Annotated in this window: 57 protein-coding genes (1 of these 57 running past the window's edge); 43 read left to right on the top strand and 14 right to left on the bottom strand. The window is 57.5% G+C overall.

The genetic code is table 11. From position 1 onward, the window contains the following. The 32 genes from fliM to GWQ22_RS04920 all read left to right on the top strand — a co-directional run. A protein-coding gene (fliM, locus tag GWQ22_RS05075; RefSeq protein WP_275929643.1) for a flagellar motor switch protein FliM crosses the window boundary here: on the top strand, positions 1-1,033 show its 3' portion. It extends 38 nt beyond the left edge of the window; only the last 1,033 of its 1,071 coding nucleotides appear in the window; the start codon falls outside the window, past its left edge; it ends in the stop codon at positions 1,031-1,033. A gap of 52 nt (positions 1,034-1,085) precedes the next feature. Next, a complete protein-coding gene (gene fliN / locus GWQ22_RS05070; protein ID WP_042034103.1) occupies positions 1,086-1,478 on the top strand; it encodes a flagellar motor switch protein FliN in 393 nt (130 codons plus the stop codon). Positions 1,479-1,539: 61 nt separating this feature from the next. Further along, the gene (gene fliO, locus GWQ22_RS05065) at positions 1,540-1,923 is read left to right on the top strand and encodes a flagellar biosynthetic protein FliO (RefSeq protein ID WP_275929642.1); all 384 of its coding nucleotides are present in this window, start codon (positions 1,540-1,542) and stop codon (positions 1,921-1,923) included. Beyond that, positions 1,910-2,686, top strand: a complete 777-nt coding sequence (gene fliP, locus GWQ22_RS05060) for a flagellar type III secretion system pore protein FliP (protein ID WP_275929641.1) — start codon at positions 1,910-1,912, stop codon at positions 2,684-2,686. Before fliO ends, fliP begins: the two co-directional genes overlap by 14 nt. After that, the gene (locus tag GWQ22_RS05055; protein ID WP_275929640.1) at positions 2,683-2,811 is read left to right on the top strand and encodes a hypothetical protein; all 129 of its coding nucleotides are present in this window, start codon (positions 2,683-2,685) and stop codon (positions 2,809-2,811) included. The genes fliP and GWQ22_RS05055 overlap by 4 nt, the downstream gene beginning before the upstream one ends. A 27-nt stretch (positions 2,812-2,838) precedes the next feature. Continuing rightward, entirely contained in the window at positions 2,839-3,108 is a 270-nt protein-coding gene (gene fliQ / locus GWQ22_RS05050; RefSeq protein WP_042034100.1) for a flagellar biosynthesis protein FliQ, read from the top strand. A 79-nt stretch (positions 3,109-3,187) separates the two neighbouring features. Continuing rightward, positions 3,188-3,985, top strand: coding sequence for a flagellar biosynthetic protein FliR (gene fliR, locus GWQ22_RS05045; RefSeq protein ID WP_275929639.1), 798 nt, complete (start codon positions 3,188-3,190; stop codon positions 3,983-3,985). Positions 3,986-4,071: 86 nt separating this feature from the next. Beyond that, on the top strand, positions 4,072-5,202 hold the full coding sequence (gene flhB, locus GWQ22_RS05040; protein WP_275929638.1) for a flagellar biosynthesis protein FlhB: 1,131 nt from the start codon (positions 4,072-4,074) through the stop codon (positions 5,200-5,202). A 107-nt stretch (positions 5,203-5,309) separates the two neighbouring features. Beyond that, on the top strand, positions 5,310-7,412 hold the full coding sequence (gene flhA / locus GWQ22_RS05035) for a flagellar biosynthesis protein FlhA (protein ID WP_275929637.1): 2,103 nt from the start codon (positions 5,310-5,312) through the stop codon (positions 7,410-7,412). A gap of 16 nt (positions 7,413-7,428) precedes the next feature. Beyond that, positions 7,429-8,847 (top strand): flagellar biosynthesis protein FlhF, encoded by a 1,419-nt coding sequence (flhF, locus tag GWQ22_RS05030; protein WP_275929636.1) that lies wholly within the window; start codon positions 7,429-7,431, stop codon positions 8,845-8,847. A gap of 1 nt (position 8,848) precedes the next feature. After that, positions 8,849-9,724: a MinD/ParA family protein gene (locus GWQ22_RS05025; RefSeq protein WP_181364830.1), complete on the top strand. Its 876-nt coding sequence runs from the start codon at positions 8,849-8,851 to the stop codon at positions 9,722-9,724. After that, positions 9,717-10,436: an RNA polymerase sigma factor FliA gene (locus GWQ22_RS05020; RefSeq protein WP_275929635.1), complete on the top strand. Its 720-nt coding sequence runs from the start codon at positions 9,717-9,719 to the stop codon at positions 10,434-10,436. Before GWQ22_RS05025 ends, GWQ22_RS05020 begins: the two co-directional genes overlap by 8 nt. A 111-nt stretch (positions 10,437-10,547) precedes the next feature. Next, the gene (gene cheY / locus GWQ22_RS05015; RefSeq protein WP_010634617.1) at positions 10,548-10,931 is read left to right on the top strand and encodes a chemotaxis response regulator CheY; all 384 of its coding nucleotides are present in this window, start codon (positions 10,548-10,550) and stop codon (positions 10,929-10,931) included. Positions 10,932-10,943: 12 nt separating this feature from the next. Then, the gene (locus GWQ22_RS05010) at positions 10,944-11,684 is read left to right on the top strand and encodes a protein phosphatase CheZ (protein ID WP_275929634.1); all 741 of its coding nucleotides are present in this window, start codon (positions 10,944-10,946) and stop codon (positions 11,682-11,684) included. 11 nt (positions 11,685-11,695) lie between these two features. Next, a complete protein-coding gene (locus tag GWQ22_RS05005; RefSeq protein WP_275929633.1) occupies positions 11,696-13,840 on the top strand; it encodes a chemotaxis protein CheA in 2,145 nt (714 codons plus the stop codon). A 32-nt stretch (positions 13,841-13,872) separates the two neighbouring features. Then, the gene (locus GWQ22_RS05000; protein ID WP_275929632.1) at positions 13,873-14,988 is read left to right on the top strand and encodes a chemotaxis response regulator protein-glutamate methylesterase; all 1,116 of its coding nucleotides are present in this window, start codon (positions 13,873-13,875) and stop codon (positions 14,986-14,988) included. Between the two features lie 2 nt (positions 14,989-14,990). Further along, positions 14,991-15,728, top strand: coding sequence for a flagellar motor protein (locus tag GWQ22_RS04995; protein ID WP_181364827.1), 738 nt, complete (start codon positions 14,991-14,993; stop codon positions 15,726-15,728). A gap of 2 nt (positions 15,729-15,730) precedes the next feature. Next, positions 15,731-16,645, top strand: coding sequence for a flagellar motor protein MotB (locus GWQ22_RS04990; protein WP_275929631.1), 915 nt, complete (start codon positions 15,731-15,733; stop codon positions 16,643-16,645). A gap of 4 nt (positions 16,646-16,649) precedes the next feature. Next, positions 16,650-17,444, top strand: coding sequence for a ParA family protein (locus GWQ22_RS04985; RefSeq protein ID WP_042034086.1), 795 nt, complete (start codon positions 16,650-16,652; stop codon positions 17,442-17,444). After that, positions 17,441-18,313 carry a chemotaxis protein CheW gene (locus GWQ22_RS04980; RefSeq protein WP_275929630.1) on the top strand — a complete coding sequence of 291 codons (873 nt, stop codon included), beginning with the start codon at positions 17,441-17,443 and terminating at the stop codon, positions 18,311-18,313. Before GWQ22_RS04985 ends, GWQ22_RS04980 begins: the two co-directional genes overlap by 4 nt. Before the next feature lie 69 nt (positions 18,314-18,382). Then, the gene (locus GWQ22_RS04975; protein WP_005298836.1) at positions 18,383-18,871 is read left to right on the top strand and encodes a chemotaxis protein CheW; all 489 of its coding nucleotides are present in this window, start codon (positions 18,383-18,385) and stop codon (positions 18,869-18,871) included. Between the two features lie 18 nt (positions 18,872-18,889). Next, the gene (locus tag GWQ22_RS04970; protein WP_108537473.1) at positions 18,890-19,276 is read left to right on the top strand and encodes a DUF2802 domain-containing protein; all 387 of its coding nucleotides are present in this window, start codon (positions 18,890-18,892) and stop codon (positions 19,274-19,276) included. Between the two features lie 163 nt (positions 19,277-19,439). Further along, positions 19,440-20,075 carry a cytochrome c biogenesis heme-transporting ATPase CcmA gene (gene ccmA, locus GWQ22_RS04965; RefSeq protein WP_108537474.1) on the top strand — a complete coding sequence of 212 codons (636 nt, stop codon included), beginning with the start codon at positions 19,440-19,442 and terminating at the stop codon, positions 20,073-20,075. A 4-nt stretch (positions 20,076-20,079) separates the two neighbouring features. Continuing rightward, entirely contained in the window at positions 20,080-20,748 is a 669-nt protein-coding gene (ccmB, locus tag GWQ22_RS04960) for a heme exporter protein CcmB (protein WP_042034081.1), read from the top strand. 162 nt (positions 20,749-20,910) lie between these two features. Then, complete coding sequence (locus GWQ22_RS04955) at positions 20,911-21,651, top strand: heme ABC transporter permease (RefSeq protein ID WP_275929629.1); 741 nt, start codon at positions 20,911-20,913, stop codon at positions 21,649-21,651. A gap of 2 nt (positions 21,652-21,653) precedes the next feature. After that, positions 21,654-21,860 (top strand): heme exporter protein CcmD, encoded by a 207-nt coding sequence (ccmD, locus tag GWQ22_RS04950; RefSeq protein ID WP_108537475.1) that lies wholly within the window; start codon positions 21,654-21,656, stop codon positions 21,858-21,860. Further along, positions 21,857-22,348 (top strand): cytochrome c maturation protein CcmE, encoded by a 492-nt coding sequence (gene ccmE / locus GWQ22_RS04945; RefSeq protein WP_042034078.1) that lies wholly within the window; start codon positions 21,857-21,859, stop codon positions 22,346-22,348. Before ccmD ends, ccmE begins: the two co-directional genes overlap by 4 nt. A gap of 82 nt (positions 22,349-22,430) precedes the next feature. Further along, positions 22,431-24,386, top strand: coding sequence for a heme lyase CcmF/NrfE family subunit (locus GWQ22_RS04940; RefSeq protein WP_275929628.1), 1,956 nt, complete (start codon positions 22,431-22,433; stop codon positions 24,384-24,386). Then, complete coding sequence (locus GWQ22_RS04935) at positions 24,383-24,913, top strand: DsbE family thiol:disulfide interchange protein (RefSeq protein ID WP_275929627.1); 531 nt, start codon at positions 24,383-24,385, stop codon at positions 24,911-24,913. The genes GWQ22_RS04940 and GWQ22_RS04935 overlap by 4 nt, the downstream gene beginning before the upstream one ends. An 11-nt stretch (positions 24,914-24,924) precedes the next feature. Then, positions 24,925-25,404: a cytochrome c-type biogenesis protein gene (locus tag GWQ22_RS04930; RefSeq protein ID WP_275929626.1), complete on the top strand. Its 480-nt coding sequence runs from the start codon at positions 24,925-24,927 to the stop codon at positions 25,402-25,404. Further along, positions 25,401-26,672 carry a c-type cytochrome biogenesis protein CcmI gene (gene ccmI, locus GWQ22_RS04925; RefSeq protein WP_275929625.1) on the top strand — a complete coding sequence of 424 codons (1,272 nt, stop codon included), beginning with the start codon at positions 25,401-25,403 and terminating at the stop codon, positions 26,670-26,672. The genes GWQ22_RS04930 and ccmI overlap by 4 nt, the downstream gene beginning before the upstream one ends. A gap of 80 nt (positions 26,673-26,752) precedes the next feature. Next, a complete protein-coding gene (locus GWQ22_RS04920) occupies positions 26,753-27,565 on the top strand; it encodes a VacJ family lipoprotein (RefSeq protein ID WP_042034073.1) in 813 nt (270 codons plus the stop codon). 132 nt (positions 27,566-27,697) lie between these two features. On the opposite strand, the gene sodB is transcribed toward GWQ22_RS04920, so the two are convergent. Beyond that, entirely contained in the window at positions 27,698-28,282 is a 585-nt protein-coding gene (gene sodB, locus GWQ22_RS04915; RefSeq protein ID WP_275929624.1) for a superoxide dismutase [Fe], read from the bottom strand. Positions 28,283-28,568: 286 nt separating this feature from the next. On the opposite strand from sodB, the gene GWQ22_RS04910 reads away from it, so the two are divergent. After that, on the top strand, positions 28,569-28,913 hold the full coding sequence (locus GWQ22_RS04910) for a Grx4 family monothiol glutaredoxin (RefSeq protein WP_042034070.1): 345 nt from the start codon (positions 28,569-28,571) through the stop codon (positions 28,911-28,913). Positions 28,914-28,978: 65 nt separating this feature from the next. Here the strand turns inward: GWQ22_RS04910 and GWQ22_RS04905 are convergent, their stop codons facing one another. Beyond that, on the bottom strand, positions 28,979-30,190 hold the full coding sequence (locus GWQ22_RS04905; RefSeq protein ID WP_042034069.1) for an RsmB/NOP family class I SAM-dependent RNA methyltransferase: 1,212 nt from the start codon (positions 30,188-30,190) through the stop codon (positions 28,979-28,981). Positions 30,191-30,399: 209 nt separating this feature from the next. Here GWQ22_RS04905 and GWQ22_RS04900 point away from each other — a divergent pair, with 209 nt between their 5' ends. The 9 genes from GWQ22_RS04900 to GWQ22_RS04860 all read left to right on the top strand — a co-directional run bounded on the left by GWQ22_RS04900 (position 30,400) and on the right by GWQ22_RS04860 (position 43,869). After that, entirely contained in the window at positions 30,400-32,421 is a 2,022-nt protein-coding gene (locus GWQ22_RS04900) for a reprolysin-like metallopeptidase (protein ID WP_275929623.1), read from the top strand. After that, positions 32,418-32,744, top strand: coding sequence for a hypothetical protein (locus GWQ22_RS04895; protein WP_275929622.1), 327 nt, complete (start codon positions 32,418-32,420; stop codon positions 32,742-32,744). The genes GWQ22_RS04900 and GWQ22_RS04895 overlap by 4 nt, the downstream gene beginning before the upstream one ends. A 321-nt stretch (positions 32,745-33,065) precedes the next feature. Next, a complete protein-coding gene (locus tag GWQ22_RS04890) occupies positions 33,066-35,192 on the top strand; it encodes a reprolysin-like metallopeptidase (RefSeq protein WP_275929621.1) in 2,127 nt (708 codons plus the stop codon). A gap of 177 nt (positions 35,193-35,369) precedes the next feature. After that, on the top strand, positions 35,370-36,008 hold the full coding sequence (pdxH, locus tag GWQ22_RS04885; RefSeq protein WP_275929620.1) for a pyridoxamine 5'-phosphate oxidase: 639 nt from the start codon (positions 35,370-35,372) through the stop codon (positions 36,006-36,008). A gap of 44 nt (positions 36,009-36,052) precedes the next feature. After that, positions 36,053-36,667 carry a glutathione S-transferase family protein gene (locus GWQ22_RS04880; RefSeq protein WP_275929619.1) on the top strand — a complete coding sequence of 205 codons (615 nt, stop codon included), beginning with the start codon at positions 36,053-36,055 and terminating at the stop codon, positions 36,665-36,667. Then, positions 36,667-38,301 (top strand): GNAT family N-acetyltransferase, encoded by a 1,635-nt coding sequence (locus GWQ22_RS04875; RefSeq protein WP_275929618.1) that lies wholly within the window; start codon positions 36,667-36,669, stop codon positions 38,299-38,301. Before GWQ22_RS04880 ends, GWQ22_RS04875 begins: the two co-directional genes overlap by 1 nt. A gap of 32 nt (positions 38,302-38,333) precedes the next feature. Next, positions 38,334-38,843: an N-acetyltransferase gene (locus tag GWQ22_RS04870; RefSeq protein WP_042034061.1), complete on the top strand. Its 510-nt coding sequence runs from the start codon at positions 38,334-38,336 to the stop codon at positions 38,841-38,843. Between the two features lie 633 nt (positions 38,844-39,476). Further along, positions 39,477-42,341, top strand: a complete 2,865-nt coding sequence (locus tag GWQ22_RS04865) for a hypothetical protein (RefSeq protein WP_275929617.1) — start codon at positions 39,477-39,479, stop codon at positions 42,339-42,341. 199 nt (positions 42,342-42,540) lie between these two features. Continuing rightward, on the top strand, positions 42,541-43,869 hold the full coding sequence (locus tag GWQ22_RS04860) for an IS4 family transposase (RefSeq protein WP_275929616.1): 1,329 nt from the start codon (positions 42,541-42,543) through the stop codon (positions 43,867-43,869). Between the two features lie 53 nt (positions 43,870-43,922). Here GWQ22_RS04860 and GWQ22_RS04855 read toward each other — a convergent pair whose 3' ends face one another. The 8 genes from GWQ22_RS04855 to GWQ22_RS04820 all read right to left on the bottom strand — a co-directional run bounded on the left by GWQ22_RS04855 (position 43,923) and on the right by GWQ22_RS04820 (position 52,567). Beyond that, the gene (locus tag GWQ22_RS04855; RefSeq protein WP_212514087.1) at positions 43,923-45,053 is read right to left on the bottom strand and encodes a cupin domain-containing protein; all 1,131 of its coding nucleotides are present in this window, start codon (positions 45,051-45,053) and stop codon (positions 43,923-43,925) included. 139 nt (positions 45,054-45,192) lie between these two features. Next, positions 45,193-46,563, bottom strand: coding sequence for an adenylosuccinate lyase (purB, locus tag GWQ22_RS04850; RefSeq protein WP_275929615.1), 1,371 nt, complete (start codon positions 46,561-46,563; stop codon positions 45,193-45,195). Between the two features lie 30 nt (positions 46,564-46,593). Next, a complete protein-coding gene (hflD, locus tag GWQ22_RS04845) occupies positions 46,594-47,205 on the bottom strand; it encodes a high frequency lysogenization protein HflD (protein ID WP_042034053.1) in 612 nt (203 codons plus the stop codon). A 103-nt stretch (positions 47,206-47,308) separates the two neighbouring features. Next, on the bottom strand, positions 47,309-48,415 hold the full coding sequence (gene mnmA, locus GWQ22_RS04840) for a tRNA 2-thiouridine(34) synthase MnmA (RefSeq protein WP_108537976.1): 1,107 nt from the start codon (positions 48,413-48,415) through the stop codon (positions 47,309-47,311). A 318-nt stretch (positions 48,416-48,733) separates the two neighbouring features. Next, positions 48,734-49,228, bottom strand: coding sequence for an NUDIX hydrolase (locus GWQ22_RS04835; RefSeq protein ID WP_275929614.1), 495 nt, complete (start codon positions 49,226-49,228; stop codon positions 48,734-48,736). Then, on the bottom strand, positions 49,228-50,217 hold the full coding sequence (locus GWQ22_RS04830) for a pseudouridine synthase (protein ID WP_275929613.1): 990 nt from the start codon (positions 50,215-50,217) through the stop codon (positions 49,228-49,230). The genes GWQ22_RS04835 and GWQ22_RS04830 overlap by 1 nt, the downstream gene beginning before the upstream one ends. Before the next feature lie 397 nt (positions 50,218-50,614). Beyond that, on the bottom strand, positions 50,615-52,021 hold the full coding sequence (gene uhpT / locus GWQ22_RS04825; protein WP_275929612.1) for a hexose-6-phosphate:phosphate antiporter: 1,407 nt from the start codon (positions 52,019-52,021) through the stop codon (positions 50,615-50,617). A 192-nt stretch (positions 52,022-52,213) separates the two neighbouring features. Beyond that, on the bottom strand, positions 52,214-52,567 hold the full coding sequence (locus GWQ22_RS04820) for a hypothetical protein (protein WP_275929611.1): 354 nt from the start codon (positions 52,565-52,567) through the stop codon (positions 52,214-52,216). A gap of 65 nt (positions 52,568-52,632) precedes the next feature. Between GWQ22_RS04820 and GWQ22_RS04815 the strand changes: the two genes are divergently transcribed. Continuing rightward, positions 52,633-53,013 (top strand): hypothetical protein, encoded by a 381-nt coding sequence (locus tag GWQ22_RS04815; RefSeq protein ID WP_275929610.1) that lies wholly within the window; start codon positions 52,633-52,635, stop codon positions 53,011-53,013. 100 nt (positions 53,014-53,113) lie between these two features. Here the strand turns inward: GWQ22_RS04815 and GWQ22_RS04810 are convergent, their stop codons facing one another. The 4 genes from GWQ22_RS04810 to GWQ22_RS04795 all read right to left on the bottom strand — a co-directional run bounded on the left by GWQ22_RS04810 (position 53,114) and on the right by GWQ22_RS04795 (position 55,468). Then, positions 53,114-53,890, bottom strand: a complete 777-nt coding sequence (locus GWQ22_RS04810; protein WP_234936952.1) for an aminoglycoside phosphotransferase family protein — start codon at positions 53,888-53,890, stop codon at positions 53,114-53,116. A gap of 11 nt (positions 53,891-53,901) precedes the next feature. After that, positions 53,902-54,417: an AAA family ATPase gene (locus tag GWQ22_RS04805; RefSeq protein WP_275929609.1), complete on the bottom strand. Its 516-nt coding sequence runs from the start codon at positions 54,415-54,417 to the stop codon at positions 53,902-53,904. 21 nt (positions 54,418-54,438) lie between these two features. Then, positions 54,439-54,990, bottom strand: a complete 552-nt coding sequence (locus GWQ22_RS04800; RefSeq protein ID WP_275929608.1) for a GNAT family protein — start codon at positions 54,988-54,990, stop codon at positions 54,439-54,441. A gap of 64 nt (positions 54,991-55,054) precedes the next feature. Beyond that, on the bottom strand, positions 55,055-55,468 hold the full coding sequence (locus tag GWQ22_RS04795; RefSeq protein WP_084204527.1) for an EamA family transporter: 414 nt from the start codon (positions 55,466-55,468) through the stop codon (positions 55,055-55,057). Positions 55,469-55,724: the final 256 nt, after the last annotated feature.

The raw sequence follows: 55,724 nt of genomic DNA, 5'->3' as shown, positions 1-55,724 counted from the left end.
CTTGCACGGTGTCGATGATGTCGAAGAGGAAGAGATAGGCGCGGCGGGAGATCCCGGTGTCGCCCAGTTTGACTTCTCCTCTCAGGACCGCATCGTCCGTGGTCGCATGCCGACCCTGGAGCTGGTGAACGAGCGTTTTGCCCGCCACATGCGGATCAGCCTGTTCAACATGATGCGCCGCACCGCCGAGGTCTCCATCAACGGTGTACAGATGCTCAAGTTTGGCGAATACGTGCACACCCTGTTCGTGCCGACCAGCCTGAACATGGTGCGCTTCCGTCCGCTCAAGGGCACGGCCCTCATCACTATGGAAGCCCGCCTGGTGTTCATCCTGGTGGAGAACTTCTTCGGCGGTGATGGCCGTTATCACGCCAAGATCGAGGGACGCGAATTCACCCCCACCGAGCGGCGCATCATCCAGATGCTGCTCAAGCTGGTGTTCGAGGATTACAAGGATGCCTGGGCGCCCGTGATGGACGTCGGCTTCGAATACCTCGACTCCGAGGTGAACCCGGCCATGGCCAACATCGTCAGCCCCACCGAGGTGATAGTGGTGAGTTCGTTCCACATCGAGCTCGATGGCGGTGGCGGAGATTTCCACGTGGCCATGCCCTACGCCATGCTGGAGCCTATCCGCGAGCTGCTGGATGCCGGTGTGCAGAGCGACAAGGGTGACACAGATGTGCGCTGGAGCAAGGCGCTGCGTGACGAAATCATGGACGTCAAGGTCGAGCTCAGAGCCAAGCTGCTGGAAACGGATCTGACCCTGCGCGAGCTGATGGAGCTGCGACCCGGCGACATCATCCCGGTGGAAATGCCGGAGAGCCTGCTGGTCTATGTGGAAAATTTGCCCACCTTTCACGCCAAGATGGGGCGGACCAAGGAGAATGTGGCGCTCAAGATTACCGACAAACTCAAACGCCCGGAAGGGGTCAAGACAGAGATGCATCTGGTGACCCGGGGCGGCATACGCATCGATGGTGAGGCCGAGCTGGAAGAGCTCGAGCGCAGCATCGAAGATCAACAGCGATAAACAGGGACTGCCTGTCACGACAGACGGTCATGAAGCAGCATAAGGAAGCAAGATGAGCGGAACTGATGAAGAGGATCTGATGGCGGACGCCTGGGCAGCCGCACTGGAAGAGCAGGTGGTTGCCGAAGCCAAGCCTGCTCCCCTAGAGGAGTTGACCGATGACGCCCCTATCAGTGCCGAGGAGCGGCGCAAGCTCGACACCATACTCGACATTCCGGTCACCATTGCCATGGAGGTGGGCCGCAGCCAGATCAGCATCCGCAACCTGTTGCAGCTGAACCAGGGCTCAGTAGTGGAACTGGATCGGGTGGCTGGCGAGCCGCTGGACGTGCTGGTCAACGGTACCCTGATCGCCCACGGTGAGGTGGTGGTGGTGAACGACAAGTTCGGTATCCGTCTGACTGACGTTATCAGTCAGATTGAAAGGATCAAGAAACTCAAATGACCAGAACCATTGCGCTGACCGGTGTCATCATCAATCAGGCCGAAAGGATCACAACACTCAAATGATCCGCGCGTTTCCGTTACTGCTGTTGTCCCTCCCTGCACTGGCCAATCCCGGTGCGGGGGTCAATCCCCCCAGCCTCACCTCTTGGCTGCTCTCCAGTCTGATGGTCATAGGCCTCATTCTGGTGCTGGGCTTTCTGCTCAAGAAGAGCAAGATAGCCACCGCCATGGGGGGCGGCCATATGCGGGTCATCGCCAGCTTGCCGGTGGGCTACAAGGAGAAGCTGCTGGTGGTCAAGGTGGGCGAACAGCAGCTGCTGATCGGGGTGACGCCGCAGCAGGTCAACTTCCTCTATCGCCTGGAGGCGCCGCTGGACGAGAGCCAGCCCCAGGCGTTTTCCCAGCAGCTTGGCAAATTGATGGGCAAGCATGAAAAAAACTAACCGCTTATGGTCACAGCTTGGACTGCTGGTCGGCCTGTTGGCCCCCCTGGTTCTGTTTTCGCCGCTGGCGCTGGCCCAGGGTGGCATGTCGGCTGTGACCATCAAGACCATGGCGGATGGCAGTCAGGAATACAGCCTGACCCTGCAAGTGCTGGCGCTGATGACGGCGCTCTCCTTCTTGCCGGCCATGGTCATCATGATGACCTCGTTTACCCGCATCATCGTAGTGTTGGGCATACTGCGCCAGGCAATCGGTCTGCAGCAGAGTCCCTCCAACCAGGTGTTGATCGGTATCGCCCTCTTCATGTCGTTTTTCATCATGTCGCCCGTGCTGGATCGCATCAACAACGAGGCGCTGCAGCCCTATCTGGCCGAGACAATCCAGGCCAAGGAGGCGCTGGAGAAGGCCGAACTGCCCATCCATCAATTCATGCTGGCTCAGACCCGGATCAAGGATCTCAACACTTTCATGGAGATAGCCAACGTGCAGGTAGATAAGCCTGCCGATGTGCCGTTGCGGGTGTTGATCCCGGCGTTCGTCACCAGCGAGCTGAAGACAGCCTTCCAGATAGGCTTCATGCTGTTTTTGCCCTTCCTGGTGATCGATCTGGTGGTGGCCAGTATCCTGATGGCCATGGGGATGATGATGCTCTCTCCTATGCTGGTCTCCCTGCCATTCAAATTGATGCTGTTTGTCATGGTGGATGGCTGGAACCTGATCCTGGGCTCCCTAGCCAACAGCTTCGGGCTGGGAGCGGGATGATGCTCTCTTTCAATCAGGTGCTGGTCTCCCTGCCATTCAAATTGATGCTGTTCGTCATGGTGGATGGCTGGAGCCTGATCCTAGGCTCCCTGGTCAACAGCATCGGGCTGGGTGCCGGTGGTTAACTCGGGCAAACGCAAGGAGCAGGCAGCATGAGTCCGGAAACCTTTATTGATGTCTTTCGCGAGGCGCTCTGGCTGGTGACCATCATGGTGTGCGCCGTGATCCTGCCCAGCCTGTTTGTCGGCCTGTTGGTGGCCATCTTTCAGGCCGCGACGTCCATCAACGAACAGACCCTGAGCTTCCTTCCCCGTCTCATCGTTACCCTGTTTGCCCTGGGGGCGGGCGCACACTGGGGCTTGCAGAGTCTGATGGACTTCTTTCTGCTGATGGTGAGCCAAATTCCCGAGGTGGTGGGATGATCCATGCCCGGCAAGCGCCTGGGACCTCTTCTGGCGGCTCGCTGATGGCGACCTGCCACGCCATTCCCGGGGTAGTGAGATGACCTACACGACTGCTCTCATCATGGAGTGGTTGTCTTCCATTCTCTGGCCGCTGGCACGGGTGAGCGGTCTGTTGATGGTGATGGCGGTGTTTGGCAGTCGTCTGACTCCGGCCCGCATTCGTATCGGGTTGGCGCTGGCGCTGACCTTCATGATCGCCCCCCTGCTGCCCCCGATGCCCAAGATAGAGCTGTTCTCCGTCGGCAGTTTTTTGGTGCTGACCCAGCAGTTACTCATCGGCATTGCGCTTGGCCTCATGACCCAGTTTCTGATGGAGAGCTTCGTCATGGCCGGTCAGATCATCGCCATGCAGACCAGTTTGGGCTTTGCCACCCTGGTGGATCCCATGAATGGCCAGTCGGCCCCCGTGGTGGGCCAGTTCTACCTGATGCTGGCGACCCTGGTGTTTCTGGCGGTGGATGGTCACCTCATCATGCTGCGCATGGTGGTGCTGAGCTTTGATACCTTGCCGGTCTCAGATGCCGGGCTCACCCTGCCCGCCATCCGCAGTCTGGCCGGATTCCTGGGGGTCATGTACCAGGCCTCGCTGGTGATGGCGCTGTCGGCCATCATCGCACTGCTGCTCATCAACTTTGCGTTCGGCGTCATGACACGGGCAGCGCCACAGCTCAACATCTTCAGCATAGGTTTTGCGGTCAGCATGATGTCCGGACTGCTTATTCTGTGGCTCACCATCGGTGGCTTCCTCGGCCATTTCGACTCCATGTGGGAGCGGGTGCAGGAGACCAGTTGCGAGCTCATCAACGTCCAGTGCTTCGGTGGTCAGAGTGGCTGATTGCGTACAGCCGGGTAGTGAACGACTCGATTCCCTCCGGGGGCGAGCACAACTGAGCAAGCGCCAGCGTGTCGGAGGTCAACAGCATGGCTGATACCGATCAGGAACGTACCGAACAACCCACGGGCAAACGACTGCAACAGGCCCGGGAAAAAGGGCAGATTGCACGCTCCAAGGAGTTGGGTACCGCCAGCGTGCTGTTGGCGGCTGTTTTTGGTCTCTTGATGATCAAGGAGAGCCTGGCCGGCGCCATGGTCAAGATCCTCACCATAGGTTTCACCCTCGATCGGGATCAGGCCTTCGATCCCAACGCCATGGGGGTCATGCTTCCCGCCCTGTTGAGGGAGCTGATGTATCCGCTCGGCCTGCTGTTCATGCTGGTGGCCATCGCGGCTTTCGTCGGCAACACCCTGATGGGGGGCATGAATTTCTCCTCCGAAGCCATGCTGCCCAAGTGGAGCAAGCTGAGCCCGCTCAACGGTCTCAAGCGGATGTTCGGGGTGCAGTCTCTGGTTGAGCTTATCAAGTCCATCGCCAAGGTGGTGTTCATCACCCTGTTTGCCTGGTGGATGCTGTCGAGCCAGTTCAACCACTTGCTCAACCTCTCCCTGGAGGGTTATCCGGGCGGCATCATAGATGCGCTGGATCTGCTGCTGTGGATGCTGATCATCCTCTGTTGCGCCCTCATCCCCATCGTGGCCATAGACGTGCCGTTCCAGCAGTGGAATCACATGCGCCAGCTCAAGATGACCAAGCAGGAGATCAAGGACGAGTTCAAGGACAGCGAGGGCAAGCCCGAGGTGAAGGGGCGGATCCGCCGCTTGCAGATGGAGATGGCGATGCGCCGCATGATGGGAGATGTGCCCAAGGCGGATGTGGTCATCACCAACCCGACCCACTACTCGGTGGCACTCAAATATGACACCGACAAGCCGGGCGCCGCCCCCAAGGTAGTGGCCAAGGGTACTGACGAAATCGCGATGAAGATCAGGGAGATAGCAAGGGAATACGAGATCCCCACCATGCCCTCTCCCGGGCTCACCCGTGCCATCTTTCACTCCACCGAGATAGGTCACGAGATACCGGAAGGGTTGTTTGCCGCGGTGGCTCAGGTGCTGGCCTATGTGTATCAGCTCAAGAAGTTCCGCCGTGGTCGTGGCCGGCGCCCCAATCCGCTCGCCAACGAGCTGCCCATTCCGCCTGAATTCCGCAAATGACAAACTTCTGACACAGTCAAAATAAAATCATTTAAAATCAATGTATTGAATTGTTGGCTTGATGTTTGCTTTAATCTTGTACCAGCGGTTTGAGATTGAGAAAAACGATGAAATTCCAGGCTTCATTGGGCCGATTGAAAGAGCACAGGGGATTGCTGACCAAGGGGATGGGGACACCGCTGTTGGTGCTGGCGTCTCTGGGTATGGTTGTTCTGCCCATACCGCCGCTGATGCTGGATGTACTCTTTTCCTTCAATATTGCGCTTTCTATTGTGGTGCTGCTGGTCGCCGTTTATACCCGACGCCCCCTCGAATTTGCCGCCTTTCCAACCGTCTTGCTGCTTGCCACCTTGCTGCGTCTGGCGCTCAACGTGGCGTCAACCCGGGTGGTTTTGCTGGAAGGCCACAACGGGAGTGCGGCGGCCGGTCATGTGATCGAGGCATTTGGCAACGTGGTGATCGGCGGCAACTATGCCGTCGGCATCATCGTCTTTACGATCCTGATGATCATCAACTTCGTGGTGATTACCAAGGGGGCCGGGCGGATTGCCGAGGTGAGCGCCCGCTTTACCCTGGATGCCATGCCAGGCAAACAGATGGCCATAGATGCCGATTTGAACGCCGGCCTCATCAACCAGGAAGAGGCGAAGAAGCGTCGCCAGGACGTGACTCAGGAAGCCGACTTCTACGGCTCCATGGACGGTGCCTCCAAGTTTGTCAAAGGGGATGCCATCGCGGGCATCATGATCCTCTTTATCAACATCATCGGGGGCTTCATTATCGGCATGATGCAGCACCAGCTCACCTTCAGTGAATCGGCCGAAATCTATACCCTGCTGGCTATCGGTGACGGTCTGGTCGCGCAGATCCCCTCTCTGCTGCTCTCCATCGCGGCAGCCATTATAGTGACCCGGCAGAACACGGATCAGGATATGGGCACAGCGGTGTTGGGTCAGCTGTTTGACAATCCCAAGGCGCTGATCATCTCGGCTGGCATCCTGCTGATGATGGGGCTGGTACCCGGCATGCCGCACTTTGCCTTCCTGAGCTTGGGGGCCCTCTCGGCTGCCGGTGCCTGGTGGCTGCTGCGCCGCGAGAAGCGGGCCGCCGCCAAGGCTGCCAAGGGCCAACTGATGCCCACCACGGCCGATCAACCCCATGAGCAGAAGGAGTTGAGCTGGGACGATGTGCTGCCGGTGGACATCATAGGGCTGGAGGTGGGCTATCAACTTATCCCGCTGGTGGATCGCAATCAGGGCGGGGAACTGCTCAACCGGATCAAAGGGGTGCGCAAGAAACTCTCCCAAGAGCTCGGCTTTCTGGTGCCTGCCGTGCACATTCGCGACAATCTGGATCTCGCGCCCAACCAATATCGCATCACCTTGATGGGGGTCAGTACCGGCGAGGCCAATGTTTACCATGATAAGGAGATGGCCATCAATCCGGGTCAGGTGTTCGGCCAGATCCAGGGCATCGCCACCCAGGATCCCGCCTTCGGGCTGGAGGCTGTGTGGGTCGCCAAGGAGCAAGTCTCCCAGGCCCAGACTCTCGGCTATACAGTGGTGGATACCGCCACCGTGGTCGCCACTCACCTGAGTCAGATCCTCTCCAACCATGCCGCCCTGCTGCTGGGTCATGACGAAGTGCAACAGCTGCTCGATATGATAGGGAAGCATCAGAACAAGCTGGTGGAAGGACTGGTTCCTGAAGTCATCAGCATGGGTAACCTGGTGAAGGTATTGCAGAACTTGCTCAATGAAGGCGTGCCAATCCGTGATATGCGCACTATCCTGCAGACCCTGGTGGAATACGCCCCGCGCAGTCAGGATCCCGAAGTGCTGACGGCCGCCTGCCGTATCGCCCTGCGTCGCCTGATCGTGCAAGAGATTGCCGGTCCGGACCCCGAGCTGCCGGTGATCACCTTGGCACCAGAATTGGAACGTATATTGCATCAATCCCTGCAGGCAGGGGGTGGTGATGGCGCTGGCATAGAGCCGGGCCTGGCAGAGCGGATGCAACGTTCGCTGGTGGAAGCCACTCAACGACAAGAACTGGAAGGCCAACCGGCCGTGCTTCTGACATCAGGGATACTGCGCAATACCCTGGCGAAATTTGTCAAGAATGCCATTCCTGGATTGCGCGTTCTGTCTTATCAGGAAGTGCCTGATGACAAGCAAATCCGCATCGTCAGTGCGGTAGGACAGAACTAGTTAGCGGAGATGACGGGTGAAGATTAAGCGGTTTTTTGCCAAGGACATGCGAACGGCTCTGGCCGAGGTCAAGGAGACTCTCGGGCCCGACGCCGTCATCATGTCCAACAAGAAGGTCACTGGTGGGGTGGAGATAGTCGCCGCTGTCGATTATCAATCCCAGGTCCTGGGGCCCACAGATGCGCCGGTTCGCCGTCAGTTGAACGATGAGAGCGTCAATATCTCGTCTGCCGGACGGCAGATGACCCGTCCTGTGCCCAGCCAGGCCCAGGAGCAGAACGAACACTATGCCGATACCCTGGCTGCCCTGTTGGCGCGTCAACAGAAGTTGAACCCGGCCAATCCGGCCGGTCTTAAGGGGGCGGCACCCGTTGCCGCCGCTGGTTCAGCTCCCCGCACGCTGGCCGAACAGGGTCAGTGGGGGGCGGCTCCCGAGCCTACCAAGCCCAAAGCCAGAGCGGCGACCCCAGGTCGTGCTCCCCAACCTGCGCCGCGAGAGCAGGAGATGGAAGGGATGCGCAAGGAGATGGCCAGCATTCGCAAGCTGCTTGAGCACCAGATCTCCGGACTGATGTGGCAGGAAGTGGAACGCCGTGAACCGATGCGGGCCCTGCTCATCAAGGAGCTCAAGAAGATAGGCTTTGACGATGCGTTTGCCGATCAGCTGGCGGGCCTCATCCCTGAGGACATGTCCATCCATCAGGCCATGGCGCAGCTGGCCGAGGTGTTGACCGCCCAGCTCAAGATCAGCGAAGACGATATTTTACGTCAGGGTGGGGCGGTTGCCCTGCTCGGACCGACCGGGGTGGGTAAGACCACCACCATCGCCAAACTGGCGGCGCGGTTTGCCATGAAGTATGGCGCCGAGCAGGTGGCGCTTATCACCACGGATAACTACCGGATCGGGGCCCACGAGCAATTGCAGACTTATGGTCGCATCATGGGGTGTCCGGTACGTCAGGTACGGGATGCCGAGGAGCTGGCCAATGCGCTCTATCAGTTCCGCCATCGCCGGTTGGTATTGATCGATACCGCCGGGGTGGGTCAGCGGGATATCCGTCTGACCGAGCAGCTCGATACCCTGGTCAAGAATGCCAAGGTACGCATCCGCAGCTACTTGGTGATGTCCGCGACTTCCCAGCGTCGGGTGATGCAGGAGGCGGTGGACCACTTCCGGCGTATCCCATTAAGCGGCTGCATACTTACCAAATTGGATGAGAGTCTGAATCTGGGCGAAGTGATTAACGTGTGTATCCAGAATGCACTGCCCATCAGCTATATCACTGATGGGCAAAGGGTTCCGGAAGATATCCAAGTTGCCAATGCGGCACAGCTCGTCGGAGCGGCCATGGGCTCGCTGGAGCGGGAAACAGAAGAACCCTATTTCTGGGGTGCAGGCTTTGGCGAGGCCGAAGATTCGGAGTTTTATGAGTAACATGTATATGGATCAGGCGAGTGGTCTGCGCAAAATGCGTCAAAACAATCGAGTAAAAGTGATCGCCGTTTCCGGTGGCAAGGGGGGCGTGGGCAAGACCAACGTGACCCTGAACGTGGCAGGCGCCATGGCCGCACAAGGCAAACGGGTGATGGTGCTGGACGCCGACCTTGGCCTTGCTAACGTTGACGTCATGCTGGGGTTGCGGGTACATCGTAACCTCTCCCATGTGCTGGCCGGTGAGTGCACCATAGACGACATCATAGTCGAGGGTCCCTACGGCATGATGATAGTGCCGGCCACATCAGGCACCCAGTCTATGGTCGAGCTCTCTGCGGTGCAGCATGCCGAACTGATCCGCGCCTTCAGTGAGATGAAGACCCAAGTTGACATACTGCTGGTGGATACAGCGGCGGGGATCTCCGACATGGTGCTGAGCTTCACCCGCGCCGCCCAGGACATCATGATAGTGGTGTGCGATGAGCCGACCTCCATCACGGATGCCTACGCGCTGATCAAGATCCTCTCCAAGGATCATGGCGTGTTTCGCTTCAAGGTGGTGGCCAACATGGTGCGCAGCCTGCGCGAAGGGCAGGAGCTCTACGCCAAGCTGACCCGGGTCACAGATCGCTTTCTGGATACCTCGCTGGAGCTGGTAGCGTGTGTACCTTACGACACCAACCTGCGCGCCGCCGTGCGCAAGCAGAAGCTGATTGTCGAAGCTTTCCCCAAGTCACCTGCGGCGCTGGCGTTTCGCGCCCTCGCCAACAAGGCGGCAAGCTGGCCCATTCCTAACCAACCCGGTGGTCATCTCGAATTTTTCCTGGAAAATTTGCTGCAAAGGCCGGTCATAGCACAGGAAGGTTCCCGTGAATAAAGCCCAAGCGTACTTGCGTCATCAGGATTCCTATGTGCTGGTCGAGCGTCATGCTCCGCTGGTGAAACGGATTGCCCAGCATTTGTTGGCTCGCCTGCCAAGCAGTGTCTTGCTGGATGACCTGATCCAGGCAGGTATGATTGGGCTGCTCGAAGCCTCCCGCAACTTTGACGGCAGCAAGGGCGCCAGTTTTGAAACCTACGCAGGGATCCGCATCCGTGGCTCCATGCTCGACGAGATCCGGCGGGGGGACTGGGTGCCACGTTCGGTGCACCGCAATAGCCGCTCCATCGCTGAAGCCATCGAAAATGTTGAACAAGCGCACGGTCGTGATGCCCGTGATACCGAGGTTGCTGCCCAGATGGGGGTCAGTCTCGGCGAGTATCACACCATGCTGCAGGATGTCTCCTGCGGCAAGATCATCGGTATCGAGGATCTGGGGGTCAGCGAAGATGTGATAGGTCATCCCGATGACGCAGCAGGCAACAATGGGTTTGACGAGCTGGCGGCCGAGCGTTTTCAGGGCGCGTTGGCCGAACACATAAGCCGTCTGCCGGAACGGGAAGCACTGGTCCTCTCCCTTTACTACGATGAAGAACTGAACTTGCGTGAAATAGGCGAGGTATTGAACGTTAGCGAGTCTCGTGTGAGCCAGATACACAGTCAGGCGATGCACAGATTACGCGCTCGTTTAAGAGATTGGCATGTATAAGTGTTTGTACTGGCTACACTGAAACAAAACTCTAAGGCATAATCCGCATAATAAAACCTGCGATCTGCATCATGTAAGTGAGCCGCTATAGCGGCTATTTAGGAGGGAATTTTGGACAAGAACATGAAAATCCTCATTGTTGACGATTTTTCAACGATGCGCCGGATTATCAAGAACTTGCTGCGTGACCTGGGATTTAACAATACCCACGAAGCAGATGATGGCAACACGGCCTTGCCAATGTTGAAAAATGGTGATTTTCAGTTTGTCGTCACCGACTGGAACATGCCCGGTATGCAAGGCATTGACTTGCTCAAGGCTATTCGTGTCGATGACAAGCTCAAACATCTGCCGGTACTGATGGTGACCGCTGAAGCCAAGCGCGAACAGATCATTGAAGCCGCTCAGGCGGGCGTCAATGGCTACATAGTCAAGCCTTTCACCGCTGCAACGCTCAAAGAGAAACTCGACAAAATCTTTGAACGAATCGGCTAAGGAGCAGCATGGATGAAGGCCAAAACGAGTGCAATGATTTCGCTCGATCAGGCAAGGATGCTTGTTGCCCATCTGGAGAAAGGCGAATTTGAACAGGCCGATACTATCATCGCAGATGCATGTGCTCCCAATGCGGCAGCTCTGTTTGACAAAGTGGGTCAACTGACCCGACAACTGCACAGCTCCTTACAAGATTTCCGGCTGGATTCCCGGATCCCCGACCTGGCAACCCATGAAATTCCTGATGCCCGAGAACGTCTCAGCTACGTCATCGACATGACAGACAAGGCAGCCAACCGCACCATGGATGCGGTGGAAGCCAGTTTGCCGATTGCCGACCGGCTCAACGACAATATTCAGTTGGTTATGCCCAACTGGAATGCCCTGATGAACAGGGACATGAATGTCGGGCAATTTAAGTCTTTATGTCACCAACTGGATGATTTCATTAAGGCTTCTGAATCTGATGCCGATAAATTACGGCAACTGCTGACAGAGATCCTGATGGCGCAAGATTTTCAGGATTTGACCGGCCAGATGATCCGCAAGGTCATCAAGTTGGTGCAGGAAGTTGAAACTAAATTAATAGAAATGCTGACTATGTTTGGTGAGGCATCTGTTGAGCATTCATCTCGCAGCCTTCCTGTAAGCCGGATTGAAGCTGAAGGCCCCATCATGAACCCGGAGACTCGTTCCGATGTGGTCAATGGTCAGGATGATGTGGACGATCTGCTGTCTAGCCTGGGATTTTAATGGAGTGACGCATGGCCTTCGAAGTTGATGAAGACATACTGCAAGACTTTTTGGTCGAAGCATCCGAAATATTGGAACAGTTGTCCGAACAACTGGTCGACTTGGAAAAGCGACCCGATGACAAGAATCTGTTGAATGCCATATTTCGCGGCTTCCATACCGTCAAAGGCGGCGCCGGTTTTCTCTCTCTGGGTGAGTTGGTAGACGTGTGTCACGGTGCCGAAAACGTGTTCGATATCTTGCGCAATGGCAAGCGAACCGTCACGGCGGAATTGATGGATGTCATTTTGCAGGCGCTGGATGCCATCAATGTGATGTTTGCCCAGGTGCAAAATCGAGAACCGCCGAGCCCTGCTTCCGCTGAAATTTTGCATGACCTGCATGAGCTCTGCAAACCTGAAGGGCAGGAGCAGTTGTTGACTGCCTCGGCAGGCAATAGTGCGCCTGTAGAAACTGCGACATCTGCTGACGAGGTGAGCGCGGCTCCTGAGCCTGAAGCGGTTGCCGAACCCGTGGCCGTCAATGGTGGCGGCTCCATCGATGAAATCTCAGCCGATGAGTTCGAGCGCTTGCTCGATGAACTCCACGGCGTCGGCGGAGCCCCGACGCCGGTTGCGAGCCCCGCGCTGACTGGTACGGGCGATATCACAGATGATGAGTTTGAAGCCTTGCTCGACCAGCTGCATGGTCAGGGTCAGCATAGCGGCGCACCTGAGATCAACCCGTTGAAGTCGGTGCAAAAAGAGGTTGACGAGCTGATCGATGATGATGAATTCGAACGCCTGCTCGATGAATTGCATGGTCGTGGTCAAGGGCCAAAAACCAGCATCACGCCCCCTGTTGCACCAACAGTCGCAGCGCCGGTGCCAGCCGCCGTCGCCAAGCCAACACCAGCCCCCAAACCAGCTGCTGCGCCGGTTGCTGCCGCTAAACCGGCACCAGCCCCCGTCAAGCAAGCCGCTGCGCCAGCAGAGAATGCGGTGCAAAGCGATACCACTGTGCGGGTGGATACCAAAACACTAGACGTCATCATGAACATGGTGGGTGAACTGGTGCTGGTACGGAATCGTCTGGTGAGCCTTGGGATCGCCAGCAACGATGAGGACATGTCAAAAGCGGTTGCCAACCTGGATGTGGTAACGGCAGACCTGCAAGGCGCCGTGATGAAGACGCGCATGCAGCCTATCAAGAAAGTATTCGGTCGTTTCCCCCGGGTTGTGCGCGATTTGGCCCGCACCCTCAAGAAAGATATTGAGCTGGTGATGGTCGGGGAAGAGACAGATCTGGACAAAAACCTGGTCGAAGCCCTGGCCGATCCGCTTGTTCACCTGGTGCGTAACTCATGTGACCATGGGGTTGAGATGCCGGATGTACGGGAAAAAGCGGGCAAGCCACGGCAGGGCACCATTACCCTGAGCGCCTCCCAGCAGGGTGATCACATTCTGCTTTGCATCGAAGACGATGGCGCAGGCATGGATCCGGAAAAGCTCAAGTCCATCGCTATCAATCGTGGCGTTCTGGATGCAGACACTGCGGCCCGCATGAGCGACAGCGATGCCTATAACCTGATTTTTTCTCCCGGTTTCTCGACCAAGTCTGAGATTTCCGATATTTCTGGCCGCGGTGTCGGCATGGATGTGGTGAAGACCAGCATAGTGAGCCTCAACGGCTCTGTGCATATTGACTCTGCCTGGGGTAAGGGCACTCGCCTCGAGATCAAGGTGCCCTTGACCTTGGCTATCTTGCCTACGCTGATGGTGGAAGTGGGTGAGCAGACATTTGCCTTGCCGCTGGGGTGTGTGAACGAGATTTTCCATCTGGACCTCAAGAAGGCCAACATGGTCGACGGTCAGCTCACCATCATAGTGCGCGACAAGGCCATCCCTCTCTTCTACCTGCACAAGTGGCTGGTAAAAGGGACAAACAAGAAATCACGGCAGGATACGGGCCATGTGGTCATAGTGCAGATTGGCACTCAGCAGATAGGCTTTGTCGTGGATAATCTGATTGGCCAGGAAGAGGTGGTGATCAAGCCACTGGACAACCTGCTGCAAGGAACCCCGGGCATGGCCGGGGCTACCATCACCAGCGATGGTGGTATTGCACTCATTCTGGATGTGCCGAGTCTGCTCAAAGCATATGCGCGTAGACATTGATAGCTCAGGCCCAAGGAGTTAGAAAAATAACAATGGCAGTTAAGGTATTAGTTGTCGACGACTCGAGCTTCTTCCGCCGCCGGGTCAGTGAGATCATCAATCAGGATCCTATGCTGACGGTGATCGATACGGCCCAGAATGGACGGGAAGCGGTAGACAAAGCACTGGCTCTACGGCCTGATGTGATCACCATGGACATAGAGATGCCCGTGATGGATGGCATCAGCGCCGTGCGCGAGATCATGGCCAAGTGCCCCACTCCGATCCTGATGTTCTCCTCGCTGACCCATGAAGGGGCCAAGGCCACCCTCGATGCCTTGGATGCGGGAGCCCTCGATTTCCTGCCCAAGAAGTTCGAAGATATAGCCCGTGACAAGGACGAAGCAGTTCGCTTGTTGCAACAGCGGGTCAAGGAAATATCGCGCAAGCGTTTCCTGATGGGGGCCAGCGCCCGGCCAAAAGCGCCTGAACCTGCTGCTCGCAGCCCACTGGTCGGTTCGTTGCCACGTCCTGGCGATCGTCAGGTCGAGCCACCGCGAATCGTACCGGTTGCCGCGTTTAAACGCAGCGGGAAAACTTACCAGCTGGTGGCTATTGGTACCTCTACTGGTGGTCCGGTGGCGCTGCAAAATGTGCTGACCAAATTACCGGGTGATTTTCCTCATCCGATTCTGCTGATCCAGCACATGCCGGCAACCTTTACCGCTGCATTTGCCGCTCGCCTCAACGGTTTGTGTCAGATAGGGGTCAAGGAGGCGGAGGATGGTGATGTACTCAAACCTGGTCACGCCTATCTGGCGCCGGGTGGCAAACAGATGTTGCTGGAAGGGCGCGGAGTCGGTGCTCGCATCCGGATCGTCGATGGCAATGACAAGGTTAACTACAAGCCTTGCGTGGACATCACCTTCGCATCGGCAGCCAAGACTTATGCCGACAAGGTGCTCGCCATCGTATTGACCGGCATGGGGGCGGATGGCAGGGATGGGGCGCGTCTGCTCAAGGAGCAAGGATCCACCATCTGGGCCCAGGATGAAGCCTCGTGCGTCGTATACGGTATGCCACAAGCCGTCGCCAAGGCAGGTATCGCCACTGAGTCACTGCCGCTGGATCGGGTAGCACAACGTATCCTGGTGGAGCTGGGTCGCTAAAGATGAGCATGTTTGGCCTGATCCTGGCTCTGGGAGCCATTGCCATTGCCCAGCTATGGCATGGTGGAACCCTGCTCACCCTGCTCGACGGACCGGCATTTGTCATCGTTGTTGGTGGTACTTGGGGGGCCGTCATTTTGCAGACACCGCGCAAATATCTGCTCGAGGCGATCAGGCAGCTGCGCTGGATGTTGCTCCCCCCGGGTTGGGATCTGCTCAATCAGGCCGAACGGTTGCAGGGATGGGCGGTGTTCGCTCGCCAGCAGGGCCTGCTGGCGCTGGAAAATCAGGCTGATCAGGAAAGTGACGAGTTCACCCGCCAGGGGCTCACCATGATAGTGGATGGAGTGTCGATTGAGGATATTCGCATGTTGCTGGAAGCGGATATCGACATCGAGCAGGAGCGTAACGAGCACTCGGCCCGGGTATTTGAGGCCATGGGGGGATATAGTCCGACCATTGGTATCATAGGCGCCGTGATGGGTCTGATCCAGGCCATGTTCAATCTGGAGGATCCGGCAGCCCTCGGCGCCGGCATTGCCGTTGCCTTTGTTGCCACCATTTACGGGGTCGGCTTTGCCAACCTCTTTTATCTGCCGATTGCCAACCGCCTGCGCGCCTTTCATTATCATTACGCCCTGTTCCAGGAGATGACCCTGGAAGGATTGATGGCGATTGCCCACGGTGAGAATGGCCCGCAGGTTGAACGGCGGTTGAAGGCTTATCTGAAAGGAGAGTAGCCATGCGCAAGCGCTATCGTTTGCATCTGCAAGGTCGAGAACATCTCGATCGCTGGCTGGTTTCCTACGCCGACTATATGACGCTGATCTTTGCGCTGTTTGTGGTGCTCTATTCGGTGGCCCTGGTCAACAAAGATAAATATCGCGCCGTCATCGACGGCATGACCCAGGCGTTCAACGTCATGCAGCCACGCAGTGATGGCCTGCTGGAAGGGCAGGGACAGTCGCTGTTGAACAACGAGATATCGGCCGCACCCTCAGTGCTGGAGAGTGCTATGCCACCTTCCCCCTCCCTTGTTCCCATCTCCGGTGTGCCCATCAAACAAGATGGTATGGCTCTTGCGAAGATAGATACGCAACTGAAAGAGAGCATGAGCGCTCTGATCGAGGCCGGGGTGGTCAAGCTTACGCTGGACGACAACTGGCTGACGGTCGAGTTGAGCTCGGGTCTCTTGTTTGGCAGCGGCAGTGCTTTTATGAGCACCAATGCCTACCCTGTGCTCAATACGCTTTCAGGTATTCTGAAACCGGTCGATAACTATGTGAGAGTGAGAGGCTATACAGATAACCAGCAGATAAATAATGAAATTTTTCGCTCCAACTGGACGCTGTCTGCGGCAAGGGCCGAAGCCGTGCTCACCGCTCTCATCGCCAAGGGCATAGCACCACAGCGGCTTGCCTACGAGGCATACGGGGAGTTTTCTCCCTTTGCCGAGAATGACAGCGAACAGGGACGCTTACAGAATCGCAAGGTGGTGGTCGCTATTTCCAAGTTCGCATGGACGCCACCCGCAGCTCCCGCCAAGACTGTGATGGTGGCGCCGGTTCCTGCAGTGCAGCAGGCGGTAGAGGCAGGCGAGGTCAAGGTGATCACTCTGCCAGGTGGCGGCATACGTATAACAACAAGGCAGGATTGATACAGTGATTGTTTGGACGGTTGCCAACCAAAAAGGTGGGGTCGGTAAAACCACCACAGTAGTCGCGTTAGCCGGTATCCTGGCCCAGCGTGGCCAGCGGGTGCTATTGATTGACACCGATCCCCATGCTTCCCTGACCTCTTATCTCGATTTTGACTCGGATCGGCTGGACGGTACCCTCTATGAGCTGTTTCAGGCCGTCAAACCGACGGCCGAGCTAGTCAATAAACTGACGCTGCGAACCAAGTTTGACAACATCCACCTGCTGCCTGCCTCCATTACCCTTGCCACTCTGGATCGGGTGATGGGCAACCGGGAAGGCATGGGGTTAGTGATCAAGCGTGCCCTGCTGCGGATTCATGATCAGTATGACTATGTGCTCATCGACTGTCCGCCTGTGCTGGGGGTCATGATGGTCAACGCCCTGGCAGCCTGCGATCGGATCCTGGTGCCGGTTCAGACTGAGTTCCTGGCCCTAAAGGGGTTGGAGCGGATGATGAAGACCTTCGAAATCATGCAGCGATCCAAGCGGGAGAAGTTCCGCTTCACCGTGATCCCCACCATGTTTGACAAGCGTACCCGCGCCTCTCTGATGACACTGAAGTCCATCAAGGATCAACATGGGGATGCGGTATGGAACGCCGTCATCCCCATAGACACCAAGTTTCGGGATGCCAGCTTGCTCCACATTCCCCCTTCTATTTATTCGCCGAGCAGTCGCGGCACATATGCCTATGAGACCTTGCTCAACTATCTTGATGCCCAGGAGCGTCAACGTGCTCATGAGGTGGCATCATGAGAGACACAACCCAAGTGAGGGCCATGGATGATTACTTCCACTCCCTGTTGCTGGATGAGGCGCTGTTGCCTGATCTGCCAGAGGAGCCGGAACCTGCGCCCGCGATCCGGCTGCAACGCCAGCCTCAGGCACAGTCCGAGGTGGTGGTACAACCCTATCTGGAGGCCGATGAGCGACTCGAGCAACTGAGCGAGCTGCTTGCCCAAGTGGGGCAGGTGCAGTTTGAAATGGACGCGCTGAGCCATGAAGAGGTGAGCAGCGAGCCGCTGCAGATCGAGGTCGAAGATACCTTGCTGCTCGTTGAACCAGTATGGCTGGAGGAGATGCCAGCCCCTGCGATGACAGAGCCGTCGACGCTGGTGATGACAGAGACTGCGGTGGAACTGGCCCCTCAGGCAGAGGCCGCCCCATCGACTTGGGAGAATATCGATACCGGTAAGGAGTTTCAGGCGCTCTTTTTCGACGTCGCCGGGGTTACCTTTGCGGTGCCCCTGACCGAGCTTGGCGGTATCCATCAGATGGGAGAGGTCTCATCACTGTTCGGTCAGCCGGATTGGTATCGTGGCATCATGACCTCGCGCGATCAGAAGATGAACGTGGTGGACACAGCACAGTGGGTGATGCCGGGGCAGCATCTGGAAATACCGGATTACAAGTATCTGATTATGCTGGGTGAATCTCCTTGGGGACTCGCCTGTCATCATCTGAAGGGCACAGAGTTATTGCATCGTGATCAGGTCAAATGGCGTCACCAGGAGGGCAAGCGCCCTTGGTTGGCGGGCATGGTCAAGGAGAAGATGTGTGCCCTGCTGCACGTCAGGGAATTGCTCCTGCTGCTGGAGCGCGGGGTCAACATAGAAGGTCGCTGATAACTTCTGCACTTATGCTCTTTTATTGCTAGTTTTACCAGTAGACGTTTTCATAAAAGGAATAAAAACATGACAGAAAAGCGCAATATTGCACAGAATCTGGCCGAAGATGAAGTGCTGCAATGGGTCACCTTCCAGCTGGAAAATGAAACCTACGGCATCAACGTGATGCAGGTGCAGGAGGTGTTGCGCTACACCGAAATAGCCCCTGTGCCGGGTGCGCCCGAGTATGTGCTGGGTATCATCAACCTGCGCGGCAATGTGGTGACCGTCATCGACACCCGTTCCCGTTTCGGCCTGCCTTCCGGCGATGTGAGCGAGAACTCGCGCATCGTCATTATCGAGGCGGAGAAGCAGGTGATCGGCATCATGGTCGACAGCGTGGCCGAGGTGGTCTATCTGCGTTCCTCCGAGATCGATGCCGCCCCTGCGGTGGGTACCGAAGAGAGTGCCAAGTTCATTCAGGGGGTCAGCAACCGCGATGGCCAGCTGCTTATCCTGGTCGATCTGAACAAGCTGCTCTCCGATGAAGAGTGGGAAGATATTGGTTCCCTCTGATAGGAAAATGATGTGTCGATGATTGAGATAGCCGCCTTGGGGGTATCCTTGTTGGCCCTGGTGCTGGCCCTGTACGGGGTGATCAGCAGCCGACGTGGCCAGCGAGGGTCCGACGCCAGGGTGGAGACGCTACAAGGCCAGCTTGAGAGCCTGCGCAAGCAGATGATGGAGCTGCACACGGGGGCCATCGGCATGGGTCAGCGTTTGCAGTCCGTTGAAGGGGCAATGCAGCTGGTCAATGATCGCCAGCAGGAGCTGACCCTGCAGGATCCGGAGCGCCGCCTTTACAGCCGCGCCGCCAAGATGGTGGAGCTGGGCGCCGACCTCGACGAGGTCATGAATGAATGTGAATTGCCGCAAGCTGAGGCAGAACTATTGATTTCATTGCGAAAAGGCCGTTCATAGCCCCTCAGGAAGGCGCCCGCCTTCCTGATTTTTCCCGCCCATTTGATGCATCCCAAAGGCGGGATCTTCCCCACAAATCCGGCTGATAGTTGGCATCTTTGAAAAGACGCTCCCCAATACTGTGTTAATATGCAGGCCGCTTCTTTTCACTGATTACATCCTCATGCTGCTTCAAATTAACAATCTGAGCTGCGTGCGTGAAGATCGCACTCTGTTTGAACATCTCTCCTTTGCGGTGGCTCCCGGCGATCTGGTGCAAATTGAAGGCCCCAACGGGGTGGGGAAGACCAGCCTGCTCCGGCTGCTGACCGGTCTGTCGCAGCCGTTTGCCGGTGAGGTGTGCTGGAATGGCGAGAATATCCGCAGCTGTCGTGATGAATATCATGCCAACCTGCTCTATCTGGGCCATCAGCCTGGCGTCAAGGCGGCGCTGACGCCGCTCGAAAATCTCGCGTTCTATCAAAAGTTGCATCATCCGGCTCAATCGACGGTAGATTTGTGGCAGGTGCTTGCCCAGGTCGGCCTGGCCGGGTTTGAGGACTATCCCACCGGGCAGCTCTCCGCCGGTCAGCAGCGCAGGGTCGCCCTTGCCCGGCTCTGGCTCAGTGAAAAGCCGGCACTCTGGATCCTGGATGAGCCCTTTACCGCCATCGACAAGCAGGGGGTCAAGGTGCTGGAGCGGCTGTTCCTGGCCCACGCAGAGCGGGGGGGCATGGTGATCCTCACCACCCATCAGGACATGACCTTGATGGAAGGGCGGTTGAAGACCCTCTCTCTCACGCCCTCGCTGCAGGAGTAGTTTGATGTTGCGCGCCGTAATCCACCTTATTCATCGTGAGTTGTTGATGGCCCTGCGCCAGCGCTCCGACATACTCAACCCGCTCTGGTTCTTCCTCATCGTCATCACCTTGTTTCCCCTTGGCATAGGCCCCGAGCCCAAGCTGCTGGCCCGTATCGCCCCTGGCATCATCTGGGTGGCGGCCTTGCTGGCGGCCATGCTCTCGCTGGAGCGGCTGTTTCGCGATGACTTCAGCGACGGGGCGCTGGAGCAGATGATGCTGATGCCTCATCCGCTCGGGCTGTTGGCGCTGGCAAAAGTGATCGCTCACTGGCTGTTGACCGGTCTGCCATTGCTGCTGATCTCACCGCTGCTCGCCATCCTGCTGTCGCTGGACATGAACACTTATCTGGCGGTGGTCGCCACCCTGGCGCTGGGGACACCCGTGCTGAGCCTGCTCGGGGCAGTCGGCGTTGCCCTGACGGTGGGGTTGCGCAAGGGCGGTGTCTTGCTGAGCTTGCTGATCCTGCCGCTCTATATTCCGGTACTGATTTTTGCCACGTCCGCCATCGATGCGGCGGGCATGGGGCTGCCCTATTCGGGCCAGCTCGCGATCTTGGGAGCCATGCTGGCCGGTGCGCTGACCCTGACCCCCTTGGCGGTCTCGGCGGCGCTGCGGGTCAGCGTGAACTGATGAACGCTGTGGTAAGGCGTCTCGGGATGGGCTGCTATAAAAAACAGACTTGAGATAGATCAAGAGGATTGCTGCTTATTTCTTTCGGGGGATGTGATGTTTTCCGGCAGTGGGTATGGTAGGCCTCGCCACTATATTAATAACAGAAAGGTTTTGTGAGCTATGTGGAAATGGTTGCACCCTTACGCTAAACCCGAACGCGCTTATCAGCTGGCAGGGACCTTGCTGCCCTGGTTTGCCGTGACAAGCCTGCTGGCGTTCATCATAGGCACCCTCTGGGGCCTGGCTTTTGCACCCGCTGATTATCAGCAGGGTGACTCCTTCCGGATCATCTACATCCATGTGCCGGCCGCCATCCTCTCCATGGGGGCTTATTCCACCATGGCGGTGGCTGCCTTCATCGGGCTGGTCTGGCAATTGCGAATGGCCGACATGACGGTGGCCGCCGTTGCGCCGGTCGGTGCCGTGTTCACCTTCATCGCGCTGTTTACCGGCGCCGCCTGGGGCAAGCCCATGTGGGGCACCTGGTGGGTGTGGGATGCCCGTCTCACCTCGGAGCTGATCCTGCTGTTCCTCTATCTGGGCGTGATTGCCCTCTACAACGCCTTCAGCGACAAGGTGGTTGCTGGCCGTGCCGCCGGCATTCTGGCACTGGTGGGAGTGATCAACCTGCCCATCATTCACTACTCGGTGGAGTGGTGGAATACCCTGCACCAGGGCGCCAGCATCACCAAGTTCGACAAACCCTCCATCTCCCCCGAGATGCTGTGGCCGCTGCTCATCATGATACTGGCCTTTGCCACCTTCCTCGGGGCGCTCTCCCTGATGCGTTTTCGAAATGAGCTCTTGATGCGGGAGTGGCATCGCCCCTGGGTCATCGATCTTGCCAAGCAGGAGAAGTAAGCATGCACTTTGCCTCTTTCAGTGACTTCATGGCGATGGGCGGTTACGCCTTCTATGTCTGGCTCTCCTTCGGTCTGACCCTGCTTTGCCTGGTCGGCATCGTCATTTCCACCCGGTTGAAGACCCGCAGTCTGCTCGGCGAATTGCGCAGCAAGCAGGCCCGCGAGACCCGCCGCAAGGCGGCCCAGCAGATGGAGAACACCCTATGAACCCGAGACGCAAGAAACGCCTCAGCATCATACTGGCGATAAGTCTTGGCCTCGCTGCCGTGATAGGCCTGGTGCTTTATGCCCTCAGCCAGAATATCGATCTCTTCTACACCCCGAGTGAACTGGTGGAGGGCAAGGGGCCGGACAAGGTCAAGCCGGAAGAGGGGCAGCGCCTTCGCATCGGTGGTCTGGTGGTGCCGGGGTCTGTGCTGCGGGATCAACAGAGCCTCAAGGTAGCCTTCAAGCTGGTGGACAATGGCGGCCATCTGGTCACCGTCGAGTTTGACGGCATACTGCCCGACCTGTTCCGCGAAGGGCAGGGCATAGTGGCCCAGGGTACCCTCAAGAACGCCACTACCGTGGAGGCGTTCGAGGTGCTGGCCAAGCACGATGAGAACTACATGCCGCCGGAAGTGGCCAATGCCACCAATGGCATGCATTTCAAGCCGGAATATACCGAGGCGCAGTTGAAGGGAGCCAAGCAATGAATCCGCTGGCCCACCCGCCGTTTTTCCCGTTTCTCGCCTGTGTACCGGTTTGTGTCACGGCTCAATTGAAAGGAACCCTGCCATGATCCCGGAATTAGGACAGTTCTCACTGATCCTGGCCTTTGCCACCGCCCTGCTGCTGGGCGTCTATCCCTTGCTCGGTGCCCAGTGGGGGCGGCTTGGCATGATGTCGACGGCTCGTCCGCTGGCCTATGCCCAGTTCCTGCTGTTGTTGCTGTCCTTCCTGTGCCTGACCTGGGCCTTTATCGACAATGACTTCACCGTGCAGTATGTGGCTACCAATTCCAACACCCTGTTGCCGCTGGCTTATCGGATCTCCGCCGTCTGGGGTGCCCATGAGGGCTCACTGTTGCTCTGGGTGCTGACCCTGGGTGGCTGGACGGCGGCGGTGGCGTTGTTCAGTCGCAGCCTGCCGCTGGATGCGGTGGCTCGGGTACTCGGCGTGTTGGGGCTGATCTCGGTCGGTTTTACCGCCTTCGTGCTGTTTACTTCCGATCCTTTCACTCGCACTCTGCCCTACTTCCCGGTGGATGGACGGGATCTCAACCCGCTATTGCAGGATCCCGGCCTCATCTTCCACCCGCCCATGCTCTACATGGGCTATGTGGGCTTCTCGGTGGCCTTTGCCTTTGCCATCGCTTCCCTGATGACGGGGCGCCTCGACGCCACCTGGGCGCGCTGGTCCCGTCCCTGGACCATGGCCGCCTGGGTCTTCCTGACTTTAGGGATAGTGCTTGGCTCCTGGTGGGCCTATTACGAGCTTGGCTGGGGTGGCTGGTGGTTCTGGGATCCAGTGGAAAACGCCTCCTTCATGCCCTGGCTGGCGGGTACTGCCCTGCTGCACTCACTGGCGGTGAGCGAGAAGCGGGCCACCTTCAAGGCCTGGACAGTGCTGCTGGCACTCTCTGCCTTCTCCCTGAGCCTGCTCGGTACCTTCCTGGTGCGTTCGGGCGTGCTGGTCTCGGTGCATGCGTTTGCCTCCGACCCGACCCGCGGCCTGTTCATTCTGGGCTTCCTGCTGGCGGTGATAGGTAGCTCGCTCCTGCTGTTTGCTTTCAAGGGCTCGCAGGTGAAGAGCCACGGCAAGCACGAGCTGTGGAGCCGCGAGACCCTGCTGCTGTGCAACAACATCATGCTGGTGGCGGGTCTGCTGACCGTGCTGCTCGGCACCCTGTTACCGCTGGTGCACAAGGAGCTGGGGCTTGGCAGTATCTCCATCGGGACGCCCTTCTTCAACCACATCTACAGCTGGCTGATCATTCCATTTGCCCTGCTGCTGGGGCTTGGTCCGCTGTTTCGCTGGCGCCGTCAGGATCTGGGTGAGCTCAAGGGCAAGGTGATCCTGGCGCTGGTATTGAGTCTGGCCGCCGCCTTCCTGCTGCCGCTGTTGTTGGCCGAGGAGTTCAAACCCTGGGCCGCCCTTGGCATAGGCCTCGGCGCCTGGATCATCATCACCAGCATTCAGGAGACCTGGGTGCGCGCCACCCACAAGCACAGCTTTGCGGTCGGTGTGCGCAAGCTGGGCAACAGCCACTGGGCGATGATTTTCGGCCACGTAGGCTTGGCGGTGAGTATCATCGGCATCGCCTGTACCCAGAACTACAGCATCGAGAAAGACCTGCGCATGCAAGCCGGCGATCGGGTGCAATTTGCCGATTACGAGTTCGTGTTCACCGGGATTACCGAGAAGAACGGTCCCAATTACGACGGTTTCAAGGGCGTGCTGGAAGTGCACAAGGGTGGCAGGCTGGTCGCCCTGCTCAAGCCGGAGAAGCGCATGTACAAGGTGAGTCGCATGCCGATGACGGAAGCGGCCATCGACGCAGGTTTCACCCGGGATCTCTATGCGGCGCTCGGCGAGCAGCTTGACAACGGTGCCTGGGCGGTGCGGATCTACTACAAACCCTTCGTGCGCTGGATCTGGTTCGGCGGTGTCTTCATGGCCATTGGCGGCGTGCTGGCGATGCTGGACAAGCGCTACCGTTTTGGCCGTCGTGACGAGGAGGCCAAGGCATGAGCAAGAAAATCTGGTTGTTTTTGATCCCCTTTATCGTCTTTTTGCTGGGGTCAGTGTTTCTGTTCAAGGGGCTCTACTCCGATCCCACCAAGCTCGAATCCGTGATGGTGGGCAAGGCGGTGCCGGTGTTCACCCTGCAGGATATCTATGACCTGAACAAGCAGCATGACCGCAGCATCCTCAAGGGGCAGCCCATGCTGCTCAACGTCTGGGCCACCTGGTGCCCGACCTGCTATGGGGAGCACACCTACCTCAAGCAGCTGGCGGGGCAGGGGATCTACATCGTCGGCATGAACTACAAGGATGAACGCGCCAAGGCCATCAACTGGCTGGCGGAGCTCGGCAACCCCTACCAGATCAACCTCTATGACCCGGATGGCATGCTGGGGCTGGATCTGGGAGTCTATGGCGCGCCCGAGACCTTCTTCATCGACAGCCAGGGCATCATCCGCTATCGCCACGTAGGGGATGTCAACCCCGACGTCTGGGCATCGACCCTCAAACCCATCTTTGATGCCATGAAGTGAGGGAGAGCCTGATGAGAGTATTGATTGCATCCTTGCTGTTGCTGGCCGGATTGGGTGGCGCCGGTCAGGCGCTGGCCGCCATCGATGTCTACACCTTCGACAACGATACCCAGGAGCAGACCTTTCGCGAGCTGACCAAGGAGCTGCGTTGCCCGAAGTGCCAGAACCAGGATATCGCCGATTCCAATGCGGGGCTTGCCAAGGATCTGCGCGACAAGACCTATCAAATGGTGCGCGAGGGCAAAGAGAAGCAGGAAGTGGTGGACTACATGGTCGCCCGCTACGGCAACTTCATTCTGTATAACCCGCCGCTGATGGCGTCGACCCTGATCCTCTGGCTGGGTCCGTTGCTGGTCATCGTCATAGGTGTCGTCACTGTGGTGGTGCGCAGCCGTCGTCGCCCCGCGGCGGCCAGGCCGGCGGATAGCGCCCTGAGCGCGGAAGAGCAGCGTCGTTTGACGGCCCTGCTCAAAGAGGAAGAGAAACAATGACCGCATTTTGGATAGTGATCGCGGCCCTGCTGGTGCTGGTGAGTCTGGCGCTGGTAGTGCCGTTGTGGCGCGGCGAGGGCAAGCAGAGCATCAGCCGCTCGGCCCTCAACAAGCAGCTCTATCGCCAGCGTCTGCTGGAGATAGGCGAAGAGCGTGAACAGGGCATATTGGCGGAAGAGCCGGATTCCTTGATCGAGCTGCAACGCAGCCTGCTGGACGACATTCCCGACGTGGAGCAGACCGCCCGGGGTGGCAAGAGTCTGATCTGGATCCCGGGTGTGCTGGTGCTGGTGGTGGTGAGTCTGGGACTCTATTACCAGCTCGGCTCCTGGCGGGAAGTCCAGCGCTGGCAGGATGCCAACAGCCGGTTGGGTGAGCTGAGCAACCGTATTTTGGTGGAGCAGGATGCCCAGGTGACCGAGCAGGATCTGATGGACTTCATGCTGGCCTTGCGCACCCGTCTGAAGGACGAGCCGAACGATTATCGCGGCTGGCTGCTGCTGGGCCGCCTGTCGCTGGATGGTAATGATCCCGAGATGGCCCGTGAGGCGCTGGAGCGAGCCTATGCGCTGGCGCCACAAAAGGCCATGGTGGCCGTGCCCTATGCCCAGGCACTGATGATGACCGGAGGTGAGGCTCAGGCCGATGAGCTGCTGCGTAGCGCCATTGCGCTGGATCCGGCCAACATAGAGGCTCGCTCCGTCTATGCCTTCATGGCGCTGCAAAAAGAGGACTTCAAGACGGCGCTGCTGCGCTGGCGCGAGATGTTGCCGCTGATGGAGAAGGGCTCGACTCGCTACACCATGGTGGAGCGCTCCATCGACTATGCCGAGCAGCAGCTGAAGCAGCGTGGCATGGCGGCGCCAAGCGTGCCGGCGATCCAGAGCGAGCAGGCACAAACCCAGGCGTCTGTTCAGGTGCAGGCCGGTGAGTTCCCGTTGCACGTCACGCTGGCCCCCGGCATCCAGCCGCCGGAGGATGCCCATCTGTTCGTGTTTGCGGTGATCCCCAACGGGCCACCCATGCCCATCGCGGTCAAGCGCATAGCGGGTCCCCAGTTCCCGTTGACTCTGTCACTGGGGGATGGTGATGCCATGATGGAGGGCAGCAAGCTTGCTACCTACCCGCAGTTGCAGTTCAAGGCCCGCCTCTCCCGCGGTGGTAACGTCATGAACAAGGAAGGGGCGTTTGAAGGGGTATCGGCTCCGATCCCGACGGACGCAATTCCGTCAGCGCCGATTGACATCCGCATCGATCACGCCCTCTAATACTCCCTTGGCCCGGCCCCTCGATGGGGCCGGACTGCCTATAATCCAGATTAATCACAATAAAAAGCTAGGACTTCCATATGTATGTGCGTTTAGGGGCATTGATGGTGGCGTTGTTGCTGGGTGGCTGTGCAGGTGGTCCGCCCCAGCCGGGTCCTGCAAGCCTTGACCTCAAGAGGGCCCAGAGCCGGCCAGCGGCGACCAGCACGGCCAGCGATGCTCGTGACCCTTTCCAGGGCGCAAACCGGGCCATGTGGGTGGTCAACTATGATGTGCTGGAGCCTTACGTGGCCCGCCCCGTGGTGCACGGCTATGCCAACTACGTTCCGCAGGGCATGAAGGATGGCATCGAGAATCTGGTGGAGAACTTCAACGAGCCGAGCAGCATGGTTAACCATCTGATCACGGGTGATTTGAAAGGGGCCGGGACCAATCTGGGACGCTTTACCATCAACACAACCGTGGGCGTACTGGGGATATTCGACGTGGCCAAGTATGCCGGGCTTGAGCGTGACAAGCTGGAGTTCAATACCGTGCTGGGCAGTGCCGACATCGGGGATGGCGCCTATCTGATGGTGCCTGTCTATGGCCCCAGTACCACCCGCAAGCTGGTCGGGGACACCATCGATACCATCTACTTCCCCTATGCGCTGCTGACATTGCCGCTGCGCATCACGCACTGGATGCTGGATGGATTGGGCACCCGCTCCAAGCTGATCGATCAGGAGCGGATCATTGACAACGCGCTTGATCCTTATGCTCTGACCAAGGATTTCTTTTTGCAACACAACCAGAACAAAGTGACCGGTCGTCAAACCGAGTTCAAGCAGACGCCTGCGCAGAAGGCTGACGATGTCAATCTGGATGACTATCTGGATGAAATCGACCAGTGATGAACGAGCATCCGGTTTAACAACAAAGGCGCCTGCGGGCGCCTTTCTCGTCATTATTTGGCAGCTGGGTGTGGTTGTATGCACCATAAAAAAACGCCCCGCAGTGCGGGGCGTTTTGGCAAGAAGCGGCTATCAGGAAGCCAGGTTCTTGGCCACGAATTCCCAGTTAACCAGGGTCCAGAAGGTTTCCATGTACTTAGGACGCAGGTTGCGGAAATCGATATAGTAGGCGTGTTCCCACAAGTCAACGGTCAGCAGCGGCGTGGTGCCGGCTTCGGTCAGCGGGCAACCGGCGTTGGACGTGTTGACGATGGCCAGAGAGCCGTCGGCTTTCTTTACCAACCAGGTCCAGCTGGAGCCGAAGTTGCCGATGGCAGACTTGGTGAACGCATCTTTGAACTCGGCAAAGGAGCCGAACGCCTTATTGATGGCATCAGCCAGGGCGCCGGTCGGCTCGTTGCCGCCGTTCGGGGAGAGGCAGTGCCAGTAGAAGGTGTGGTTCCAGATCTGGGCGGCGTTGTTGAAGATGCCGCCAGTGGAAGTCTTGATGATCTCTTCCAGAGACTTGCCTTCAAACTCGGTACCCGGCACCAGGTTGTTCAGGTTGACCACATAGGTGTTGTGGTGCTTGCCGTGGTGGTATTCCAGAGTTTCCTGGGAGATGTGCGGTTCCAGAGCATTGATTGCATAGGGCAGAGCGGGAAGTTCGAATGCCATTTTCTACTCTCCATTGGCTGGCCGTGCGAAGGCGACGGTTGCAAGACATTGCGTACTCTTTTCTATTTTGAAAAGAATTGTTCTTGAAATGATGGGGCCAGTTGGCCCAAAGCCCATCGATTGTACCAGCATCAAAGATGGGCTAACAACTCTTGATTCTCGCCATGACTTGGATCAAGCTGCGGCGTATTGATTCATCACTTCTTGCATCCGGGACGGTTTGTCAGTTTGTGGTCTGCCTGGATTGCAGTAGAATGGCCGCCGAAATCGCTCTAGTGAGGCACCTATGGAAACTATTGAAAAGATCAAACAGCAGTTGGCTGACAATCCCATCATCCTTTACATGAAGGGGTCCCCCAAGCTACCCAGCTGCGGTTTCTCTGCCCAGGCCTCCCAGGCTCTGATGTCCTGTGGCGAGCCGTTTGCTTACGTCGACATACTGCAAAACCCGGACATCCGCGCCGAGTTGCCGAAGTTTGCCAACTGGCCCACCTTCCCGCAGCTGTGGGTAGAGGGTGAGCTGGTCGGCGGCTGCGATATCCTTATCGAGATGTTCCAGGCTGGTGAGCTGCAGGCCCTGATCAAGGAAACTGCCGCCAAGCACAAGCCGGATGACGCTGCTGCCGAATAAGGTCGCATCTGCATCATGTAAAAAGGGGAGCCAATGGCTCCCCTTTCTTATCACGGCTGACGGGATCAGCTGATGCGTTCGATCCGTGCCATATAGAAGCCATCAAAACCGGTCGCGGACGGGCTGACGGTGTGGTCGTCCCGCAGACGGTAGTTGTCGTTGGCAGCCAGGAACTTGTCCACCTGCTGGCGGTTCTCCTGGGGCAGGATGGAGCAGGTTGCATAGACCAGCAGACCGCCGACCTTCACCATCTGGCTGTAGCGCTGCAGTATCTCCTCCTGCAGGGCCACCAGTACCGGCAGCCGCTCTGCGGTGTCACGCCACTTGGCATCCGGGTTGCGCTTGAGCACGCCCAGTCCCGAGCAGGGCACGTCCAGCAGCACGCGATCTGCGGTGCCTTTCAGGCGCTTGACCGTCTTGCTGCTCTCGATGACGCGGGTTTCCACGTTGTGGGCACCGGCGCGGCGGGCGCGTTGCTTGAGGTTTTCCAGCTTCCACTCTTCCACATCCATCGCCAGCAAACGGCCCTTGCCGTTCATCATGGCTGCAATGTGCAGCGTCTTGCCGCCGGCACCGGCGCAGGCGTCTATGACTCGCATGCCCGGCGTCACTTCCAGCGCGGCAGCCACCAGTTGGGAGCCCGCATCCTGCTGCTCGAACCAGCCATCGGCAAATGCCTTGGTGCGGAACAGCGCTGCGTCAGTGGTGACCTGCAGCGCGGTGGCGACCCCTTCCACCGGAATGGTCGAGATGTGTTCCTTGGTCAGCACGGCTTGTAACTCTTCCCGCGATCCCTTGAGGGTGTTGACCCGCAGGTAACGCTTGGGCATCCAGGCCAGGGCCGCGCGCTCGGCAGGCCAAGCCTCGCCGAGTTGCTCGCTGCCCAGCTTCTCCAGCCAGCTGGGGCAACCGTCCATCAGCACAGGGTTCTTCTTCGCTTCGGTCAGGCGGCGACGGAATGCCTCTTCGTTGAAGCGATCCAGCGTTGGGTGGTTGGGTTGAGCAATCTTGTGAAAAGCGTGCCAGCTGTGCAGCAGCGGCCAGACATTTTTCTCGGCCTGACGTACCTGAATACCGGTCAGGGCGCAATAGAGGCTGAGGCGACGCAGCAGATCGCCAGTGACCAGAGCAATCCTTGCCTGTTCTTGCGGTTTGAGTTCGATGCCTGAAAAGTGACGGGCATAGGCGCGGTCCAGGGTGAGACCCTGGCCTAGCACATCGTCAACGATGGCAACGATCAGGTCCCCGAAACGGGGCAACAGTGGGGATTTAAGCATGAGATTAACCTTGGTCAAATAAAGACGAACTGTCGTCATGGTGACGCAGCTCTAAAACTGATAAATCCGCGCAATGATAGGGGCTAGACAGGGTTGGTGCAACACTCCCCATTCGGGGAATATACAGACGATGGTGCTGGACTAATCGGACCAGCAGGAAAATGATGCCGATTGCAGTTCAGGTGAGTGCATTTAAAAGGACTAAAAAGATGCAGTTGATGAAATATTCGCCCTTGGCGCTGGTCGTGGCCAGCCTGATGAGTTCGGGTGGCCTCGTGGCCAAGGAGTGGAACACGGTGGCGGCGCGCGCCACGGCGGCGGACGGTTATGAAGTGCGGGCCAACCAGTTCCGGGTGGCCAAGGTGCCCCTCGATTACTTTGCCGGACTGCAGGCCGGGGCGCGTCAGCTGACCCTGCCGCTGCCAGACGGAGGCGAGGTGACCTTCACCCTGCAGGCCTATGACCTGCTGCCCGCCGATCTCGCCGCTAGGTATCCCGACATCCTGACCTTTAAGGGTCATAACCCGGCGGCGCCGGTGGAGACGGGTCGCTTTGACCTGGGCCCGCAAGGTTTCCATGCCATGTTCACCCACCAGGGCAAGATGGTGTTCGTTGACCCGCTGCGCAATGCCGAAGGCTATGCCGTCTATTACCAGCAGGATGCCTACAGCCGGCTGGAAGAGGAAGCAGACAGGGTGATCGGTGCCGACGCCAAAACCTTGGCCCGCAAGGTGCAAGTGGATGGCAACGAGCGCAAGCGCTACGTCATCGCCATCTCGGCGGCCGGGGAGTATACCCAGTTCCACTGGGGCTCCAAGGTGCTGACCATGGGGGCCATAGCCACCCTGCTCAACCGGGTGAACGAGGTATATCAGCGCGATGTCGGGGCCGAGTTCCAGCTGGCCAGCGGTAATGACGCCATTATTTTTACCGATCCTGTTACTGACCCCTTTTACAACGGTGATAACCCGAATTACATCGACGGTGTCAGCAGCCCCTATGAGGCTGATGACGTCAGCAAAAACGTCTTGGTGCAAGGAGAGGCTCTTACCAAGGGCAACCTGGGTTCCTTCGACATAGGCCATGTGCTCAACACAGGCGGTGGTGGCCTGGCCGAATTGGGCGCGCTCTGTACGGCCACCAAGTCGGCAGGCATGACGGGTTCATCCACCCCGGTGGGGGATGCTTTCTTTATCGACTATGTGGCCCACGAAATCGGCCACCAGTTTGGTGCAGATCATACTTTCAACGGCACCGCCAACAATTGCGGCGGTGGCAACCGGGTCGCCGGACTGGCGTTCGAGCCGGGCAGCGGCAGCTCCATCATGGCCTATGCCGGTATTTGTGGTGACGAGAACATACAGCTGCACAGCGATCCCTATTTCCACAGCAAGTCCATCGAGCAGATGCGGGCTCACATGGCTACTGTGCCAGCCTGCGGCACCACGCTGAGCCTTAGCAACAACGCCCCCCAGGCGGCTGCCGGGGCCAGCCATATCATTCCGGCCAACACGCCATTTGTGCTCAAGGGCGCCGGGGCGGATCTGGACCAGGATCCTCTGACTTACACCTGGGAGCAGATCGATCTGGGCAACCCGTCCAGCAGTGCCCTCGACATGATCGACGAGGGTTCCGGTCCGCTATTTCGCTTCGTGTCGCCGACCGGCTCGCCGGAGCGGATCCTGCCATCCCTGCCATCCCTGCCATCCCTGCTCTCCGGCTCGTTAGCCAAGGGAGAGGCCTGGCCCACCACCAACCGGAGCCTCAACTTCCGGCTCACGGTACGTGATGGCAAGGGCGGCGTTGCCAGCGATGACATGAAGGTGCAGGTGGTCAACACCGGCAGCGCTTTCCGCCTGACCAGTCCCCTTGGCGTGGCGGTGACACCGGGCGCCAGCCAGTCGGTCAGCTGGGATGTGGCGGGCACCAGCGCGGCCCCGATCAACTGCAGCAAGGTGGACCTGTTTGTGACTCAGGATGAGGGGGCTAACTGGGCGACCCTGGCCAGCAGCGAGCCCAACAGTGGCTCTGCCACCGTCACCCTGCCGGCCAACCTCACCAGCAGCGTCAGGCTGAAAGTGGCCTGCAGCGATAACATCTTCTTCGCCATCAGCCCGTACAAGTTGCCTGTGGTACAAAGTGGCGGTAACTCGGGCGGGGGTGGGGGCGGTTCGCTCGGTTTCTGGACCCTGGCACTGGCTCTACTCGGCTGGCAACGGAGGCGGGCATGAGAGTCACCGGCTTGTTGCTGCTCACACTGCTCGGCGGATGTCAGGCGAATGCCGACCCTCTGGAGCAGGCGGTCAGCGCCAGCCTTGCCAAGCAGGATTACCGGCTGATTGTGCGGGCCGGGCGCGGTGAAGTAGCGCCCGGTATTCCTGCAGAACAGCAGGCGGAGGCCAAGGCGCGCTGTGGTGTACGTTATCTGGATGGACTGGGTGATGTGATAAGGCCCGGTCAGCAAGAGATACATGCCAAGCTGAGGGCCTACGCCAGCGAATATAACCAGCAGATGTTGAAGCATTGCCCTCCTCACTCTTTAAACGATCAGTAATGCCTGGTTATCAAGAGGGAGGTGTAAACCTCCTTCTATTTTTTGTAAATATTGGCGGGGCGAGCCGGCATTGATGAGGGTTGTTACGCGCAATATCTAACTGATTTTGAAGATTTTATAAAGGAAGCTAAACATAAGTTTGGAGTTATTACCCCCTTTTCAGCTGGGGTGAAAATGCTTTTCAAGTGAGGCTTCCTATGAAGCCTTTTTTTGTAACTTTTTGTTTTTAAATGTTTTAATTTTATTTGATTTCTTGTCTGAAAAGTTGAAATGTGATGTGCGTCACGTTATTATCGTCAGCTGTTCAGTCAGGTGATTAAAATGATGAAGTTCAAAATAAAAGCAATCTCAGTTGTCATCGCAATGTCAGCCAATATCGCGCTGGCATCCCCATGGCATATGGTCGAAAAACGTAGTAAGCAGACGGATGACGTTGTCAGTGCCAGTAGCTATACGGCATTTGAAGTCGATCCTGATTTTTTAGACAAGATTCATGATGGTCTGAGCACCATTACGTTACCCTTGCCTAATGGTCATACCGTTGACTTCGAGATTGCGGCCTATTCGGTATTGCCGCCCAAGCTGGCAGCCCAATATCCAGACATCAAGACCTTCAAGGGGCATGAGGTTAATAATGCCAATAACACGGGGCGCTTTGATATAGCGCCACGTGGTTTTAACGGCATGTTCATGCATGAGGACGAGCAGGTTTATGTCGATATACAGCGAAACGGTTATTATGCTGTCTATTATAAAAAAGATGCGCGTTCCAGTCAGGGGCAACACATTAATGAGGTTGTTGAGGACTCAAGTTTAAAACAGCGGCATGCCAGTAGTGGCGAAGCCCAGCGCAATGAGACCAACTACAGTGCAGCACTCAAGGTGTACCGGATCGCCATATCGACTACGGGGGAGTACACCCAGTACTTTGGTGACAAAGCTCGAGCGCTGGCTTCGCTGGCGACCTTGGTTAACCGGCTCAATGATGTGTATGAGCGCGATATCGGTGCTCGCTTTGAGCTGGCTGAAGGTAATCAACATATCATATTTACTGACCCAGCTTCAGATCAATTTTTCAATGGCTCTAATAAAGCTTACGTAAAAGGCGTTTCAGATTGGCTTGACAAAAATGATGCGCGGAGAAATACATTTGTCCAAAAATTCTATCAGAATACAGGAGATCTTGGCGATTTTGATATCGGACATGTGTTGACGACGGAGCATAACGCAGGAGTCGCGGCTGTTGGGTCTTTATGTACTGCGGATGGTGTTACACAACTTAAATATAGATCTAACGGTATGACGGGAAATACCGAACCTGTCGGTGATGCATTTTTTGTCGACTTTGTCGCCCATGAGATAGGTCACCAGTTTGGCGCACGTCATACTTTCAATGCCATCAACACGGTGGGCTGCTCGTCTGGTTCACGTGCGGCTGAGAATGCATGGGAACCCGGTAGCGGCAGCTCCATCATGGGTTATGCAGGCCTCTGTCAAGAGCAGGATCTGCAGCCCCATAGCGAGGCCTATTTCCATAGCAAGTCCATCGAGCAGATGATTGCTCATATTGCCACGACAGTCCCGGAGAGCTGTGGTCGAGCTGAAAATAACGCGAATCTGGCGCCAGTAGTTACGGTGGGGGCACCACGAGTGATCCCGGTGCGCACCGCCTTTAGACTGGTGGGCTCAGGCAAGGATGCTGATGGTGATCGGCTGACCTATAGCTGGGAGCAGGTCGATCTGGGTAAAGCGACGACCAATGCATGGGAGCTGATCTCTGGCAATAACAGCGATGGCCCCCTGTACCGGTTTGTCGCGCCAAGCGCGTTGCCGGTTCGTGATTTTCCCTCATTGGCAACCCAGCTAAAAGGTTTTGAAGCCGTTGTTCAGCAACCGATAGATCAGGCTATCAAGGGGGATGTTTGGGCTGGTAGCGAGCGCACCCTGAACTTCCGTCTGGTGGCCCGTGATGGCAAGGGGGGCGGTGCCTATGGCGAGACCTCGGTCGAGGTTGTGGATACCGGTTCCCGTACCTTCAAGATCCTGCCGGCATCGGATAAAACCATTCTGGTGAACCGCCCGACCACCGTAAATTGGGAGGTGGCTGGTACAGATGGGGGGCGGGTTAACTGCCAAGATGTCGATCTCTCCTACAGCAGCGATGAGGGCGCGAACTGGCACCCTTTGGTGAGCGGGGTCCGCAATAACGGCGCCCATGACGTGACCATACCGGAGCCTGCGGGCACCTCCGTTCGTCTCAAGCTGGCGTGTAGCGACAATATCTTCTATGCCATTACGCCAAAGCTGGCGACCAAAGCGGCTCCCGAGCCTCAGCCCCAGCCTGAAAGCAATGGCGGTGGTGGCGGTGGCGGTTCGACTGGTCTATTCGCGCTGTTTGGTCTTGGTATCGCTGCGCTGCTGCGTCGTCGTGAGGCCGTGAGCCACTAAACCTGATGACCAAAGGGTGAGGGTTCTCATCTTTGGGATATTCATTATTCAAGCGAAGAGGCCTTAGCCTCTTCGCTTTTTTTGTATGGTTTACAAGGTCACTTTATCGAGCGCACAATGCCTGCAATCATTCTCTTGATGGTCGTGGAACCATTATTTATTTTAAGGAAAATCAAGATGATGGATGTAGCTGATCTGCGCCGTGAATACACCCGGGGCGGATTGCACCGGGCCGATCTGCCAGCCGACCCCCTGGCGCTGTTCGAGAAGTGGCTGGCTCAGGCCTGCGAGGCCAAGTTGACCGATCCCACCGCCATGGTGGTGGCGACCGTGGATGCCGAGGGGCAACCCTGGCAGCGCACCGTGCTGCTCAAGCACTACGATGCCGAGGGGATGGTGTTCTACACCAACATGGGCAGCCGCAAGGCGCACCAGCTGGAGGGCAACCCCCGCATCAGCCTGCTCTTTCCATGGCACACACTTGACCGTCAGGTGCACGTGACGGGTCGGGTGGAGAAGATGAACACCTTCGAGGTGATGAAGTACTTCCACAGCCGTCCCAAGGATAGCCAGATAGCTGCCTGGGTTTCCAAGCAGTCGACCCGCATCTCGGCGCGCGGCGTGCTGGAGGCCAAATTTCTCGAGCTCAAGCAGAAGTTTGCCAAGGGGGAAGTGCCCTTGCCGAGTTTCTGGGGTGGCTATCGGGTGCGGATCGACACGGTCGAATTCTGGCAGGGTGGCGAACATCGGCTGCACGACCGCTTCTACTACAACCGGGAAGGGGAAGGCTGGCACATAGAGCGGCTTGCACCCTGATCTCCCGTTTATCCTCTGCAATCCTGTGCTGACAAGGAGTCTGTATGCGTCTATATGGCGATCTGAGATCCGGCAACTGTTACAAAGGGTGGCTGCTGGCCCGCTGGCTGGAGTTGCCCCTCGACTGGGTCCCGGTGGATATCCAGGCCGGTGACAACCAAACCCCGGCCTTTCTGGCCATGAATCCCAACGGCAAGATCCCCGTGCTGGCCATCGATGAAGGGGATGCGCTGGCTGAATCCAACGCCATCCTCTTCTATCTGGCGCAGGGCTCGGCGCTCTGGCCGGCAGAGGCGCGTCAGCAGGCCGAGGTGCTCAAGTGGCTGTTCTTCGAGCAATACAGCCACGAACCCTACATAGCGGTGGCGCGTTTCATCGTCCACTATCTGGGCCGCCCTGAATCCCAGGAGGCGCGGCTCGACGGCCTCAAGGCCGGAGGTGAGCGGGCGCTGGCGGTGATGGAGCAGCAGCTGAAACAGCGCCCTTACTTGTGCGGCGACGCACCGACCATCGCTGATATCGCCCTCTATGCCTACACCCATGTGGCGGAGGAGGGGATCTTCTCTCTGCAGGGTTGGCCCGCCATCCAGGCCTGGATCGCCCGCATCGAGGCTCATCCTCGCCACCTGAGCCTGCCGGCGGCCTGTCAGGGCCGCTGATGGAGTTGTTGATCGAGCGGGCGCTGTGGCAACCCCATTGGGCCCCCGTGCTGCAAGCCTGGCAGCACGGGGGCCATCGCTGGCAGCTGCTGCTCAGCAAGGAGGCAGAGTCCCACCTGGCAGAGGAGGAGGATCTCTGGTCCGCCTGCCCGCCCGATGGGCTCCTCTTGGCCACTTCGCTGCTGGCTGCCTGGCTCGACGGCGATCTGATCGCAGATGTTCAGGCGGACCCCAGCCGTCAGATCCTCATCAGTGCTTCGGCCTCCCTGCTGACCCTGGCCAAGGAGAGCGGTCTGCTCACCCTGGGCCCGCTCGGGGCGGATCTGGTGCTGACGGCGGACGACGACATGGGCGCCGTGCTCAACCGCCTGCTTGCCCGCCGTGTGAGTGTGCCTCTGCTACGTGAGCCCGCTTCTGCATCATTCTCTTCTGCGCTGGTGCTGCGGCCGTTGCTGGCCGACGACGAGGCCCAGGTGGTGCGCTATTGCAGCGACGAGGCGCTTTCGCGCTATACCCTCAATATTCCTCACCCCTACCCGCCGGAGTGCGCCCGTGACTGGCTTGTCGGCAGCTGGCGCAAGGCGGCGCTGGGGCTGGGCTGGAGCTGGGCCCTGACGCTGCCGCAGGAGGATGAAGTGGCTCCGCTGGTCGGGGTGATCTCGCTGCACTGGAACGGCGATCTGGCCTGGTGGGTCGGCGTCCCCTGGCAGAACCGGGGGTTGGCTACCCGGGCCGCGCAACGGGTCAAATCCTTTGCATTCGACACCTTGCAGTTGCCGGCGCTGACAGCGTGCCACATGCCGGGCAACCTCGCCTCCGGCCGGGTGATGGCCAAGCTCGGCATGCACTATCGCGGGCTGCGCGGCCAAACCGCCCGGCAGCCGTGCGAGGTGAGCTATTGGCGACTGGACCGGGCCATCAGCCTGCCCGAGCCAGTGACCCGGCAGCTGGCGCACTGGCTGGCGGACGAGCGGGTGGCCGTGGCTATCTTGCATGGCGTCGATGCACAGGTCGGTTTGGGCCATGGCCACCCATCGCAACTCACCCTGTATCTGGATGAGCAGGGCCATGATACCGACTTGCCGGGCGTCGCCGCTGATGATGGCGCCAGGCTCGATATCATCTGCTATCCGCTCAGTGAGCTGGATCAGGCCGAACCCGAGCGGCTTCATCTGCTGGGCGGTGTGCTGCTCAAAGACAGGGACGAGCAGGGACTTGCCTGTTTGCTGCAACTGGCCAGCCTGCGGCGCCAGGGGCCCGTTCTGCTCACCCGCGCGCAGCGGCAACAGCGGCTCGGCTGGATTGGCAAGATGGCGCGTCGCACCGGCCTGCCCGCGACCGGGGCCAGTGCTGGGGACGCGGTCGCGGGGCGCTATCGCCAGCTTTGGCTGCTGGTGGAGCTGCCAGCCCTGATCGATGAGCTGGCCGGACATTGGCATCAGGGGCCCGAGTTTACGCTGGCACGGCTTGAGCAAGAGGATGCCGCGCTGTTTGCGGCATACGGTGAGGCCATTACCACACTGATGCCGACGGCCTTGCTGGGGTTGCTGCGGCAACTTGCGGCGCGCTTTCCTGAGTCCACCCTCCCATTTCTGGACAAAGGTGCTCAGGCTGACCGGCACTTTGTGGAATAATGCCCGCTCTGCTGTACGAGGAGTAACGCTGTATGCTGAGAACCGAGCGCCCCGGCGACATGTTGCCGGTCTATGAACTGGTGAGCGCCGCTTTTGGCCGTTCCGATGAGGCCGAACTGGTCAACCGCCTGCGCGAGTGTGGCGCCGCCGTGGTGACCATGGTCGAAGAGGAAGAGTACGAGTTCATGGGGCACCTGATGCTGAGCCCGATCACCATTAACGGCCTGGAAGGGCCCTGGCTCGGTCTGGCACCGGTGGCCGTGCATCCGGACTGGCAGGGGCAGGGCATAGGCTCGGATCTGGTACGTGAGGGGCTGGACACGGCGCTGGAAATGGACTGGAAAGCGGTGGTGGTGCTCGGTGACCCGACCTATTACGGCCGCTTCGGTTTTCGTCCCGCCAGCGAGTTCGGCCTGCACTGCATCTACGAAGTGCCCGCCGACTGTTTTCTGGCGATGGAGCTGCAGGAAGGGGGGCTGGCCGGCATGGCCGGTGAGGTACTCTACCACCCCCTGTTTGACGAGATCCCCGACGAACAATGAGCAACAAAACGGCAGCCTCAAGGCTGCCGTTTTGTTATCAAGACAGGTTGCAAGGTATGCAATCTTTCCGCCGAAGCCCCCTCGATTGTCATCAGAGACAGTCTACTGCGACCTTGCAACCGGCCTGCTGACGGCGTGCCCGTGATCGGGTGGTCTTGGGGCATGAATAGTATGCCGATTTGTCACTGAATAACGCAACGTTACCCGGTACCGGTCCGCTGTATTGTTGCCTCTTTTCAAGAGGATTTTCCTTTGCAATATCTCGTTACAACTTTTTCTGAAAAAAAATCTGTTTTTGTCTAGCAGGTAACATTTTTTAATCAGGCGCTGTTATTGATGTTTTACTCATACGAGAATGCCCGTGTAAGTTCGTGAAGATGATTCAATAAATAAGGATGCATAATCTATTCACTGTGAGTCTTGGTTATTTTTGTTCATTTTTATCAAGTAAATGCCAGTAAAGTGGATGCTGTTTACATCTATATCGCATAGATGCAAATAACCTCCACTTAATGTTGTCCTTGTAAACAAGGATAATTCACTCAGCCATGATGATATGGTTCTGTTTGCTATTCCCTTGTTTATGAAAGGATATTGACATCCACATAGAGTATTTATACTAGGGTATACAATATGAAAAAATTATCAGAGATCATCCATCAAGAAGTTTCACAGGGGCGGCGGGATTTTCTCACCTTCTCTTCCATGTCATTGCTCGGCTTGGCAGCAAGTAGCGTTTTCCCTACCCCGGTGCAGGCCGCCTTTGCTACCCTGAATAGTGGCAATTTCGCTGAGTTGGATGGGATCAATTTTTACGTGATGGCGTCTAACCAGCCCACCGTTGATTCGAATCGGGTCAACTTTGTGCAAGAAACCGATGAAGCTCAATATCTTGCCCAGGTGATGTTTCAAGAGTTAATGAAGTTCGAATTCCAGTATCAGAACGGATCATTAAGTGCCGACTTGGGCGCTGGCATGAAGCCTAATGATAAGGTGCTGACAATGAGTGATGGCATCAACTCGGTTAACGCCATTTTCACCAGCAATCGACGCTATTTTACTGACAACATGGTTGAATATGTAAGTGGCTTGTTGCAACACTCATATAGCAAGCAAACTAATGTCACTGTGGCTGACCGGAAGCTGTATAACTCTTGGGATATGGTGAAGGTAAATGCGAATATTAAGCAAGCGGAAAAGGGGGCGCAATTTAAAGAGATTATCGATCAGCTATACTCAGTCGCCACCCATTTTTGTCAAAATGGAAAGTTAACCACCTACAAAGCAGGGGGGGAAAGTTGGGCTCGTCAACTTATCGAACACTACTCCAATAATGAGGTGCTAGATGAACTTATCAGTTCTTTTAAAGTTCAGGAGTATGTGGGGTCAGGCTCATCGTTTGAAAAAGCGATGTGGAAAGTGTATAACACCATCAATAAAGTAAGGGCACTCAATATTTCATCCGGTCGTCGCATCACCGAGGATGAGCTGAAAACATTTGAACGTACCATGGCGGGTTCTGTTTACAGCGGGTTTGCCATGAACATGAGCTGGGGTCACCAAAGCGAGAAATACACAGTCCTGGCCAACAGGAGAAATTTCGATGATGTGGTGACCTTGCTGAGAAATGAAAGCGGTACTCAGCGCACCTTCTGGAACAATTTCTTCAACCAAAATAGTCCGGATAGCTTCTGGAATGAACTGAATAATATGAGCTTGAGAACGAGCACCTTGCAGGATGGGGATGCACGGCAGCGTATTCTTCAAAGATATCCTGCTCTGGCAGGGGCTACGGGCAGTATGGCTCCTACAGCCTTCTCTGGTGTGGTTCCCGCCAACGCCACAGAGTCATTCCTATCCGTGTTCACCTTGTTGCTGGGGGTGGGCAACTTTACCTGGTTGACGGCGACCGATCGGGAGGAGTGGAGCAACCCTATTCCTTTGATGGAGTTGGGGGCGGCCCTTTTTGATGTGACATTGAATCTGATCCAGCTCGGTCGGTTCCTTGATAAAGTGACCATGTTTATTTATGGCAATGGTGAAGGAATCATAAATAGCATAGCCATTAATATGGGGAAATTCAGTCAGTTTTTGAGCAACCTTGCAGCCAAAGGCGAGCATCTCACGAATGTGATAGAGCGGCAGATAGCCAGCAAGATGTTTCTCGCCACTCAAAATATCGCTCGGGTTATCAATATATGTTTTGTTGGATTGGCTGCGCTGGGGGCGGCCTTGGCAGCGTATAACCTATATCAGGCTGTCGAGGGCGGGGATATTGGGGATATTATATTTGCGGCAATCAACATGCTGGTCGCCACGGTAGCGTTGGGCGTCGCCATTGCCTCTTTTATGGGGCTTGCCATTGCCGGCCCCTTGGGGATTATTATTGCGGTGATCGGCATAATAGTAGCCATCGCCCAGTGGCTCTACACGTTACTAAAAAAAGAAGATATCAAACCTACCCCGATTGCGAGATATACCAACGAATATATTAAACCGCGGGGGCTTGAGTATGAAGACCTTGGTGCATATATTTGCCGGGTATCCAGTTACTGGAAGCGAACTCTGGTATGTGCATTTGATGCAAAGACCATGAATACCGATTGGGATTATGTCCCAAGTATCGCTGATCATGATAATCCGATTTATACTCAGCCAGGGGCTCTGGTAACCGCCCCAAGAAATGGCAGGATTTATAACTTTGCCAATATTCAGAAGCCAGGTTACGGAAATATATCGAATTTCTTCACTGAGGGAGCCAACACACCCATCAATAACTGGCGGCCGGGGAGTGATTTGCAGACCTGTTTGCATGCCGTTGAGAGTCAGTCAAGCAATAATAGTCGCGCCGCAATATTTGTGGCGCTGAGAAACAACTCAAGCTTTTCAAACGCTTTCTTGACGTCTCACCTGGAAGATGCCCCGACAAACAGCAATGAGCTGACGAGTCAATTAAATCTGGAGTGGCAAGAATATCCGCTGGATGTGGTTGCCATCAATGGCCTTGATGAGACCATGTTCCTTATCTTTACTACCCGACATATCTATCAAGTGAAAGGTGGTGTAGCACGCAGGATAATATCTGACTTTGTCGGTCAGCGCGATGCACCGATAACCTATGGCCTTAATGCACTGGCACTCGGTACTAACGTGAATTTGATCTATCGGTTAGGTGGTCTGCAGGCTCCCGTGACTCGCTACCATTATCTGCTGACCCGGGATGACAATGGTGATTATACCAGTATGAAATTACTGCGGACCATCAATAACCCCATGTCCTCAGACTCGCCGATTGTCGGCAGGTTGTTCAAGAAAACCAATGATCTGGTTTCGCGGATGGACTTTATGTATCACGATGGCAAAAGTGGTTATGCGCGCTATGGTGCCATTATGAATAAGACTGGCGATGCCTCATTGTCATTGCACAATGGGGTTGAGTTTCAGGTGCCGGATAATGGATTCCGATCCTTCTACAAGAATGCATTTATTCCGAGGTAACCGATGTAACAGCCTTATCCATCGCTGGGCCATGAGTGGTCACCATGACACGGGGCCATGCTGCAAATAAGGGTGGGGAAATCGACTTCCTGCAATAAAAAAGGCGCCATCAAGGCTAATGCCGATCGGTTAAGGATCCATTGACCGATCCTTCTGATGTGTGAAAATCCGAAACCTGTTGATTGGTTTCGGATTTTTTATGCGTATCGCTCAAGCTCTCGACTTCCTACACGCCAGCAAGGCCGCCCAGTTTGAGTCACTCTCCGACCTCATTCCCAACGAGCTCATCACCACTCTGCTCGGCGAAGAGGGCGTTGCTACCCTGCGCCGTCGCCGTATGCCCATGGAGCGACTGGTCTGGGCCATCATCGGCATGGCCATCTTCCGCAACGTCCCCATGACTCAGCTGGTCAATCAGCTCGATATCCTCTTGCCCGGTGAGCGCCCCTTTGTCGCCCCCAGCGCCTTCCTGCAAGCTCGCCAGAAGCTTGGCCACAAGAGCATTGAGCGCCTGTTTCACGACACCGCCGCAGGCTGGCACCAGCAGGCCAAGCACCCCGGCTGGGCCGGGCTGCAGTTGCTCGCCGTCGATGGCGTGATGTGGCGCACGCCTGATACCCCGGACAATGCCGCCGCGTTTGCCAAGCCCGGTACCCAGCATGGGGAGACAGCTTATCCGCAAGTGCGCATGCTCTGCCAGATGGAGCTGACCAGTCACCTGCTTGTTCAGGCCGTCATGGAGAGCTGCGCCGTCAACGAGATGGTGTTGGCCGAGCAGCTGGTCGCGCGCACGCCGGACCACTCGCTGACCCTGTTCGACAAGGGGTTTTACTCCCTCGGCTTGCTCCATGCCTGGCAGACCACTGGCAGCGAACGGCACTGGTTGCTGCCACTCAAAAAGGGCACGCAATACGAGGTGGTGTACAAGCTGGGGCGTCAGGATGCCCTGGTGCGTCTCAAACCCAGTCCACAGGCGAGGAAGAAGTGGCCGCAACTGCCTGACACGCTAGAAGCCCGCTTGCTGACTCGCACTATCAACGGCAAAGAGCGGCAGGTGCTGACCTCGATGGTCGACCCGATGCGTTTCCCTGGCGCCGACATCGTCGAGCTCTACGGCCATCGCTGGGAAATCGAGCTGGGCTATCGGGAGATGAAGCACAGCCTGCAACAGCACCGGCTGACCCTGCGCAGCAAGAAGGCGGCGGGGATACGGCAAGAGCTATGGGGTGTGTTGCTGGCGTACAACCTGCTGCGCAGCCAGATGGTGAAGATGGCGGCGAGCCTGAAGGGATACACGGCGAGCCAGCTGAGTTTTCACATGGCATCGGTCTATCTCATCCATGAGCTGAGCTGCATGCCGTATGTATCGCCGGGGAATATCCCGGGACGCGTTGCGGAGCTGGAGAAACAGGCGGGCCAGTTTGTATTGCCGGCCCGAAGGGAGCGAAGTTACCCCCGCAGCGTGAAGCCAAGGCCACAGAAGTATGGAGTTAAAAAAACCAATAAAAACAACGCCAGTCAGGCTTAACTGACTGGCATTAGCCATCAAGGCGCCTTTGTCGTTGCTGTCAGCCAGTCACTTCAGCTGAAGAACCAGTAACCGCGGTTGATCAGACGGGTCAGCAGTTGCAGGAAACCGGCCTGATCGGCGAGTTCTACCATGTCTGCCTGAGTGATGATGTCCTTGTCACACAGCAGCGAAATGGCGGCCGCATCGTCGCTTGGCAGGGTCCAGGCTTCGCCGTCGATATAGCACTGCTGGCTCTCACCGCTGAACCAGACGCTACGCAGGCCCGGCACCTTGATGGCGGGCTCGCCCTGAGTCAGCAGGTCGGCCACTTCTTCGGCGCTGTAGTCCGGCTCGACCGGATTGACATCCAGATCGTGCTTGGCTTCGGAGATCATGGCGCCGAACCACGCCTTGAACAGGGTCTCGTCATCGAGGGCCTGTTGCATCAGCTCGCGCAGACGGTGCAGCTCAGAGGGCTGGATCTCGCCGTGGCGGGCTCGGGGCTTGAGATCGGCATCGCCATAACGCTCGGTACGCACCTCGTTGTCGATCAGGTGATCGGCAAAGGAGGAGATAAGCGCCTTGGCATCCGGCGCACGGAAACCGACCGAGAAGTTCATGGAGGGCTCGATGGCGTAGCCCTCGTGGGGGAATCCGGGTGGAATGTAGAGGATATCGCCTGGCTCCATGATGACATCGATGATCGCCTCGAACGGCTCGCAGTGCAGCAGGGCGGCGTGGGCAGCAAATTCGTTGAGCGGCTTGGCATCGCCAACCCGCCAGTGACGCTTGCCCAGACCCTGGGTGATGAACACATCGTAGTTGTCGATGTGGGGGCCGACCCCCGCGTGGGGGGTGGAGAAGCTCACCATCACATCGTCAAAACGCCAGCCCGGGATGAACTGGAACGGCAGTGCCAGCTCGTGTACCTCGGGGGCCCAGTGGTTGCAAGCCTGCACCAGCACTGTCCAGTTCTCTTCCCCCAGATGGTCGTAGGATTCGAAGGGGCCGTGGGCCGCTTCCCACTTGTTGTCGAAGCGGGTCACCAGACGGGACTCCACCACCTCTTCCATGGCCAGACCCGCCAGCTCGTCCGGGCTGATGGGGTCCTGAAAGTCGGTGAAGCCACCCTTGATAAGGAGTGGGCGCTTCTGCCAGTAGTGCTCAAGGAAGTGAGCGATATCCAGATTGAGTTGGTACATGCTGTTTCTCGTGTCTCGCAAAGAGGTTTTGCCCAAGTCGGGCTTGGGAAAAGCCACTCGGGATCCTGCCGTGGCAGGGAAAATAACAGGGGCCCTGTGGCGTATCGTGCACAGGGCCCCTTCGTCAGTACCGGTTGGCTTATTTCAGCAGATCAACCAGACGCTGGGCGTCACCTATGTAGTTGGCCGGGGTCAGCTTCTTCAGCTCCACCTTCACTGCTTCCGGCAGTTCGAGGGTGTCGATAAAGGTACGCATCCCTTCGGCATCCACGCGGCGACCACGGGTCAGCTCTTTGAGCTTTTCGTAGGGCTTCTCGATACCGTAGCGGCGCATTACGGTCTGGATCGGTTCGGCCAGCACTTCCCAGTTGGCGTCCAGATCGGCGGCCATGGCGGCGTCGTTGGCTTCCAGCTTGGAGATGCCCTTGAGGGTCGCCTGATAGGCAATCAGGGAGTAACCCACAGCCACACCCAGGTTGCGCAGCACGGTTGAGTCGGTCAGATCACGCTGCCAGCGGGAGATGGGCAGCTTGCTCGCCAGATGGCCGAATACCGCATTGGCCAGACCCAGGTTGCCTTCGGAGTTTTCGAAGTCGATGGGGTTGACCTTGTGCGGCATGGTGGAGGAGCCGATCTCACCCGCGATGGTGCGCTGCTTGAAGTGGCCCAGCGAGATGTAACCCCACACATCGCGGTCGAAGTCGATCAGGATGGTGTTAAAGCGGGCCATGGCATCGAACAGCTCGGCGATGTAGTCGTGCGGCTCGATCTGGGTGGTGTAGGGGTTCCAGTTCAGACCGAGGGAGGTCACGAACTCCTCGGAGAACTGGTGCCAGTCCACTTCCGGATAGGCGCTGATGTGGGCGTTGTAGTTGCCGACAGCCCCGTTGATCTTGCCGAGGATCTCCACCGCCATGATCTGCTTGAACTGGCGCTCCAGACGGTAGGCGACGTTGGCCATCTCCTTGCCCATGGTGCTCGGGGTGGCGGGCTGGCCATGGGTGCGCGACAGCAGCGGCATGTCACGGTACTCAACAGCCAGGCGCTTGAGCTCGCTGAGCAGCTTCTCGCAATAAGGCTTGATGACCTCTTCGCGAGCGGTTTTCAGCATCAGACCGTGGGAGTTGTTGTTGATATCTTCCGAGGTGCAGGCGAAGTGGATGAACTCGCTGACGGCGGCCAGCTCCGGGTTCACTTCGACTTTCTCTTTGAGGAAGTACTCCACCGCTTTCACATCATGGTTGGTGGTGCGCTCAATCTGTTTGATGCGGGCGGCGTCACTCTCGTTGAAGTCGCTGACGATGCCGTCGAGCAGGGCGTTGGCGGCCGCGCTCAGGGCAGGGACTTCCGGGATCCCGGCGTGGCTGGCCAGTTTTTGCAACCAGCGCACCTCGACTTCGACGCGAAAACGCAGCAGACCGAATTCGGAGAAGATAGGGCGCAGGGCATCGGCCTTGTCGCCATAACGACCGTCAATCGGGGAAACAGCAGTCAGCGCGGACAGCTCCATGGGGTGAACTCCTGATGATTGGTGTGGGGGTTAAAAACGTTTGGCCAGTTCCACCATCTTCTTGCGTGCGAAGATGATCTGGGTGCGGCTGCCGCCAAGCTGGCGCCACAGCACGCAGGCACGGATGCCTGCCAGCAGCAGGGCGCGCACCTTGTACTGCACCAGCGGCTGTTGCAGGAACAGTGGGGTGCCCGCCACCTGGATGCGCGGCCCTATGGGGCTGATGAGATCGCTGTAGATGCTCGCCATGTTGGCCAGGATCTGCTCGTCGAGCAGATCGAAATGTTGTTGCTGGCGGCCGATCTGACCGATCCGCTCCCCCAGCATGTTGAGTATGTCCTGGCGCTTGGCCAGCTTGCGCTCCAGCGCGATCAGGCTGACCACGTAGCGGGTCAGCTCGGCGTTCTTTTGGCTGCCGTCAGAGCCCAGCTGTTCGACCAGCGCGCGATAGCCATCACGAATGGCCAGGTGGTTGCCGAACACTTCCAGCGGCTGCTTGGGATCGGTCACCAACACGCTTTGCATGCTCTCGCGCAGCGAGGCCTCATCACAGCTGCCATCGCGGGCCACTTTTTGTACCAGATAGGCTGCCTGGCAGATGCCGGCAAAGGCCATTGTTCTGTCTTGGAATTTGTCGCTCATATCTTCACGGCCCTGTTCTGTTCATTCACTGGCAGATACCCGCAGCAGGCCATGATCCGGCCTTGGAATTTGTCGCTCACGTCAGCTGCCTTCTGTTAAGGATTCAAACCGGATGGCTGAAGCGCTGTTCAATGATGCCGCCGCCCAGGCACACTTCCCCGTCATAGAAGACGGCGGACTGGCCCGGGGTCACCGCTGCCTGCTTCTCGTCGAAGATGACCCGGATGGTCTCGTCATCGATGGGCTGAATGAGGCAGGGAATATCCTGCTGGCGGTAGCGGGTCTTGACGGTGCAGCGGCGCGGTGCGCGGATCGGGGTGCGATCAACCCAGTGCAGCTGGCTGGCAACCAGGCCGTCGGAGTAGAGGCGGGGATGCTCGCCCTGTGCCACCACCAGCACGTTGCGCTCGACCTCTTTGTCGACCACGTACCAGGCCTCTTCGGTGGCGTCTTTGCGACCACCGATGCCGAGCCCCTTGCGCTGGCCCAGAGTGTGATACATCAAGCCCTGGTGCTCGCCGATCACCTTACCGTCCACGGTTTCGATGGGGCCGGGCTGGGCGGGCAGGAACTTGGCCAGAAAGTCTTTGAATTTGCGCTCACCGATGAAGCAGATACCGGTGGAGTCTTTCTTCTTGGCGGTGATGAGATCCAGCTGCTCGGCGATGCGGCGCACCTCCGGCTTCTCCAAATCACCGACCGGGAACAGGCTTTGACCCACTTGGCTTTCGCTCAGGGTGTAGAGGAAGTAGCTCTGATCCTTGTTGGTATCGAGACCGCGCAGCAGGCGCGGGCGGCCGGTGCTGTCGTCACGGCGCACATAGTGGCCTGTGGCGATGTAGGTGGCACCCAGCTCTTCGGCGGCAAATTCGAGGAACGCCTTGAACTTGATCTCCTTGTTGCACAGGATATCCGGGTTCGGCGTGCGCCCTGCCTTGTACTCTTCGAGGAAGTGCTCGAACACATTGTCCCAGTACTCGGCGGCGAAATTGATGGTATGCAGCTTCATACCCAGCTTGTCGCAGACGGCCTTGGCATCAGCCAAATCCTGGGAGGCAGAGCAGTACTCGTCCGTGTCGTCTTCTTCCCAGTTCTTCATGAACAAGCCTTCGACCTGATAACCCTGCTGCTGGAGCAGGTAGGCCGAGACGGAAGAATCCACGCCGCCGGACATGCCGACGATCACCTTGATTTGGCTATTGTCTGTCATTAGTCGAAGTTACCAGTTCGTTTAAACGGGGCGTATTCTACCAGAATTTCGCGCCCCCGGTCACATATCCATGCCCTGGCTCCCATCGGGAATGCGGTGGCAGGAAATCGTTTTTCTGTTTGTCGGCACCATTATGAAAAAATGGTGCCAAACGATATCGGATAGCCTGTTCACGATCTGTCACGAGAGGCCGTCAGCAAGGTAAAGAGCAGCGCAGGAACCGGAGCGTATAGATATACGTGAGCTTTCCTGATTGCAAACAAGCGAGCAGCACATGAGCCTTGATCACGGCCTCGCAGTAAGAGCGTGGACAGGTTCTCAAATAAAGGCCTTGAGTGCTGAGAGTGGCAGGCGGGTGCCCCCCAGATAATCCTGGATGCACTGCCACACCAGGGGGCTGCGCAGGGCCGGTTTGCACTCGGCGATCTCCTCCAGCGTAAGCCAGTGGCAGGCCAGTACATCGCCATCAGGATCCTCTGGCTGGTGCTGACCCGGCGCCTTTTCAAGGTCGAACACCAGGGCGGTGCGTACAAAGGTGGCCTCGCTGTCAGCCGGTTTGAACAGATAGGTGCCGAGCCACGCGGTCGGCGTGGCGGTCAGACCCGTCTCCTCTTTCAGCTCGCGGCAGGCTGCGTCAATCAGGTTTTCGCCAGGCTCCACATGGCCGGCGGGCTGATTGAAGCGGCGCTGACCTTTTATCTCCTCTTCCACCACCAGAAAGCGGCCCTGCCAGTGCACCAGGGCGGCAACCGTCAGGCGGGCCTCCATGCGGGCATAGCTGGTGGTCGGTTGCTCTGCCGAGTGATTGCTCATCATGACTCCTTGTCGCTGCTGTTGGGATTACCCGTGCGGGCCGGTCGGCGCATTGTGTTGCGATTGCTACCGCGCCCGCTGCTGCGGGGTTTGCCGCCGGTCGTGCTTGGGGTTGAGCGCTCAGTTGAGTGAGTGCTGTGGGGACGCTCGTCCCGTCTCGGTTGGCTTGCCCGCCGTGGTGCCTCTCCTGCCGGTTTGGCTACGTCGCCATCCGGTCGGGGTGATGAGGGGGCGCGCTGGCGCCGGGAAGGCGCCAGCTCGGGGGCGGGCAGGCTGCGGCTCTGCCCGGGGGCCAGCCCGTCTTCTTGCCATTTACCCAAGGTCCATTCGCCGATGGCGTAGCGAATGAGGCGCAATGTGGGGTGGCCGATATGGGCGGTCATCCGCCGCACCTGCCGGTTGCGCCCCTCGATGATTTTGATTTCGAGCCAGCGGGTGGGGATCTCCTTGCGCTCACGAATGGGCGGGTTACGCGGCCAGATTGCGGGCTCATCCATGAGTGTTGCCTCGGCGGGCAGGGTCATGCCGTCGTTGAGCTCAACCCCGGCGCGCAGGGCGGCCAGCGCCTCCTCGCTCGGTATCCCTTCCACCTGTACCCAGTAGGTCTTGGGGGTTTTCTCCCCCGGCTGGGTAAGGCGCGCTTGCAGCTTGCCATCGTTGGTGAGCAGCAAGAGCCCTTCGCTGTCTCTGTCGAGGCGCCCTGCTGCATAAATGCCGGGCTCCTTGATGTAATCCTTGAGGGTCTCCCGGCCCGCCTCGTCGGTGAACTGGCAGAGCACCATGTAAGGCTTGTTCAGCAGCAGCAACTGGCGATCGGCGGGGTTCACCTGCGGTTTCTGTCCGGCCTGTTTCGCGTCGTGTGCGTGCCGGGTGCCGGCGCGTGAGCGGGCAAGCGCGGGCCGGAGGGTGTCATCCTGTGCGGTGCGGCCAGCGGTGGTCGGGCGGCCTTGGAGGGAGAGACGGGGGCGGGCAGGTTTCATCGCATGCATACCAAAAACAGGGGATGGCGCAGTGTATCACAGGGGGCTGAGTGGGTGGGGCATGGCAAGGTCGGGCCGGATGATGGTCACTCCCGGCCGGCAGAAGAAGGTGAGCTCACGGTTGAGCATTCAGGGGCCGACGGGCAGTGCTGTGAGTTCGATGCTGGCATCGCGCCGCACGGATGCCAGCGATACCTGGCGAGCCTGTGTGCACAGGGGATGACAACAGTCTGGATGTATCTGCTGACGGTGGGGCAGCAATCAAAAACCGGCCCCACCAGAAGGCGGGGCCGGTTGCGCGCAGTGGCTGTTTGCGTCAGGCGGGCTTGGTTGCCTGGCTGCATTGAGTTAACGCGGGTTCAGGCTGACTGGGTTGCCAGCTCGGCGGCGCGCCGTTCGCGTTGGTTCAGGCGGATTGGGTAGCCAAGGTGGCGGCTTTCAATTCGCGCTTGATACGGCGGATCTTGCGCTCTTCGGCCACGGCCACGCAGGCCATCAGCACCAGACAGGCGGCGGCTGCGATATCCAGCGCCGCGAAGGTGCCGGCCCAACCGGTCAGACCGAAGATGGGGGTGCCATCGGCGATCATGCCCAGACCCAGTTTGGCGAAGCTGTCACCGATGAGGTAGGCAAAGGTGCCCTTGACGCCATCGGCCACGCTGATGCCCTGCTTGGGCACGAAGCCCACGGCGGCGACGCCGATCAGCAGTTGCGGACCAAACACCAGGAAACCCAGCAAGAACAGGGAACCCAGGAACATGAACTGGGTGGTGGCGTGCTGGTAAAGGCCCAGGGTCGCGATAATCAGCGCCAGTGCCACACACGCGACCAGACCACGACGGCCGTTGGCCAGATCCGAGAGGTAGCCCCACATCAGGGTGCCGACCAGCGCGCCCACTTCGAAGAAGGTGAAGCCCTGAATGGCGATCTCCTTGGAGAAGCCCAGCTCCTGGTGAGCGTACACGGTGGACCACTGGTCGATACCGATGCGCACCACGTAGAGGAAGATGTTGGCAAAGCAGAGCAGCCAGATCACCTTGTTCATCAGCACGTACTTGACGAAGATTTGACCCTTGGTCAGCTTCTGCTCTTCGGTGGCGATATCTTCTTCGCTGGCCACCTCGTCAAACAGCTCTTCCACCTTGCCCAGGCCATAGGCTTCCGGTGAGTCGCTGCCAAAACGCAGGCCGATAAAGCCGACCACCAGCGCGATCATGGACGGGAAGATGAACATGCCGAGCACGTTGCCATCGAACAGGTAGTTGGCACCGAACAGCGCCACACCGGCCGCACCGGCTCCGCCCACGTTGTGGGAGAGGTTCCACATACCGAGGTAAGTGCCGCGCTTGTTGCGAGGTGTCCACTTGGTAATGGTGGAGTAGCTGCAGGAGCCACCACAGCTCTGGAAGAAGCCGCTCAGGGCGTAGAAGAAGATCATGAAGTAGAGGCTAAAACCCGTGCCGCCCATGCTGGCACTGAAACCCAGCATGCAAAGGGCGGAGAGGATCAGCATCAGCGGCAGGAACTGCTTGGTGTTCTTGCCATCGGCATAGTAGGAGACGATGGTCTTGCCCACCCCGTAGGTGATGGAGAAGCCAAGGCCAATCATGCCAAGCTCGGTCATGGAGAGACCGTACTCCTGGATCATGTCATTTTGCGCAATGTTGAAGTTCTTGCGGATCAGATACATGGTCAGATAGCCGATAAATACAACCAGATAGGATTGCATAAACGGCTTGAACCAGAGCTTGCGCCGGGCTGCGACCGGCAGGTCCAGGGTCGGTACCCTGACCTGTTGGAGAAGTTTCAACATCTTCGTTCATCCTCTGCGAGATAGACGGTATTTCCGCCGCGCCCCTCACTTTTTGGTTGGTGTTAGAGGTCACGCCACGGAAAGGACAACAGCAAGAGGTTGGACTGTGCGCCTCGCTCTCCTGTCGATTGAACCCATGCCCACTCCCTGCGCCACTGCGAGGGTCGGGTCACTACATCAGGTAGCGTGACTTTAATGAGGTGCGGCGCAAATGGCGTGAGAGCCATCCCTAGGGGCATTAGGAAAATTTCCTAGTTTGACGGGTTCCGGCCATGAAGCGTGAAGGGGATCACAAGGGGGCTGTCCGCGGCAGCCTGGTGACGGCGGCGATCCGGCGTGCAGGAGACGATGGGGCGAGCTGGGAAAAGCAGGCCAGCCCGGCAGAGCCACGATGGGACCACTGTGGGCCACGCTGTGGGTGATGCCCAGCAGGAAGGTCATCACCGCAGCCATTATGCTGCCCGGCACGTTGGCGGGGATAATGGCCAGCACCTCGATATGGTGGTTGGCGCCACCGGCCGGGGTGATGACCGGGGAGGTAATCATGAAGAGCCGCGGGGAGGGGTTGCCTTGGCAGGGTGAGCGCAAAGGGGGAAAATGCGTAGGGTGCAATGAACGAAGTCAATTGCACCGCTTTTGGGGCAGAAAGTGTGGAGGCAAGAAAGGGGATGGCAGAAAAGATAGAGGTGATGACGCGAACGTCCGAATACGCTGCGCTATTCGAACCTACCGGCTTATTGCATCCGACTGAGCCGTCATCTGGCTCGATAGCGATGCACGAGCCAGTCAATTCCCGCCATTGCAGCCGCGACGCTGATCACGATCAGAGTGAGGCGGCCCGTCTGCCACGAGAGCAAATCCATATGAAAATCCTGCCGGATAAATTCCGGGATCAGGCCGATGGGCAAGGTAATAGCCAGATAGGATATAAATTTTCTGAAAAACATATGGTCAGGTTTTGGAGTCTGTTTGTCTTGGGTCATGTTATATAGGTAAGTGCTTTTTATAAGATATTGAAATATTATGTTTTTTTTGGTGGTGACTGTTGGGCTTCACTGCCTTTGGCGACAACCTGCGAGATGTTGCTGGTGATTACACAATATGCGCCACCGACTCCAACCAGCGGGGCACTTGTTGCCGATACCACTCCAGATATTGCTGTGCCTGCGGCTTCTCCCTTCTGGTCAGCAGATTGGTGACCTCAATAATCAGCCAGCACTTGGCCATGACGAGATGGCGCAGCAACCGGTCGCCAGAGTGCAGCGAACTGTGGCGCTGATAGCGTTCAATGATGGTTTCATACTCAGCCCGTGAACCCATCCGCGGCACCAGCGGGGCCAGATCGATGGCCGGGCTGCCATAACCAAATCGTTCCCAGTCAAATAACACCAGCTCACCATTGTTGCGGGTGCCCCAGTTGCCTTCATTGCTATCTCCCGAAATCAGGCATGACTCCTCGAATAGTTCGTGACCAACTTGCTGGATATGGCGGATCTTCTCGTTTACCGCTTCCGGCAAGCAGAGTACAGAGAGCGCCTCGTTGGTGTCGACGAGCGACCAGCCGTGAGTTTTCACCGCAAAGTCGGGCTGATAGTTGGCGTTATGAAGGTTGGCCAGCTGAGCAAAGGTCTGTTCGTTGTGGTGCAGCTGCGTGAGCGTGACCGGATGAGGGATCTGCTCAAGGAACAGGGTCTCCCCTTCGACCTTGAGCAGGGCAGGAGTGTTGAGCCCGCTTAAATGCAGTGCGGCGCGTTGGTAGAAATGGCGTTCGACAGGCGATGCGCCGCTTTTTCTGATACAGGGTTTGCCATCCAGCAGCTGGATATTTACCGAAGCGCCCCCCATTTTCGCCAACTCCTCTTGCGTCATCCTCTACCCCGTTAGCTATGAGTGGTCAGTTGAGTGAGATAGCTATTTACCGCTTCACGAGTCGTGAAATGGTGCTTGTCGTTTGGGAATCGATCAAACAGCTCGCGATGGAAGTGGCGGGAGCTTTTGCCGGCTCGTTGCCCATATTCCGATGCCCACACCAGCAGTTGTTGAAAGTTCTTTTCCGCTGCCACTGCATCCCGTTGCCTGGCGCTTTGTGACCCGCGCGATAGCAGTGAATCCCGGCATACAGACCAGTCGAGATCCAGAAATAGCAGGGTATCGGCGGCATCAAGCAGTTGCTCGGTCAGGGCACCAAATACCCCTTCGACCACCCATGAGGGCTCTTGAGCAAGAGCCTCAATGGCAAGGTCAATCTCATGCTGGGGCCGTTTTTGGTTAAAGCCACCCGACTGCCAGACAATGGTGTCCAGATTGACCTCGCGGATAGTTAACCGCTCAGCCAATCGAGCCGCCAACCAACTCTTGCCCGATCCCGAGTTGCCAATAATCAGAATTCGTTTCATCTCTGAGCGCGCTTTAAGTGCCTAATTGGCTGGTGACGATCTTTGTTGCCACTCGCTCTTTAGGACGGCCAATACCACGGTATCCCACCACTGCTGTTTGAAGAAACGGTGTTCGCGAAAATACCCCTCTTGCCTCATGCCCAACGTGTTGCACATGCGTATCGCAGCCCGATTGTGGCTGATGGTTTCTGCATAGATCCGGTGTATGTCTAATTCACGAAAACCAAAATCCATCAAGGCGTATGCGGCTTCATGTATGAGTCCATGCCCCTGATACGCCCGGGCCATACCACAGCCCATCGATGCCTGATTATCCGCTTCAAGACGCAGGCAAACCGTGCCAATGAATCCCCCGGTCGCTTTGTTCTCGATGGCCAATTGATAGGCGGTGCGAGGGTGTTCACTCGCCTGCTCGATAAACAGTCGGGTGAGCTGCCGATATTTATCCGGGTCGCAATCTGACTCGCTGTAAAACCGCTGATACTTGCTCTCTTGCGAGATGGCGACAAAATCCGCTTCATCAGCTGGCTGCATATCGCGCAGGATAAGGTGTGTGGTTTCAAGTTTGAACATAACGTCCTTGTTAATATCTCGCGAATGTTCGAATCCGCTTTGCTAGTGGAATCAACGATCGTTATTATTTCCGTGGCATCATCAACCATAGACCGCAGAGGGCGATACCCATACCCAGCAATCGGGTGACTGAAAAAGCTTCTCGAAAAAACAACAGTCCAATAGGTAAAAGCAAGAGTGTACTTGCCGCATTAGTCAGGAGTGACGATACCCCTAAATGGCCACCGGCTCGATATAGCAATAAGAATCCAATTTCAATCCCTAACATTCCCAGCGCCACGCCAGCAACACTCCAGTTTAATACTTGAAAGTTGCGACTGCCCTCATACAAATAAATGCCAGGTAAACATAATAAAAGGGCGATGCCGTAACTCACGGACAACGATAGAAATGGATTGACGCCACTAGGTACAAATTTAATCGAAAGATGGTATACGACCGAACCTGCGATAGCAAGAATGACAGCTAAAACATACATAGTGAACTCCAGCTAAAAAGAAAAAGCATGCTCAGTCTAGCGGATGCCATAGTTCATAGGTAGACTGCAAAAATGAATGGCAGTTATAAGGTTTTTTTATGGCCAATGACGTTGATACCGCACTGCTACGCCTGACTCTTATACACAAATATTGTGAACTGATTGGCACTTTTCCCGATTTCCAGGATCTGATCTCCTATGTGACTCCCGAACATGGTAACGATCATGCTAACTTTTGCTCTTCATCGTGCGGCCG

Origin of the sequence: Aeromonas sp. 1HA1 (genome assembly GCF_029237385.1) — a bacterium.
Classification (GTDB): Bacteria; Pseudomonadota; Gammaproteobacteria; order Enterobacterales; family Aeromonadaceae; genus Aeromonas; species Aeromonas popoffii.
The sequence above is the reverse complement of the archived record's forward strand: the minus strand, read 5'-3'. Positions and strand labels throughout refer to the sequence as shown.

What these genes read in the sequence shown, in the direction of transcription:
- GWQ22_RS04920 (WP_042034073.1), top strand. Translation starts at nt 26,753, where the DNA reads ATGTATGTGCGTTTAGGGGCATTGATGGTGGCGTTGTTGCTGGGTGGC.
- GWQ22_RS04880 (WP_275929619.1), top strand. Translation starts at nt 36,053, where the DNA reads ATGCGTCTATATGGCGATCTGAGATCCGGCAACTGTTACAAAGGGTGG.
- GWQ22_RS04800 (WP_275929608.1), bottom strand. Translation starts at nt 54,990, where the DNA reads ATGTTCAAACTTGAAACCACACACCTTATCCTGCGCGATATGCAGCCA.
- flhB (WP_275929638.1), top strand. Translation starts at nt 4,072, where the DNA reads ATGGCTGATACCGATCAGGAACGTACCGAACAACCCACGGGCAAACGA.
- fliN (WP_042034103.1), top strand. Translation starts at nt 1,086, where the DNA reads ATGAGCGGAACTGATGAAGAGGATCTGATGGCGGACGCCTGGGCAGCC.
- GWQ22_RS04835 (WP_275929614.1), bottom strand. Translation starts at nt 49,228, where the DNA reads ATGAGCAATCACTCGGCAGAGCAACCGACCACCAGCTATGCCCGCATG.
- GWQ22_RS04990 (WP_275929631.1), top strand. Translation starts at nt 15,731, where the DNA reads ATGCGCAAGCGCTATCGTTTGCATCTGCAAGGTCGAGAACATCTCGAT.
- uhpT (WP_275929612.1), bottom strand. Translation starts at nt 52,021, where the DNA reads ATGTTGAAACTTCTCCAACAGGTCAGGGTACCGACCCTGGACCTGCCG.
- purB (WP_275929615.1), bottom strand. Translation starts at nt 46,563, where the DNA reads ATGGAGCTGTCCGCGCTGACTGCTGTTTCCCCGATTGACGGTCGTTAT.
- GWQ22_RS04865 (WP_275929617.1), top strand. Translation starts at nt 39,477, where the DNA reads ATGAAAAAATTATCAGAGATCATCCATCAAGAAGTTTCACAGGGGCGG.
- GWQ22_RS04995 (WP_181364827.1), top strand. Translation starts at nt 14,991, where the DNA reads ATGAGCATGTTTGGCCTGATCCTGGCTCTGGGAGCCATTGCCATTGCC.
- GWQ22_RS04940 (WP_275929628.1), top strand. Translation starts at nt 22,431, where the DNA reads ATGATCCCGGAATTAGGACAGTTCTCACTGATCCTGGCCTTTGCCACC.
- GWQ22_RS04890 (WP_275929621.1), top strand. Translation starts at nt 33,066, where the DNA reads ATGATGAAGTTCAAAATAAAAGCAATCTCAGTTGTCATCGCAATGTCA.
- GWQ22_RS04930 (WP_275929626.1), top strand. Translation starts at nt 24,925, where the DNA reads ATGAGAGTATTGATTGCATCCTTGCTGTTGCTGGCCGGATTGGGTGGC.
- GWQ22_RS04935 (WP_275929627.1), top strand. Translation starts at nt 24,383, where the DNA reads ATGAGCAAGAAAATCTGGTTGTTTTTGATCCCCTTTATCGTCTTTTTG.
- GWQ22_RS05000 (WP_275929632.1), top strand. Translation starts at nt 13,873, where the DNA reads ATGGCAGTTAAGGTATTAGTTGTCGACGACTCGAGCTTCTTCCGCCGC.
- GWQ22_RS04815 (WP_275929610.1), top strand. Translation starts at nt 52,633, where the DNA reads ATGAACGAAGTCAATTGCACCGCTTTTGGGGCAGAAAGTGTGGAGGCA.
- GWQ22_RS04955 (WP_275929629.1), top strand. Translation starts at nt 20,911, where the DNA reads ATGTGGAAATGGTTGCACCCTTACGCTAAACCCGAACGCGCTTATCAG.
- GWQ22_RS04795 (WP_084204527.1), bottom strand. Translation starts at nt 55,468, where the DNA reads ATGTATGTTTTAGCTGTCATTCTTGCTATCGCAGGTTCGGTCGTATAC.
- GWQ22_RS04900 (WP_275929623.1), top strand. Translation starts at nt 30,400, where the DNA reads ATGCAGTTGATGAAATATTCGCCCTTGGCGCTGGTCGTGGCCAGCCTG.
- GWQ22_RS04860 (WP_275929616.1), top strand. Translation starts at nt 42,541, where the DNA reads ATGCGTATCGCTCAAGCTCTCGACTTCCTACACGCCAGCAAGGCCGCC.
- GWQ22_RS04970 (WP_108537473.1), top strand. Translation starts at nt 18,890, where the DNA reads ATGATTGAGATAGCCGCCTTGGGGGTATCCTTGTTGGCCCTGGTGCTG.
- ccmI (WP_275929625.1), top strand. Translation starts at nt 25,401, where the DNA reads ATGACCGCATTTTGGATAGTGATCGCGGCCCTGCTGGTGCTGGTGAGT.
- GWQ22_RS04980 (WP_275929630.1), top strand. Translation starts at nt 17,441, where the DNA reads ATGAGAGACACAACCCAAGTGAGGGCCATGGATGATTACTTCCACTCC.
- fliQ (WP_042034100.1), top strand. Translation starts at nt 2,839, where the DNA reads ATGAGTCCGGAAACCTTTATTGATGTCTTTCGCGAGGCGCTCTGGCTG.
- ccmA (WP_108537474.1), top strand. Translation starts at nt 19,440, where the DNA reads ATGCTGCTTCAAATTAACAATCTGAGCTGCGTGCGTGAAGATCGCACT.
- sodB (WP_275929624.1), bottom strand. Translation starts at nt 28,282, where the DNA reads ATGGCATTCGAACTTCCCGCTCTGCCCTATGCAATCAATGCTCTGGAA.
- GWQ22_RS05005 (WP_275929633.1), top strand. Translation starts at nt 11,696, where the DNA reads ATGGCCTTCGAAGTTGATGAAGACATACTGCAAGACTTTTTGGTCGAA.
- flhA (WP_275929637.1), top strand. Translation starts at nt 5,310, where the DNA reads ATGAAATTCCAGGCTTCATTGGGCCGATTGAAAGAGCACAGGGGATTG.
- GWQ22_RS04975 (WP_005298836.1), top strand. Translation starts at nt 18,383, where the DNA reads ATGACAGAAAAGCGCAATATTGCACAGAATCTGGCCGAAGATGAAGTG.
- GWQ22_RS05025 (WP_181364830.1), top strand. Translation starts at nt 8,849, where the DNA reads ATGTATATGGATCAGGCGAGTGGTCTGCGCAAAATGCGTCAAAACAAT.
- pdxH (WP_275929620.1), top strand. Translation starts at nt 35,370, where the DNA reads ATGATGGATGTAGCTGATCTGCGCCGTGAATACACCCGGGGCGGATTG.
- fliP (WP_275929641.1), top strand. Translation starts at nt 1,910, where the DNA reads ATGAAAAAAACTAACCGCTTATGGTCACAGCTTGGACTGCTGGTCGGC.
- GWQ22_RS04820 (WP_275929611.1), bottom strand. Translation starts at nt 52,567, where the DNA reads ATGATTACCTCCCCGGTCATCACCCCGGCCGGTGGCGCCAACCACCAT.
- GWQ22_RS04830 (WP_275929613.1), bottom strand. Translation starts at nt 50,217, where the DNA reads ATGCATGCGATGAAACCTGCCCGCCCCCGTCTCTCCCTCCAAGGCCGC.
- GWQ22_RS05010 (WP_275929634.1), top strand. Translation starts at nt 10,944, where the DNA reads ATGAAGGCCAAAACGAGTGCAATGATTTCGCTCGATCAGGCAAGGATG.
- hflD (WP_042034053.1), bottom strand. Translation starts at nt 47,205, where the DNA reads ATGAGCGACAAATTCCAAGACAGAACAATGGCCTTTGCCGGCATCTGC.
- GWQ22_RS04805 (WP_275929609.1), bottom strand. Translation starts at nt 54,417, where the DNA reads ATGAAACGAATTCTGATTATTGGCAACTCGGGATCGGGCAAGAGTTGG.
- fliO (WP_275929642.1), top strand. Translation starts at nt 1,540, where the DNA reads ATGATCCGCGCGTTTCCGTTACTGCTGTTGTCCCTCCCTGCACTGGCC.
- ccmD (WP_108537475.1), top strand. Translation starts at nt 21,654, where the DNA reads ATGCACTTTGCCTCTTTCAGTGACTTCATGGCGATGGGCGGTTACGCC.
- GWQ22_RS04895 (WP_275929622.1), top strand. Translation starts at nt 32,418, where the DNA reads ATGAGAGTCACCGGCTTGTTGCTGCTCACACTGCTCGGCGGATGTCAG.
- GWQ22_RS04810 (WP_234936952.1), bottom strand. Translation starts at nt 53,890, where the DNA reads ATGACGCAAGAGGAGTTGGCGAAAATGGGGGGCGCTTCGGTAAATATC.
- GWQ22_RS04875 (WP_275929618.1), top strand. Translation starts at nt 36,667, where the DNA reads ATGGAGTTGTTGATCGAGCGGGCGCTGTGGCAACCCCATTGGGCCCCC.
- mnmA (WP_108537976.1), bottom strand. Translation starts at nt 48,415, where the DNA reads ATGACAGACAATAGCCAAATCAAGGTGATCGTCGGCATGTCCGGCGGC.
- ccmE (WP_042034078.1), top strand. Translation starts at nt 21,857, where the DNA reads ATGAACCCGAGACGCAAGAAACGCCTCAGCATCATACTGGCGATAAGT.
- fliR (WP_275929639.1), top strand. Translation starts at nt 3,188, where the DNA reads ATGACCTACACGACTGCTCTCATCATGGAGTGGTTGTCTTCCATTCTC.
- GWQ22_RS05055 (WP_275929640.1), top strand. Translation starts at nt 2,683, where the DNA reads ATGATGCTCTCTTTCAATCAGGTGCTGGTCTCCCTGCCATTCAAATTG.
- GWQ22_RS04905 (WP_042034069.1), bottom strand. Translation starts at nt 30,190, where the DNA reads ATGCTTAAATCCCCACTGTTGCCCCGTTTCGGGGACCTGATCGTTGCC.
- ccmB (WP_042034081.1), top strand. Translation starts at nt 20,080, where the DNA reads ATGTTGCGCGCCGTAATCCACCTTATTCATCGTGAGTTGTTGATGGCC.
- GWQ22_RS04910 (WP_042034070.1), top strand. Translation starts at nt 28,569, where the DNA reads ATGGAAACTATTGAAAAGATCAAACAGCAGTTGGCTGACAATCCCATC.
- GWQ22_RS04855 (WP_212514087.1), bottom strand. Translation starts at nt 45,053, where the DNA reads ATGTACCAACTCAATCTGGATATCGCTCACTTCCTTGAGCACTACTGG.
- GWQ22_RS04870 (WP_042034061.1), top strand. Translation starts at nt 38,334, where the DNA reads ATGCTGAGAACCGAGCGCCCCGGCGACATGTTGCCGGTCTATGAACTG.